This window comes from Bifidobacterium sp. LH_416 (assembly GCF_056357055.1).
On record NZ_JBKEVJ010000001.1, the window covers coordinates 922279 to 979949 of the forward strand.

43 protein-coding genes and 1 tRNA gene (1 of these 44 running past the window's edge) are annotated in these 57671 nt (G+C 56.3%); 18 read left to right on the top strand and 26 right to left on the bottom strand.

Translation table 11 applies throughout. The annotated features are described in order from the left end of the window. Positions 1-357: 357 nt before the first annotated feature. From AC1AY0_RS04160 to AC1AY0_RS04175, 4 genes are all read right to left on the bottom strand, one after another. On the bottom strand, positions 358-2334 hold the full coding sequence (locus AC1AY0_RS04160; RefSeq protein ID WP_476525913.1) for a glycoside hydrolase family 127 protein: 1977 nt from the start codon (positions 2332-2334) through the stop codon (positions 358-360). A 125-nt stretch (positions 2335-2459) separates the two neighbouring features. Next, the gene (locus AC1AY0_RS04165) at positions 2460-3278 is read right to left on the bottom strand and encodes a carbohydrate ABC transporter permease (protein WP_214375376.1); all 819 of its coding nucleotides are present in this window, start codon (positions 3276-3278) and stop codon (positions 2460-2462) included. Positions 3279-3298: 20 nt separating this feature from the next. Next, positions 3299-4225, bottom strand: a complete 927-nt coding sequence (locus AC1AY0_RS04170; RefSeq protein ID WP_476522982.1) for a carbohydrate ABC transporter permease — start codon at positions 4223-4225, stop codon at positions 3299-3301. A gap of 272 nt (positions 4226-4497) precedes the next feature. Continuing rightward, the gene (locus AC1AY0_RS04175; protein ID WP_476523099.1) at positions 4498-5820 is read right to left on the bottom strand and encodes an ABC transporter substrate-binding protein; all 1323 of its coding nucleotides are present in this window, start codon (positions 5818-5820) and stop codon (positions 4498-4500) included. Positions 5821-6379: 559 nt separating this feature from the next. Here AC1AY0_RS04175 and AC1AY0_RS04180 point away from each other — a divergent pair. Beyond that, on the top strand, positions 6380-7402 hold the full coding sequence (locus tag AC1AY0_RS04180) for a LacI family DNA-binding transcriptional regulator (protein ID WP_476522983.1): 1023 nt from the start codon (positions 6380-6382) through the stop codon (positions 7400-7402). 228 nt (positions 7403-7630) lie between these two features. Continuing rightward, the gene (locus tag AC1AY0_RS04185) at positions 7631-9847 is read left to right on the top strand and encodes an alpha-galactosidase (protein WP_242689698.1); all 2217 of its coding nucleotides are present in this window, start codon (positions 7631-7633) and stop codon (positions 9845-9847) included. Between the two features lies 1 nt (position 9848). Here AC1AY0_RS04185 and AC1AY0_RS04190 read toward each other — a convergent pair whose 3' ends face one another. From AC1AY0_RS04190 to dnaB, 7 genes are all read right to left on the bottom strand, one after another. Beyond that, the gene (locus tag AC1AY0_RS04190; RefSeq protein WP_165781955.1) at positions 9849-10883 is read right to left on the bottom strand and encodes a LacI family DNA-binding transcriptional regulator; all 1035 of its coding nucleotides are present in this window, start codon (positions 10881-10883) and stop codon (positions 9849-9851) included. Positions 10884-11086: 203 nt separating this feature from the next. After that, a complete protein-coding gene (locus AC1AY0_RS04195) occupies positions 11087-12304 on the bottom strand; it encodes an MFS transporter (RefSeq protein ID WP_101626097.1) in 1218 nt (405 codons plus the stop codon). A 309-nt stretch (positions 12305-12613) separates the two neighbouring features. Further along, positions 12614-14431, bottom strand: a complete 1818-nt coding sequence (locus tag AC1AY0_RS04200; RefSeq protein WP_101626096.1) for an ABC1 kinase family protein — start codon at positions 14429-14431, stop codon at positions 12614-12616. Between the two features lie 59 nt (positions 14432-14490). Next, positions 14491-14760 (bottom strand): hypothetical protein, encoded by a 270-nt coding sequence (locus AC1AY0_RS04205; RefSeq protein ID WP_101626095.1) that lies wholly within the window; start codon positions 14758-14760, stop codon positions 14491-14493. A gap of 119 nt (positions 14761-14879) precedes the next feature. Beyond that, entirely contained in the window at positions 14880-15632 is a 753-nt protein-coding gene (locus AC1AY0_RS04210) for a type 1 glutamine amidotransferase (protein WP_101626094.1), read from the bottom strand. Further along, positions 15629-16999 carry a Mur ligase family protein gene (locus AC1AY0_RS04215; protein ID WP_101626104.1) on the bottom strand — a complete coding sequence of 457 codons (1371 nt, stop codon included), beginning with the start codon at positions 16997-16999 and terminating at the stop codon, positions 15629-15631. The genes AC1AY0_RS04210 and AC1AY0_RS04215 overlap by 4 nt, the downstream gene beginning before the upstream one ends. 2 nt (positions 17000-17001) lie before the next feature. Then, a complete protein-coding gene (gene dnaB, locus AC1AY0_RS04220; protein WP_242689697.1) occupies positions 17002-18453 on the bottom strand; it encodes a replicative DNA helicase in 1452 nt (483 codons plus the stop codon). Positions 18454-19075: 622 nt separating this feature from the next. On the opposite strand from dnaB, the gene AC1AY0_RS04225 reads away from it, so the two are divergent. Then, positions 19076-20425, top strand: a complete 1350-nt coding sequence (locus tag AC1AY0_RS04225; RefSeq protein ID WP_476525961.1) for an MATE family efflux transporter — start codon at positions 19076-19078, stop codon at positions 20423-20425. 167 nt (positions 20426-20592) lie between these two features. On the opposite strand, the gene AC1AY0_RS04230 is transcribed toward AC1AY0_RS04225, so the two are convergent. The 4 genes from AC1AY0_RS04230 to ftsY all read right to left on the bottom strand — a co-directional run bounded on the left by AC1AY0_RS04230 (position 20593) and on the right by ftsY (position 25974). Next, positions 20593-22419: a [protein-PII] uridylyltransferase family protein gene (locus AC1AY0_RS04230; protein WP_101626091.1), complete on the bottom strand. Its 1827-nt coding sequence runs from the start codon at positions 22417-22419 to the stop codon at positions 20593-20595. Between the two features lie 312 nt (positions 22420-22731). Beyond that, positions 22732-23070 (bottom strand): P-II family nitrogen regulator, encoded by a 339-nt coding sequence (locus AC1AY0_RS04235; RefSeq protein ID WP_003828096.1) that lies wholly within the window; start codon positions 23068-23070, stop codon positions 22732-22734. A gap of 1 nt (position 23071) precedes the next feature. Continuing rightward, complete coding sequence (locus AC1AY0_RS04240) at positions 23072-24367, bottom strand: ammonium transporter (RefSeq protein WP_101626090.1); 1296 nt, start codon at positions 24365-24367, stop codon at positions 23072-23074. Between the two features lie 305 nt (positions 24368-24672). Beyond that, positions 24673-25974 (bottom strand): signal recognition particle-docking protein FtsY, encoded by a 1302-nt coding sequence (ftsY, locus tag AC1AY0_RS04245; RefSeq protein ID WP_101626089.1) that lies wholly within the window; start codon positions 25972-25974, stop codon positions 24673-24675. A gap of 119 nt (positions 25975-26093) precedes the next feature. On the opposite strand from ftsY, the gene AC1AY0_RS04250 reads away from it, so the two are divergent. Beyond that, positions 26094-26927, top strand: coding sequence for a TetR/AcrR family transcriptional regulator (locus tag AC1AY0_RS04250; RefSeq protein WP_476523101.1), 834 nt, complete (start codon positions 26094-26096; stop codon positions 26925-26927). Between the two features lie 127 nt (positions 26928-27054). Beyond that, a complete protein-coding gene (locus tag AC1AY0_RS04255; RefSeq protein WP_476522985.1) occupies positions 27055-28098 on the top strand; it encodes a glycosyltransferase family 2 protein in 1044 nt (347 codons plus the stop codon). A gap of 4 nt (positions 28099-28102) precedes the next feature. Here the strand turns inward: AC1AY0_RS04255 and AC1AY0_RS04260 are convergent, their stop codons facing one another. Further along, a complete protein-coding gene (locus tag AC1AY0_RS04260; RefSeq protein WP_476522986.1) occupies positions 28103-29809 on the bottom strand; it encodes a C69 family dipeptidase in 1707 nt (568 codons plus the stop codon). Positions 29810-29908: 99 nt separating this feature from the next. Between AC1AY0_RS04260 and AC1AY0_RS04265 the strand changes: the two genes are divergently transcribed. Continuing rightward, a tRNA-Lys gene (locus AC1AY0_RS04265) sits at positions 29909-29981 on the top strand. 167 nt (positions 29982-30148) lie between these two features. On the opposite strand, the gene AC1AY0_RS04270 is transcribed toward AC1AY0_RS04265, so the two are convergent. Next, positions 30149-31933 (bottom strand): serine hydrolase, encoded by a 1785-nt coding sequence (locus AC1AY0_RS04270; protein ID WP_476525916.1) that lies wholly within the window; start codon positions 31931-31933, stop codon positions 30149-30151. Between the two features lie 509 nt (positions 31934-32442). Between AC1AY0_RS04270 and zwf the strand changes: the two genes are divergently transcribed. The 3 genes from zwf (at position 32443) to pgl (ending at position 35987) form a co-directional block, all read left to right on the top strand. Next, the gene (gene zwf, locus AC1AY0_RS04275; RefSeq protein ID WP_476522988.1) at positions 32443-33981 is read left to right on the top strand and encodes a glucose-6-phosphate dehydrogenase; all 1539 of its coding nucleotides are present in this window, start codon (positions 32443-32445) and stop codon (positions 33979-33981) included. Next, positions 33978-34979, top strand: a complete 1002-nt coding sequence (locus AC1AY0_RS04280; RefSeq protein WP_476522989.1) for a glucose-6-phosphate dehydrogenase assembly protein OpcA — start codon at positions 33978-33980, stop codon at positions 34977-34979. The genes zwf and AC1AY0_RS04280 overlap by 4 nt, the downstream gene beginning before the upstream one ends. 135 nt (positions 34980-35114) lie before the next feature. After that, entirely contained in the window at positions 35115-35987 is an 873-nt protein-coding gene (gene pgl, locus AC1AY0_RS04285) for a 6-phosphogluconolactonase (RefSeq protein ID WP_476522990.1), read from the top strand. A 106-nt stretch (positions 35988-36093) separates the two neighbouring features. On the opposite strand, the gene AC1AY0_RS04290 is transcribed toward pgl, so the two are convergent. The 4 genes from AC1AY0_RS04290 to AC1AY0_RS04305 form a co-directional block, all read right to left on the bottom strand. Further along, positions 36094-37461 carry a hypothetical protein gene (locus tag AC1AY0_RS04290; protein ID WP_476522991.1) on the bottom strand — a complete coding sequence of 456 codons (1368 nt, stop codon included), beginning with the start codon at positions 37459-37461 and terminating at the stop codon, positions 36094-36096. Between the two features lie 14 nt (positions 37462-37475). After that, on the bottom strand, positions 37476-37895 hold the full coding sequence (locus AC1AY0_RS04295) for a hypothetical protein (protein WP_476522992.1): 420 nt from the start codon (positions 37893-37895) through the stop codon (positions 37476-37478). 545 nt (positions 37896-38440) lie between these two features. Beyond that, entirely contained in the window at positions 38441-39895 is a 1455-nt protein-coding gene (gene gndA / locus AC1AY0_RS04300) for an NADP-dependent phosphogluconate dehydrogenase (protein ID WP_476525917.1), read from the bottom strand. 273 nt (positions 39896-40168) lie between these two features. Further along, positions 40169-41380 (bottom strand): putative ABC transporter permease, encoded by a 1212-nt coding sequence (locus AC1AY0_RS04305; protein WP_242689718.1) that lies wholly within the window; start codon positions 41378-41380, stop codon positions 40169-40171. A 363-nt stretch (positions 41381-41743) separates the two neighbouring features. Here AC1AY0_RS04305 and AC1AY0_RS04310 point away from each other — a divergent pair, with 363 nt between their 5' ends. From AC1AY0_RS04310 to AC1AY0_RS04335, 6 genes are all read left to right on the top strand, one after another. Next, the gene (locus AC1AY0_RS04310) at positions 41744-42769 is read left to right on the top strand and encodes a glycoside hydrolase family 43 protein (RefSeq protein ID WP_101625963.1); all 1026 of its coding nucleotides are present in this window, start codon (positions 41744-41746) and stop codon (positions 42767-42769) included. Between the two features lie 122 nt (positions 42770-42891). Continuing rightward, positions 42892-44166, top strand: coding sequence for an oligosaccharide MFS transporter (locus AC1AY0_RS04315; protein WP_207553094.1), 1275 nt, complete (start codon positions 42892-42894; stop codon positions 44164-44166). Positions 44167-44249: 83 nt separating this feature from the next. Then, the gene (locus AC1AY0_RS04320) at positions 44250-44378 is read left to right on the top strand and encodes a hypothetical protein (protein WP_476525919.1); all 129 of its coding nucleotides are present in this window, start codon (positions 44250-44252) and stop codon (positions 44376-44378) included. 10 nt (positions 44379-44388) lie between these two features. Then, positions 44389-45408: a LacI family DNA-binding transcriptional regulator gene (locus AC1AY0_RS04325; protein WP_101625964.1), complete on the top strand. Its 1020-nt coding sequence runs from the start codon at positions 44389-44391 to the stop codon at positions 45406-45408. A gap of 487 nt (positions 45409-45895) precedes the next feature. Then, positions 45896-47530 carry a beta strand repeat-containing protein gene (locus tag AC1AY0_RS04330; protein ID WP_101625965.1) on the top strand — a complete coding sequence of 545 codons (1635 nt, stop codon included), beginning with the start codon at positions 45896-45898 and terminating at the stop codon, positions 47528-47530. Between the two features lie 127 nt (positions 47531-47657). Continuing rightward, positions 47658-48203, top strand: coding sequence for a hypothetical protein (locus AC1AY0_RS04335; RefSeq protein ID WP_101625966.1), 546 nt, complete (start codon positions 47658-47660; stop codon positions 48201-48203). Positions 48204-48280: 77 nt separating this feature from the next. On the opposite strand, the gene AC1AY0_RS04340 is transcribed toward AC1AY0_RS04335, so the two are convergent. Beyond that, positions 48281-48403 carry a hypothetical protein gene (locus tag AC1AY0_RS04340; protein ID WP_476525920.1) on the bottom strand — a complete coding sequence of 41 codons (123 nt, stop codon included), beginning with the start codon at positions 48401-48403 and terminating at the stop codon, positions 48281-48283. A 95-nt stretch (positions 48404-48498) separates the two neighbouring features. Between AC1AY0_RS04340 and AC1AY0_RS04345 the strand changes: the two genes are divergently transcribed. The 3 genes from AC1AY0_RS04345 to AC1AY0_RS04355 all read left to right on the top strand — a co-directional run bounded on the left by AC1AY0_RS04345 (position 48499) and on the right by AC1AY0_RS04355 (position 53956). Next, positions 48499-51156, top strand: a complete 2658-nt coding sequence (locus AC1AY0_RS04345; RefSeq protein ID WP_476522994.1) for a YhgE/Pip family protein — start codon at positions 48499-48501, stop codon at positions 51154-51156. Beyond that, entirely contained in the window at positions 51153-53315 is a 2163-nt protein-coding gene (locus AC1AY0_RS04350; RefSeq protein WP_101625968.1) for a YhgE/Pip domain-containing protein, read from the top strand. Before AC1AY0_RS04345 ends, AC1AY0_RS04350 begins: the two co-directional genes overlap by 4 nt. 110 nt (positions 53316-53425) lie before the next feature. After that, positions 53426-53956: a TetR/AcrR family transcriptional regulator gene (locus AC1AY0_RS04355; RefSeq protein WP_101625976.1), complete on the top strand. Its 531-nt coding sequence runs from the start codon at positions 53426-53428 to the stop codon at positions 53954-53956. Between the two features lie 3 nt (positions 53957-53959). Here the strand turns inward: AC1AY0_RS04355 and AC1AY0_RS04360 are convergent, their stop codons facing one another. From AC1AY0_RS04360 to AC1AY0_RS04375, 4 genes are all read right to left on the bottom strand, one after another. Then, positions 53960-54514 carry an FMN-binding protein gene (locus AC1AY0_RS04360; protein WP_101625969.1) on the bottom strand — a complete coding sequence of 185 codons (555 nt, stop codon included), beginning with the start codon at positions 54512-54514 and terminating at the stop codon, positions 53960-53962. Positions 54515-54516: 2 nt separating this feature from the next. Next, a complete protein-coding gene (locus AC1AY0_RS04365; RefSeq protein ID WP_101625977.1) occupies positions 54517-55314 on the bottom strand; it encodes an ABC transporter ATP-binding protein in 798 nt (265 codons plus the stop codon). 116 nt (positions 55315-55430) lie between these two features. Next, complete coding sequence (locus AC1AY0_RS04370) at positions 55431-56822, bottom strand: ABC transporter permease (protein ID WP_165781938.1); 1392 nt, start codon at positions 56820-56822, stop codon at positions 55431-55433. A 99-nt stretch (positions 56823-56921) separates the two neighbouring features. Then, positions 56922-57671, bottom strand: partial view of an ABC transporter permease gene (locus AC1AY0_RS04375; protein ID WP_101625970.1) — the 3' portion only. The gene runs 651 nt beyond the window's last position; only the last 750 of its 1401 coding nucleotides appear in the window; its start codon lies off the right edge, out of view; its stop codon occupies positions 56922-56924.

The window sequence follows — 57671 nt, forward strand, 5'->3', positions numbered from 1 at the left end:
GCAAAAGCCTGGAGTTTTCTTATATTTCGCAATTATTTTCGCACTAAGATGCATCGTGTTGCACATCGCGTTGCGCACAGTGCAAGCCAGCGGAGTTAGTAGCAAAGCCGGCCAGAGCATCGGCAACAGCTGCAGAGACCACCCTCAGTCTCGCTTCGCGAGCCAGCTCCCGCCAGCGGAAGCAGATACAGAGGGAGCTTATAATTAAAAATCTCCCGCGCAAGTTACCTTGCACGGGAGACCCTCATTCCCCAGATGCGTTTCTCGGCTCCAATCGATGGCGCTTCTGGCCTATGTGACTGCCGCTCATACGACCGGCAGTCACATAAGAATCTTTATTGCATTGAATCTTCTGGCCTATCGGCGCTGGAAGACTCGCATCTCGCCAACCTTGCGGTTAGCCCAGGAGTAGTACGGCACCAACTTCAGCGTGGCCGGCTCACCAGCGCGCGCTTCATCGGCATCCACATACAGTGGAGCATCCGCATCATCAGCCGTTTCACGTACGGCCGGCAACGCGATGGTATCGACACCGCCCAGCAGATCAGCCTTGAATTCCACTGCAGCATCCGCACCGGTCACGCCATCAGCCAGACGATAGTTCCACAGATCACCGGGGTTATCCGCCTGCTCAGCGCAGTAGACCAGCGGGCCACGCAGCACGGCCACCTGGCCGGCGTCGGAGCGCACGTGGGAGTTCGCGCGCACGAACTTCACCGACATATCAAGGTCAAGTACAATCTCCAACGTGTCACCAGCGTTGACCACCAAGTACACGAATCCGTCTTCCACATCAGCGGCTGCAGGCTCGCCGTTCACGGTCAGCGTGTAGGAGGCCAGCGACCATCCAGGAATGCGCAGGCCGAAGCGTACCGAGCTCAGCGCCGCAGAAGACGGCAGGCTCACCGTGTATTCCACGTGGCCATCCCACGGGAAGTTGGAGCGCTGTTCCACCGTAAGACCGGACTCGAATTGCGCGTTATTGGCGATGAACTGGTGGCTCAACACCGTCTTGCCGCCGTCACGCTCGGTGTAGATGTAACGATCCACAGATGCGATGAGACGAGCAATGTTAGCCGGGCAGCATGCGCAGCCGAACCAATCCACGCGATGAGACAACACATGGTGGCGATCCGGGTTTGCCAGACCATCCGGTGTGGTTTCCAACGCGTTGACGTAGTAGTACTGCTTGCCATCCAGGGAAATACCGGCAATAGAACCGTTGAACAGTTCCTTTTCGAGCACATCAGCGTATTCGCCCTTAGCTTCGATATCGAGCATCTGCAGAGCGAACATGCTCATGGACACGGACGCACAGGTTTCGCCGTACATCGTATCGTTCGGCAAATCGTAGTCATAGGTGAACGATTCGCCCACGTGAGTGGAGCCGATGGCACCAGTGACATACATGCGCTTGGTGACGATGTTCTTCCAGAAACGCTTGGCCGTTTCAATCAGACCCTCATCTCCGAGCAGTCGCCCGACGTGCGCCACGCCAGTGCACAGGTAGCCGACGCGCACGGCGTGACCGTCTGCGGTCTGCTGATCGCGCACAGGCTGAGCTGCTTGGAAGTAGCTGGGCTTGTAGAAGCCAAGGTCGGGGAAAATATTATCGCCGTTCAGCGCCTTGAGCTGCTTGGTATAGAACTGCGGATCCTGGCCGCGCACGTCGATGAGGTACTGAGCGAGCGTCAAGTAACGCTCCTCATGGGTTTCTTCATAGAGCTTGGCCAATGCCAGTTCGATTTCCGGGTGACCGTCAGCGCCATGAATCTTGCCGTCTTCCGGACCGAAGTTAGCGTCCAGGCAGTCGGCCATTTTCTTGGCGACTTCAAGAACCTGCTCATTGCCGGTGACTTGGTGATAGGCGACTGCGGCTTCAATGTAGTGGCCCATCACATACATTTCGTGGCTCTGCTGAATCAAGCTGAAGCGCGGGCGATTGGCCCAGACTCCGGACTTGATTTGGTATGGGGTGTCCAGATAGCCATCATCCTGTTGAGCGCGGGCGATGAGATCAACAGTCTGATCGCACAGGGCCTTGAGCTCAGGATCCGGATGATAGGCCAGTGCGTAGGCCGCCTCTTCCAGCCACTTGTAGACGTCGGAATCTTGGAAGACCATGCCGTGGAACTCGTCATCAAGTTCGCCAGCAGCCACCTTGAGATTAGCTACAGCATGGCTCTTATTGTCGGAGAGCTGGTTACCAGCCGGGTCATCAGGAACGACGGTTTCGATTTCGTCGTTCATCACACCCCACTGGTACGGGATCACCGACTCAACGATCTGGTCGCGACGCTGCTTCCAGAACGGGGAGGTAATCGTTACCTTCATGATTGACCTTTCACAAATGTTTTTGTGATGAGAAGTTTGAACAAGGCTTCGTTCTCTTGAGCGGGAACTACCCCTCAGTCACCTGCGGTGACAGCTCCCCTGACAAGGGGAGCCAAAGGGAGGAATCATCCCTTTACAGCTCCAGCCATGAAGCCCTTGACGTAGTACTTCTGGAGGGCGAGGAAGAGGATGGCGCAGGGGATGAGGAGGACTACAACGCCGGCTTCGGTGGCACCGTAGTCGATGACGCCCATGGTCTGCTGGCGCATGTTCACCATGGCGAGCGGCAAGGTGGACTTTGCGGAGGAGCTCAAGTACAGCGGAATCATGAAGTTGTTCCATGCTTCAAGGAAGGCGAGCAGACCAACGGTCACCATGGAGGGCTTGACCACCGGCACCAGAATCTTGACAAGGGCCTGGAAGGAGTTGCAGCCATCAACCATGGCGGCCTCTTCCATATCCTTCGGAATGGCATCGAATGCGTTACGCATGATGAAGGTGCTCATTGGCAGCTGGAACAGCGTGATCACCAGGCCAACGCCGAGCAGGGTGTCGTTGAGGCCGATGTCCTTGAACCACACCATCAACGGGATCAGCAGGGATGCGTATGGCACCATGAGGATGGACAGGGTCACCATGAAGCCGAGGTTGCGGCCCGGGTAATCGAAGCGGGAGAAGGAGTAGCCAGCCAAGGTGCACACCACTACGGAGAACACCACAGCCACCAAGCTCACAATGATGGAGTTGAACAGGTACTTCGGCAGACCTTCCTGATATCCGAACAGGGTCAGGTAGTTGGCCACACCCCAGCCCTTGGACTGGGCGGAACCCGGCTGCGGGCTGAAGGAGCTAATCACAACCCAAATCAGTGGGCTGATGAAGATCAGGGCAAGCAAGCCCTCAAGAATACGAGCGATGACGCGCTTCCACAATGGGGTAGTCATAATGAATTACCTCCCCTTTCTCACTTGGTGTTGTCGCGCATACCGCGCATCTGGATGGAGTTGATAATCACCAGGGCGATGAGCACGATCAGCGACAGGGCTGCGGCCATACCGAGGTCCTTCTTGGAATCGAAGGCGAAGTTGTAGATGAGCTGCACAACGGTCATCGTGGAGTTGTTCGGGCCGCCCTTAGTCAGAATGAAGAACTGATCGAAGGCGAGGATGGAACCAGTCACGCAGTAGACCAAGCACATCACGATGGTCGGCTTCATCAGCGGCAGAGTGATAGAGCGGAAGATACGCCAAGTACCAGCGCCATCCATGCGAGCGGCTTCGTACAGATCACCAGGAATAGCCTGCAGACCAATCATCATGAGCAGCATGTAGTAGCCGGAGAAGCGCCACACGATGACGATAATCGTGGCCCACAGTGCGGATTGGCCAGTGGCGAGCACCGAACCACCTTCCTCCATCAGACCCAAGGTGGAGAGAATCTTGGTGATCGGGCCGACCTGCGGGGAGTACAGTGCGTAGAACAGCAGGGATGCGGAGGCAAGACCGGTTGCGGACGGCAGTAGGAAGCAGGTACGCAGCACATTGTTCCACTTGGTGGATTCCTGCACAATCAGAGCCATACCAAGGCCAAGTACCAGCAGGAAGATCGTCACGATCACGGTGTATTCAAGCGTGAAGCCGATGGAAGGCCAGAACAGCTTATGCTCGAATACCTTAGTGAAGTTGTCCGGGAAGTTGGTGCCACGGTTGCCGCCCAGCAGGCTCCAACGAGAGCAAGCCATGATGACGAGCAGCACAATCGGCACGAAGAACAGGACGATAATCATCACCCAGTCCGGAAGCGCGTACAGAATACCGCGCTTGAACGCCTGGGCCTTTGCCGTGGACTTGTGCTCTGGCACGGCCGCGGCGGACTTGGAAACACTTGACATGTTTCACTCCTTTGTGGGGATTGATAGATGTGATCAGACGATCGAACATTGATCGAATTTCGGACTCGAATGCAATCCGTTATCAAGGCCGATTCCTGGTTGCGAAGGAGAAAGGAAGGAGATGCAAACAGGAAGAAAAAGGAATCGACCTTGGCAGCAGAACACAGTCGAAAATGTGTAGAGCATGATGATGCTCCCCTCAGTCACTGAAGGTGACTGAGGGAGAGCAATTCAGTTATGCATTGGTAGCTAGTTCAGCAGATCCAATCAGATCACTGAGCGGACAGGACGTCGGTCACGGCCTGGTTGTCAGCCTTGAGATCACCGGAGCCCCAGACAGCGTTCTGGACGAGCAGCTGCCACGGAGAACCAGCGGCGTTGAAGGCTTCGTTGAAGGCTGCGGACTTCGGGGTCTGGCCGTTGCCATCGATGATGGTGGAGTTGATGGTCTGGATACGAGGATCAGCGTTGTCGTAAGCGGTCTTCAGGGTCTCGATGTTGGAAGCGGTGTAGCCGTTGTCAGCGAAGACTTCCTTCTGAGTGTCAGACTGCATCAGCCAGTAGAGGAAGTTCCAGGCCTGAGCAACATGCTTGGAGTCCTTGGAGATACCCATGGCGTCGCCACCGAGGAAGGTGGAGGTCTTGCCGGAGGTGCCGGCGATCGGGGTCACGCCAACCTGGAAGCCGCCATCCTTCTCAGCATCGAAGATGTCGTTGAGGGAGGTGTTCGGGTAAGGCATCACACCAATCTTGCCGTTGGCGAACGGAGCGGTCCAAGTGGCACCAGTCTCTTCCTTGGAGCCTGCGCCGAGGCCGTTGGTGGTGTTGGCGAGTTCCTTGTAGGAGTCGAGCACGGCCTTCATGGAATCGTTGTTCAGGGTGGCTTCGGTGCCATCGTCGTTCATGACGGATTCGCCATCAGCCCACACGGACGGGAAGAGGTCGAAGACCAGAGCGCCACCGGACTGGCCAGCGAGGTAGGAACCGGCAACGCCGTCCTTGTTCAGGGCTGCAACAGCCTTGGCCTGCTCGGTGAAGGTCTTGATGTCGGTCGGGCCCTGCTCAGGATCCAGGCCAGCCTCCTTGTACAGGTCCTTGTTCCAAACCCACACGGAAACGTCGGTGATGAACGGCAGGGTGTACTCAGCGCCGTCCACAGTACCGGCCTTGATGTGGCCCTGCTGGATGTCCTTCAGGTTGTCGAGACCGTTGATCTGATCGGTGATCTCGGTGAAGATACCTTCGGAAGCCCAGTACGGAATACGCACAACGTCGCCGGCGAGGATGTCAGGCAGGGAGTCGGTCTGGGAAGCGCCGCCGACCTTGCCTTCCATATCATCGTTCGGGATGATTTCCAGCTTGACCTGGTTCTTGTGGCTCTTGTTGTAAGCCTCGACAGCAGCCTTGGCCTGACGCTCCAGCGGAGAACGGGTCCACAGGGTGATTTCGGTACCATCATCGGTACCCTTGGCCGGGATGCCTTCGGCAGTGGCGGAACCACCATTGCCGGAACCGCCGCAGGCGGCCAGCGGGATCAGCATTGCAGCGGCAGCGATGCCGGCGAGTGCACGAGTGACCTTGTTGAAGGACATAATCGCTTCTTTCTCTAAAACTTTCCGCTCATCTCTGAGAGGCGGTGGCGGAGTTTCCGCCTCCGGTCCTTCGAGGTTCCGTTCCATCCTCCTTCGGTAGAACGAAACTCTGCGAAAGCCTTTTCTCAATATAAGCGAACAGCGCTTTATTTGCAAAACCGCTTTCGCATTTTCGCATTCTTTCACAAGTCGAACCGGTTTAACGATATGATTCACCGGTTTCTCAATTCTGATTTTTGGCTAATTTTCAGCATTTTTGCGGCGTGTCGCGCAAAGAACACAAAATCGAACACAAACCAAACGCTTTCAATGCTTTTCTGTAAAAGCGAACATTGCTGTTATCGTTTTGTTATAAAACACCCCCTGCGAAACACCCTTTGCGAAAATGTTTTCGCAGTTTGCGCTATACTATGCACAGCACAGTGAAGTACTGATTGGCAAATTCGCCGTCCATTGTTTTCAGTCGTACGCAACGGCATGCAAGGCGCATTTTGCACCCACGAAACACTGTGAACACCACACCGCTATGGCCACAACAGCCATAACAATAACGAATCGAGGAATGATGTCCCAGATCCCGACCGGACGTTCGGCACGACTTGAAGATGTAGCCGCGCTGGCCGGAGTTTCACTGGCCACCGCATCCAAGGCGCTCCATAACAAGCCGCGCATCAGCGACGAAACCAAGCAGCGCGTGCTCGAAGCCGCCCGTCAATTGAACTATTCCCCCAACAAGCTGGCGCAGTCCTTGGCCCGGGGCACCTCTGGATTAATTGGCTTGGTCACCTCTGATCTACAGGGTCGCTTCTCCACCCCTATTCTTATCGGCGCCGAAAACGAGCTGCGCGCACAATCCACTTCCGTACTGCTGGCCAACGCACGCGGCGATGTTGCACTCGAACGCCAACATGTGGAAAAGCTGCTGTCGCTGAAAGTCGATGGTCTGCTGATTGTGCAGCGTGAAACCAACCCTCGCCCCTCACTTGGCCAGGACTGGGGTGTGCCGTTGGTGTATGTATACGGCCCTTCTACCAATACTGATGACTGCTCAGTCACCTGCGACAATGTGGACGCCGGCCGCATGGCAGTCAATCATCTGATTTCCTGCGGGCGTCGGCATATCGCCATTATTGGCGGCGATGAAACCTATACGGCAGCCACCGATCGCACCAAAGGTGCGCTCGAAGCGCTGGCCGAGCTCGGCATTCAGCCGGCTGGCCCGGTTCGTTATGGCAAGTGGGAAGAAGGCTGGGGCCGCGCGGCCACTCGCCTTCTGCTTGATCAAGGCGTGAAATTCGATGCCGTGGTATGTCAGAGCGATCAGCTCGCTCGCGGCTGCATTGATGTGCTCAAGCAGCAGGGTTTGGCCATTCCGGATGATGTTGCCGTTATCGGTCACGATAATTGGTCGGTGTTGACTTCCGGTTCTCGCCCGTCGCTGACTTCGATTGATAATGAAACTGAGGCCATCGGTCGCCGAGCAGCACGGTATTTGATGGATGCCATCGACGGCAATCCGCATCATGGTGTGGATTATGTGCCCTGCCGCCTGATTCAGCGCGAATCCACGCTGCCGTTGGACTGAAGTACAGTACAGCATATCTCCCAAGAGCCCGGACCAGAATCGAATTTGATCCGGGCTTTCGCATATTCCGCTGCAGACTCCCGCGGCGGAGCGTCATATGCTCACAAAATTATATCGGTATCATTATTTATCTATTTATAGGCAGATTTACTGCGTTTTTAAATTGTTATACCGGTATAAATCTTATATGATATTCTTCGTTATCACCCATAACAACGAGGTATGCACATGCAGATGACCACCATCGCCATCAACCAGCCGACGCAGGCTCCTGATGGCACCACCACTATCCCACCAACCAGCAAGCTGACCCATGTGACCATCGGGCTTAGCGAAAGCAGATTCCCGCGTATCGTTGCCATCACGCGCGGCGCGGCCACATCAACGCTTGCCCATGCACCAGCTCCGGCAGCGGCAAACGAGCCCACTGCCATACAACCGGACCCACAGTTCCCACAGACGCTTGACGCAGGTCTTCAAATCGGTGAAATGCCTTCCTTGCTACCCACGCAGGCTGAAGGCTGGACCGGAACACCTGCCATCCAAGTGGCACGCAATGGCGTGGAACTGTTCCCTGAGTTGAACGTGTCCCACGTCACCACCACTGAAAGTTCCATTACCATCGAGGCGGCAGACAATACCGCTAAGCTCGCTCTGCATATGACTGTTGCCATCGGCGCAGAAGGACTTATTCGCGTAGACACCGATCTGACCAACACCGGCGAATCACCATTGACCGTTCAACGCCTGGCACCGGTTGTACCGCTGCCGCCTCAGGTATCGGAAGTCGAATCCTGCACCGGTCACCATCTTCGCGAACGTGCGCTGCAACGTCAGCCCCTTACTGAAGGCGTGTTCGCTAAGGAATCGCGCATGGGTCGCCCGAATTTCAACGCCACTACCCTGCTCACCGCTGGCGAGCGCGGCTTCGGCTTCGAACATGGGCTGGTTATCTCCGCTCACGTGGCATTCAGCGGCAATTCCACCACGTTCATTGAGCGCACACCCTATACGCATGGTGTTATCGGCGGCGGCGAACTGCCGTACATGGGCGAAATCGAATTGACACCAAGCGCCACGTATCATGCGCCACGTCTACTTGTTGGCGTCGGTGATGGCCTGAACGAGGTTTCGTCGAAATTCCACGCGTACTTGCGCGCGCTGCATCCAGAACTTGCAAAGCCTCGCCCGGTGATGCTCAACACGTGGGAAGCCATGTACTTTGCGCAAAGTGAAGGCAAGGTCATTGCCTTGGCTGATCGCGCCGCTGAGATTGGCGTGGAGCGATTCGTTATTGATGATGGTTGGTTCAAAGGCCGCCGCGACGATACCAAGGCACTTGGTGATTGGCAGGTCGATTCCACGCTGTGGCCGGAAGGTCTTGGAACCGTAGCCCATCATGTGCACGATTTGGGCATGGAATTCGGCTTGTGGTTTGAGCCGGAGATGATCAGCCCTGATTCTGATGTGGCGCGCGCTCACCCTGATTGGATGCTCGCTCCGAACAATGAGCGTCTGCCGATGGCATCGCGCGCACAGCAGGTTATTGATCTGACGAATCCTGCAGCCGCTGCCTATGTGGAGCATGCCATCGACACTTTGGTGGGTGAATACCATATCGATTACATCAAATGGGATCACAACCGCTTCCTCACCGAGCCCATCTCTCCTGCATCCGGTCATCCTGCCGTGCATAAGCAGACCGAAGCGTTTTATGCGATTGTCGATCATCTGCGCGAACGCCATCCTGGATTGGAAATCGAATCCTGCTCGTCTGGCGGCGGCCGTATTGACGCCGGCGTTTTGGCACGTTGCAGCCGCGTCTGGGCTTCTGATTGCACCGATCCCGTGGAGCGCGCCGACATTCAGCGTGGCACATCATTGTTGGTTCCGCCGGAGATGATCGGCGAGCATATTTCCGAGTCTCCGAATCATGCGACCCGCCGCGCTACGTCGCTTACTATGCGTGCGTCGATGGCGTTCTTCGGCCATCTCGGCATCGAATGGAACATTATGAAGCTCAATGATGCTGATTTGCAGCAGCTCAAGAGTTGGGTGGATTTGTATAAGCAGCGTCGGCAGGATATTCCTCAAGGCGTTATGGTGCATGCCGATGTTCCCGATCCGGCCATTCGCGTCGATGGACTTATTGCGCCGGATCGTTCGCGCGCGGTTTTCCGATTCGCCGCAGTCTCATCATCCCAGGATTACCCGTATGGTTTGGTTCGGCTGCCCGGCTTGGACGATACGGCACGTTACCGTATTCGCCCACTTGGCGGCATCACCCGCTACGAGCAGGAGTTCAGCCCGAATTGCCGCACACCATTGAGCTGGTGGACGGACGAGGGTACGACGGTAGATGGTGCGACGCTCACTCAGTGGGGTATTCGCCCGCCGCAGCTCGCGCCTGAACATGCCGTGCTCATTGAAGTGACGCGTCAGTAGCTCAGCCGCGCACGAGTTCGCCGGTGGACTCGCGTTCCACTAATTCGCCGGCAATCGTATCGAACATCGTCCACGCCTCGCCGCGTGGACGATTGTTGACCACATCATCAATTTGCTGTTTGAGCATAGTGACCGCGTGCTCGCCAGCCTCATCAAAGTGCTGCCGAATCGTAGTCAGCGGCGGATTCCACACCCGGGAAAGCGTGTGATCATCGAATCCGGCCACAATCACATCCTCAGGCACCCGCTTGCCAGCGATTGCCAAACCTCGCATCACACCCATTGCAATCTCATCATTGCCGGCGAAAATAGCAGTGACACTGTCGTCATTGCCAAGTTGCTGCCCGATAGCAATGGCCTTTTCCGCATCCCACGTGGTAGCAATCGGCGCAGGAGCTGGCACATGCGCATCGCTGAGCGCCATGCGCCAGCCATCCTCGCGCGCATCAACATCAGACGGCACTGCCACATAATGCACAGTTGCATGCCCTAAAGCCAGCAAATGCTTGGTCATCGTGTAAGCGCTGTCATACTCGCCCAAATGAATCTGGGCCCGATCCTCATGCCGAGGGCCACCGATAATCACCAACGGAGTTGTGGTTGGAATATGGGAAACCACACTATCGGTTAAGCGATCATAATCAATAAGAATCACACCGGCCGGGCTGCGATCCAGGCAGGATCGCACGCTGCCTAACATCCAATCACCACCGCGCGAATCAAGCACATAGATAGTAGTCGGATAGCCGATTTCCTGAGCTTTACGCTCAATGCCATAGAAGGTTTGCGTGCGGCCATACAGCCTGGTATCGGCAGACATCACCGCAATTGATTCGCTCATATCGAGGGCGAGAGCGCGGGCGATAGGATTCGGCCGGTAGTTCAGCTTTTCGATGGCGGCCGCGATAGCTACACGCTTTTTCTCGCTAACCCGACTAGGATCCTTCAAATACCGCGACATCGTGGGCACTGAGACATTGGCCACCGCAGCCACGTCACGAATGGAAGGCGCGGTACCGCGCTTCGTTCTAGGCATGCACATACCTCCCTGACTTGGGGTTCCAAAGTCATACACCGGCATACCGCACGGGTTAACCGCCTGGCTTATATTCTGTGCGCTTCATTGTACGCAAACCGTTCGATGTATACCGGTACAAAAAAGCGCCCCATAACGAGGCGCTTGGAATCAGGCTAGAGATTCTTGAATTACACGGTTGCGTTCAGAACAGTTCAGAACTATCAGGCCAAAGCTGGCTGAGCGTTCTTCTTATGAGTAAGCTGCCAAGCCAAAACCACAGCAATCATGATGGCAAAGCCTGCAGTGAACCACGGGAATGGAGCGGCAGGATCAGTGGAACCGGTAATCATGGTGACTGCCCTCATAGCCAGCGGGGAAACAAACACACCCACGTGGAAGGACAGGATGATCATGGTGGACCAGAATGCCTGAGAGCTCTTCTTTGCGTACTTCGGGATGCGGTTGCACAGGAACGGTCCCAGAATCGGGCCAGGGAAGTTGAACAGGAAGAAGCCGATGACCAGCACAACGTAGCTGCTGCCGGCAAGAGAGACGAGCAAGCTGCCGAGGAAGTAGACACCCATGCCGATGTAATAGGTGTTATCGCCGAACTTCTTTTCCAGGAAGCCATACACAAAGCCGGCAACCACGGCAAACAGGATGCCTACGGAGATGATTACGGATGAATCATGGTGAGGATCGTTCAGAATCTTCTGAGCGATTTCAGCGAAACGCACATTGATAGCGTTGAAGAACACCATATACAGCGCGGCGCACACGCAGAATGCGCCAAGGATGGGGCTGGTCTGCTCAGGGTAGATGTTGACGTTCTCTTCGGCTTCCATGTCGGAGGAGCCGGACTTATCGAGGTGGACGTCCGGAACCTGGAACCAGAACCAGATGAGCACCGGGAATGCGAACAGGTAGACGATGAAGGCACCCTGCCAGCCGGCGATGAGCACGAACACAGATACCAGTGCGGTCATGATGGCTTGGCCAAGGTTTTCGGTGGCGCCACGGATACCCAGCAGAGTAGCGCGGCGATTGCCGGAATACAGCATCTGAATAAGGGTGATGGCCAGCGAATTGTACAAGCCGAGACCCATACCGAAGAGCACACGTGCAGCCATCACAACGGCGAAGTTCGTGGCGAACATCGGCACGAATGCAGTGATGCCCACAAGGAACAGACCGGCACCGATAACCTTCTTCAGGCCGAAGAATCGCGCTAGCGCCGGGCTGATGAGCAGCGTGGCCAGTGCAGTCAATGATGGTGTGGTGGAGAGCAACTCCGCGGCGGTGTTATCGACGTTAAGCGCACGCCCCAACTGTGGGATAACGCCGTTGACGACGCTGTAGCTGGTGAGGAACAGCGATATGGACAGCATCGGCAGGATCACCGAAAGGCTGTTGACATCCTTCTTCGTTGTGGATGACATAGGTTTCCTTTTTCTCTGTGGTTTATGCACCGGTGGTTGGTGCTGACGTCGGTGTGAACGAATTGTGTTGACCGGCTTGGACTGTTCGCCGTCCTTGCCGACCTCGTTCTCCGTTGTCAGAAGAAACTATATTTTGATACCGGTATAAAGTCAAATTAAAACATCGAAATGGCTTATATTCCGGCGTTTCTTGAACTTTGCTTAATTCTTTCTTTTATCGGTTTCAAATAAACAGAAAAAGCATATGGCAACTTTGGCAATATGAAGATGCCAGCGCCATGAGATATGGAGGATAGAAAGATTTGCCGACTAGCGCTTCTTGGCTTTGCGGCCCTTCAAATAGATGTCGATGACAATCCAGCAGCCGAGCACAAAGGCCACCACATAGCCCATAAAGCCCACAATCGGAATACCGAAAATAATCGGTTTCATGCCGGCGTAATACACAATCGACGAACCAATAAACAAGCCCACCACAATCAGAGCCATCGTCAATCGGTTCACCATGTCAGACAGCAACTGGAATGGTTCCTGCGAACCAACCAGCTCCATGTTCATGCGCAGCTGACCGCGCGTGAGCATACGGGCGGCCACGTTGAGCTCGCTCATCGCGTCCAGTGCACTGTGAATCGCCACATGGCTTTCCACGCCAAGATCCTTCAGTTCATCTTTGATGGCTTGGCTTGTGCTCTTGGATGTTGCGATGTGCTGCGAAATGATTTCAATCATGTTCACGTCTGGAATGAACTCGTCCAGCAAGCCTTCCAACGTGACCAACGCGCGGCCCACGGTAGTGATACTGCTCGGCACTTCGATGCCATGACGCTGCGCCAACGAGGTCAACGCGGTGATGAATGCCGCCAAATCCAAGTCTTTGAGATCAACAGTGCCATATTCCTTGACGATAACGTCAAGATCGGCAAGCAAGGACGGATAATCAGCCGGGTCTGCTTCAGCGCCAGCGAATCGCAGTAATCCGTCGGCCAAATCCGGCGAATTCTGCTTGGCCACGGCGAAAATCATCTCTTTCATCACCGCGCGGGTTTTGGCATCAAGCCGGCCGGTCATGCCGAGATCGATGAGAACAATCTGCCCACCGCGAATGATGATATTGCCCGGGTGAGGATCCGCGTGGAAGAAACCATCGTCCAGAATCTGCGTGGCGTAATTATCCACCAGCTTGGTGCCGATGTCTTTGAGATCGTATCCGGCGTCCACCAACTCGTCAGCATGCGAAACGGAAATACCATCCACATAATCCATAACCACCACATGCTCAGTGCAGAGGTCCGGGTATGGAGTCGGGCAATCCATGTATTTGAAGCGTGACGCGAATCGCTTGAATTCAGCCAGATTACGCGCCTCTACAAGGAAGTCTGTTTCGGATTCGAAGGTATCCCACAGCTCCTCAACCACGCCTTGCAAGTCGACGATCTGCGAGCTGCGAATCACTTTGGTGGCGGCTTTGGCAATAGAGCGCATGATAGCAACGTCTTGCGCCATGGTTTCGCGCACGCCTGGGCGCTGCACTTTAATAGCCACATCTTCGCCGGTTTTCAGCGTCGCGCGATGCACTTGAGCCAGCGACGCCGAGCCCAACGGTTTCAAATCGATATGCGCAAAGACTTCGCTTGCTGGGCGGCCATATTCAGCAGACAGCACATCCAGCACAGTGGCGTATGGCATTGGATCCGCATCCGCGCGCAGTTTGGCGAGTTCGTCGCAGAAGCTTTGCGGCAGAATCTCGGAACGCATAGAAAGAATCTGGCCCACTTTAACGAATGTGGGGCCGAGCGCCTCGAACATCAGGCGCATTTTCACTGGCGTCAAACCTTTCAGCGCATCGAATTGGTTGACGATGCGCACGATTTGCGCCAAACGCTTCATCTTGCTGCGGCGAGTCAGATGATAGCGCTGGGAGAAATCATCTCGCCTTGGTCCAAACAGACCAATAGTTTCCGTATTTACTGCAGCCCATTGTGCGTAGGCGGCAGTCATCGGATAATCAGTGGAACTGGAGGTTCCAGTAGTGCGAGCATTGCCCGCAGTGCTAGTGGCCGCAGACTGCGGAGCAGACGACGATGAGCCGGACGCTTCAGATGAGGCGTCCGGCTGAGTATGCGGCATCGTGCCGCGCGCATTGTGCTGCGTCGTCTGTTCCGTTGTCTTTGCAGTCACGAAAGCAATCAGTCCTTATCGGCGGAATCGGACGAATCAGCCTCAGTGGTGTCGATAGGCTCTTCCTTGGCTTCGTCCTTATTGGCATCGTTGACCAGAGCCTCGCCCACCTTGCGCTTCAGCTCAGTGTTCAGCGACTTACCCTGCTCAACGGTCAGCTCGCCCTTCTTTACCAGGTCATCAACAATGGCGCTGCTCTTCTCGTAACCGGTGGCCAGAGCACCGATGCCGGCCAGCAGAACCTTGCGGACGCCTTCGCCCAGATCAAAATCAGCCATAATAACCCCTCCTTCGAGGTTCGACGCAGCCTGATGCCTTGTCTCGTATTCACAAGATTAGCGCACATGCACGTCCTTGACGCTAGGCCTTACAGCTGATTTCGTCTAGTGGAATACACTTACCGGGGGCGTGCGGCTGCGGCTTTGCGCGCGTTGGCGGCCACTTGGTCGAGTCGCGCAAGCTCAGCGGCTTGTTCCGAAGTCTGATCAGTCGTGCTGAACGAACCATAGCGGCGGGTTGCCGCAGTTTCAATCAGAAAATCGGAGATTGCAGGGTTCTTAGGCAGCAGCGAACCATGCATGTACGTGCCGATCACATTGTTTACGCGAGCGCCCTCGGTATGGTCCTTACCGTTGTTGCCTTGGCCCTCGGCGTCGACTGTGCCGAGCGGCTGCACGCCATCTCTCAGGAACGTCTGCCCGGAATGATTCTCATAGCCGATCACATCACCGAACTGTGCGGAATGTTCTACAAGGTTGCCGATCATGCGCACATCCTGGCCTACCGTATACGCGCCGATGACACCAATGCCGTCGAGCCTTGTGCCGTCTACGGTTTCGAAATACTCGCCGAACAGCTGGTACAGGCCGCAAATCATCAGCATTGGCACACCATCTGCCGCAAGCTTGCGCAGCAGATCAGCTCGCATATAGAAATCATCAATGATTTTCTTCTGGCCGGTGTCTTGGCCGCCGCCGCCCAGAATCAGATCTACTTGCTCAGGCCACTCGTCGCCCTGATTGTACTGATGCACTACCGGATGGTAGCCGTACAATTCCAGTCGGCGGCGAATGGTGAGCACGTTGCCGGAGTCACCGTAAATGTTCATGTCTTTCGGATACAGAGACACGATATCGATTGTTTTGCTCATCGGCCCACTCCTGCGTCGCTGACCTCAGTGATTCCGCCTAATACCGCGCGCGCTTTCAGCATGGCGGTATACGTGCAATACATATGTTTACGAGTGCCGGGATTGCTGGTGACGAACGTGGTTACCGCCCGCTCCAGATCGGGTTCCACCTGCTCGACCGGCACCTGATCGTAGCCGAGGCGCAAAGCCATATCCCAGGCGCGCACGCCGGACACCATGTTTACGCCGCTTGCTCGCAGCGAAGTGAAGTCCACATCCCATAGCCAGCTCATGTCTCGCCCATCGGCGTACTGGTCGTTGATGGCGATCATCGTGTCTGCACCGGCTGGGCTGAAGCTGGCAAGCGAAAGGCGGAAGCCCATCGGATTCTTGACCAGCAGCAGTTCCACAGGCGAACCGTTCACATTGATAACCTCGCCGCGGCCGAATGCCGGGGTGACGCGAGAGACCGCAGCAATCAGTTCATCGGCGCTGACCGCGCAGGCGTTGGCGTTCGTGATGGCCTTGGATTGTGCGGCGGCATTGGTCATGACCGCGCGCACTACGGCGAGCGCGGCCGCAGCGTTGTACAGGTTGTAGACGCCTTCGAGTTTGACTGCGGTGGAGTAATCCTGCCCGTCCATATTGAATGTGGCTTCGTGATCGCCGACTGCGGTCAGCGTCACGTCCGCAGGCAGCTCGGGGGCTGCCCCCCTCAGTCCGCTTCGCGTCTGCGCCGTCTTCTCCGCGCCGGATTCCACGGACACTGTCGTGGCCATGTCGTCATCAGACGGGAAATAATGACGCAAATCATCGGCCAAACCAAAGTATTTGACCTGCGTGCCGGCCGGAACCTTGGCTGCAAGCGCGGCGATGCGTGGATCTTCGCGGTTCAACACCACAGTGCCGGTGGTTGCCTCGGCCACATGGCTGAGCAGTTTGGCAGTGGTGTCGATTTCACCGAAGCGATCAAGCTGATCGCGCATCACGTTGAGCAGCAATGCATAGCGCGGCTTGACCTGCTTGACGAAATGCACCGCATACGCTTCATCGAGCTCGAGCACGGCGATATCCGCGTCCAGCTTGCCGGCCAAATTGACCTCGTTCAGCAGAGCAGACACCACACCTCGCACGAAGTTCGAACCAGTGGGGTTGGTGAACACCTTGAGCCCCAAGTCCGAAAGCATGGAAGACACCATACGGGTGGTGGTGGTTTTTCCGTTCGTGCCGGAGACCAGCACCACGCCAAGCGGCAATTGCGCAAGCGTGCGGGTCAGGAACCCAGGGTCGACGGATTCCACGATTTTGCCCGGGAACGCCGAGCCGCCATGTTTGGTAACGCGCGCGGCCGCACGAACCAGTTTTCCGATGGCTGGAGTAACAAACATCATCACACCCCCTGATTGGCGTTGTAGTCCTGCGGCATGTCCTTGAACTTGGACGTGGCACCGAGGAAGGCAAGATGGAAGGTTTCAGTCGGACCGTTACGATGCTTGGCCATGATGATATCGGCCTCACCTGGGCGGTCTTCCTTATCATAGAAGTCCGGACGATGCACCAGGAACACCACATCGGCGTCCTGTTCGATTGAACCGGATTCACGAAGATCTGAAAGCTGCGGTTTCTTGTCGTTACGCATTTCCGGGCCACGGTTCAGCTGCGACAAGGCCACCACCGGCACTTCGAGCTCCTTGGCCAGGAGCTTCAGCGCACGGGAGAATTCGGACACCTCTTGCTGGCGGGATTCCACGGCCTTGCCGGACGTCATCAGCTGCAAGTAATCGATGACTACAAGCTTCAGATCATTGGTCTGCTTGAGTCGGCGGCATTTTGCACGGATTTCCATCAGGGACATGTTCGGACTGTCGTCAATGAACAGCGGCGCGTTCTGCATTTTGGTCCAGAACTGGTTCAACGTGTTCCAACGTTCAGGCGTGATATCGTCCGCACGGCGAAGAGCCGCCATCGGAATATTGGTTTCGGCGGAGATAATACGCTGGGCGAGCTCCACCTTGCTCATCTCGAGGCTGAACACCACGGACGTCATATTATGATGCAGGGCGGCAGCTCGCGCGAAATCAATACCAAGCGTGGACTTACCCATAGCCGGGCGGCCTGCCACCACCACCATCTGGCCAGGCTGCAAGCCCTGAGTCACATCATCAATATCGCGGAAGCCGGTCGGCACACCCTTTTGCACCAAACCGTTCTGCAGTTTGTCCAACTGGTCGAGTGCGTCGTGCACCACCGGTCCGATGGCGGCATAGTCCTGACGAACTTTGCCCATCGACATCTCGTATATCTCGGACTGGGCGAGATTGACCACATCCTCAGCCTGCGAGCCCTCAGCGGAATAGCCAAGCTGAGCAATTTTGGTACCGGCTGCAATCACATTGCGCAAAATCGCACGCTGATGCACGATTTCGGCGTAATACATAGCGTTTGCCGCAGTCGGCACCGAAGCCACCAAGCTGTGCAGATAATCAGCGCCGCCGACTTTTTCAAGATTGCCGTCAGCGAGCAGCTGATTGGCCACCAACACCACGTCCACCGGCTGACTTGCAGAGAACAAGTCAATGATCGCCGTATAAATCGTCTGATGCTTGGGCTGATAGAAATCAGTGACGTCAATGGTTTGCGACACTTCACCAATGGCGTCCTTGCTCATCAGCATGCCGCCAAGTACTGCCATTTCCGCGTCATCATCATGCGGAGGCACACGGTCGAAAATCGGGTCGCCTGATGCTGCCGAGCCTTGCGCACCGCCACGGCCAGCGCGATTGCCGCCGTTGTCTGAGCCACCTGCGTAGTTCTGATACGAGTTGTCGCTTCCTTCTGCCATAGCTCCCCAGTATAGAAGGCGCATCTTGCAACCATCAGACTCTGCGCGTAACCGTTAGTTCGGGCGGTAGTGCGGCCACAACCACCGGAATCCATCACTATGTACGCGGCTGAACCGGGGTGCCGCAAACATAATGACGTTTTTGGCCCCGAAATCGTCATTATGTATGCGGGTACTTCGTTGGCCCGCGTACATAATGACGATTCTGACTTCATAATCATCACTATGTTTGCGGACGCTTCGTCGAGACGCGTACATAATGACGATTGCCGAGTCACCACCAAGCTGCAACGGGACTGCCACGTCCAATCCAGGCCATCTACACCCCGATTCGCGCCATCACTCCACCCGCCTCGCGCTACCCACACCATTCAGTCCGCGTAATCTGCCCCAGCTGCTCCCTCTCAGACCCCACATTGTTCACGCTGCATTCACCGGAATGTGACGCGAACGACACGCAGAAGCCGCCAATGTGGATAGAAAAAAAAGTTATCCACATTTTGGGGATAACTTGGTGGATAATCCACTTGGTTATCCACATACGGGGGATAACTTGGTGGATAGTCTGGGGATAACATTGCACAGCGAAAGAGGCGAGTTGCACAACGTAGTTAAGCATGATATGCAGGCGAACGTGCACCAACAGTCTCCGACCTTCCGCTCATCAAGTCGCCAGATTCTGGCGCTGGCACTGCCCACCTTCGGCCAGCTCATCGCCGAACCCACCTTTATTCTGATCGACACCGCAATCGTGGGGCATATTGGCGATGCCGCACTGGCCGGCCTCTCCATCGGATCCACCATTATTCTGACCGCCGTGGGCCTGTGCATTTTCCTCGCTTACTCCACCACCGCGCAAGTAGCGCATCTGCTGGGTGCCGGCAAACGCCGTGAAGGATTGCAGGCCGGAATCGACGGATTATGGCTGGCTTTGGGCATCGGCATCGTCTTAGGCCTCGCGCTGTTTGCCGCCGCCGAACCATTGTGCCGCGCGCTCGGCGGTCAAGGCGAGGTACTGCGTCAGGCCACGCTTTACACCCGTGCAATCGTGCTGGGCGCGCCCGGCATGCTGCTGGTGTATGCGGCAAACGGTATTTTCCGCGGATTGCAGAAGGTGCGCATTACCCTGATCGCAGCGGTCAGCGGCGCAATCCTCAACACAGTGCTTGAGGTGCTGTTCGTGCTGGTATTCCGCTGGAGCATCGCTGGCTCCGGTGCAGCAACGCTGATTGCGCAATGGTATATGGGCATATTCCTTGTTGTTCCCGCAATTCTGTGGGCTCGTGCGGATGGCGCAAGTTTGCGACCGCGACTCGCCGGCATTGCCGCGGCGGGCGGCGACGGCATTCCTTTGTTCATTCGTACGTTGGCGATTCGCGCGGCAATGGTAGTGACGGTGGCGAGCGCGGCCCGCATGGGGACCTCGGTATTGGCCGGTTTTCAGGCAGTGAACTCCAGTTGGAACTTTGCGATGAACATGCTCGATTCGGTTGGTATTGCAGGGCAGGCATTGGTGGCTACTGCACTTGGCGCTGGCGATAGGCCGCGAGCACGCATGCTGACCAAGGCGACCGGGCGCATGGGCGCGCTCACTGGCACCGCAATCGGCTTGGGCTTTGCCATTATTGGCTTATTCGCGGGGCATTTCTTCTCCCCCACGCCGCATATTCAGCTGCTGATTGCCGTGGGTATGGTGACGATGGGCGTCTTCTTCCCACTGCAGGGTTGGATGATGGCCATTGACGGCATTCTGATTGGCGCGCGCGATTACCGGTATCTGGCGATAACCTGCACGTTGACTGCCGTAGTGTATATTGCGCTCATTGTGCCATTGGCGGGTATGGTGGCGCCGGGTTTGGGCAGCGATGCTGCGCGGACCGTACTGATTTGGACTGTTTTTAATGTGATTCTGATGGGCGGGCGTGGACTGTGCAATGGCTTGCGCGTGCGCGGGGATGTGTGGATGAGGTAGGGGGGACGGCATCGGCCGTTGGCCGATACTGTTGTTTTTGCGGCATAGCCGCGCTTCTCTCCCTCCGTCCGCCTGCGGCGGCCACCTCCCTCGTCAGAGGGAGGCTATTGACTGGGTTTTCTCGCGCAAATCCCCACCAGCCTCTCTTGCCAGAGGGAGGCTTTTGTTTACATTGCGGCGCGAACGGCGGAGTACATGGTGAGGACGATTTGTTCGCGCCATTTGGACCAGCCGTATTTCTTGATGATTGATTCGCCTGCGGTGGCACCAAGCGAGGAACCGTCAGCGCGAGTCAGGTCGAACAGCATATCCAATAGCGTCTTGTCATGATTGAGTCGATCGGCAAGATCAGCTACTACAGCCGGATCATTGGGATCCTTACCTGTCGCATACTCGGAGAGTGTCAGATGCTCGCGCACCAGCACAGTCGCCCAGTCGATAATTTGCTGCGGGTATCCCATACGTTTCAAAATCACCGGCACATGACGCGCACCTTCGGCGGCATGATCGCGCACGAACGCGCGCTTACCGATGTCATGCGTAATCGCAGCAAGCAGTAGCGCCTGATAATGCTCATCGTCATACCGACCACCCGACGGAGTATCCCGCGTAATACGCGACGTAACCTCCACCATATGACGGTCGATGGTGTATCGATGAGCTGCCGACGCGGACGGACGATTACGAATACCAAGCCATTCCGGCATCCATCGGCCCGGAATATCCACAAAGTCGATGCTTTCCCACACGTTCATCAATTGCGGGCCGCAAGCCAGCAATCGCACGAACAGTTCGCGAGATTCATCATCCCACTGATTATCGCGAATCGGACAGTTCTTGAGATTAGTCAGCGTGGACGGATTAATCGGCAAGCCAAACTCGCCGGACGCCACAGCCATGCGCAATGCGAGCTTGGCATCCTTGGCGGGTTCCACACCGGGGGCGAGCACCAGCTCACCTTCATGCTTGGCGATGCCGGGAGCCACGATGTCGAACTGCGGGGCTTCGCGCTTGCCGCCAGCGCGCTGCGAGAACATTTGGAAGAACGCGAAACGCGGCTTTTCATGCGTCAGCGAATGCTCCGCACGGGAGGCCGTGGAATCAAGCGCGAAGGAAATGCGGCGGCCGAGGCGAGCGAGCATCGTCTGCAGATCATCAATCGAATACGCGGCGCGTTCGCTTTCCGGCCAAGTCGGATCAGCGAGACCAAGCATGGCCGCCACTTTGGCTTGGTAGGGAGTCAGCAGCAGATTCGTATCTTTGCCGGCCACCAAATGAATGCAGTCGCGCACATCGAGCAGACGTTCCACAGCCTCGTCATAGCTGCCGTGCGGGCGATCGGCCAGCCAAGATGTGGCGAGCGCGGAAATCAGCACTGAATCGCGCAATCCACCGCGCGCTTCCTTAATATCCGGCTGATTGACGTATTGCAGTCTTGCGAATTCATCAAGCCTGGATTTTGCGGAATCAAGCAATTCCGGCAAACGTTTGCGAGCAGCTTTGCGCCAGCGTTCCAGAATAGACGCGGCAGTAGTGCGAATGAGTTCGGTATCTCCGGCGATGGGCTTGACATCGAGCCAACCCATTGCGGCAGGCAAATCATGGTCGGTGACCTCTTCGCACTGGGCACGGGTGCGAATGGAATGGTCAAGGTCGAGGCCGCTATCCCACAAGGGGTACCAAAGTTTATTGGCCAGTTCGTTGAGCTGCTGATCGTTCAGTGCACGAGGCTCATAAATAATGACCAGGTCGAGGTCGGAGCTCGGGCCAATCTGACCGCGGGCGAGCGAGCCGACCGCCGCGAAACCGATGCCGGAAGCAGGAACATCGAAGGAAACGGCTTGCGTGGCCTCATCCCACAGCGTTGTGAGACATTGCATGGCCAGGTCAGTGCGGGCCTTACGTTTAGCAGTGCCGTTGCGGTACACACCATCCGCATCCGGCTGGCTCATATCCATGAATCGTTGCTTCAAACCATCTACTGCCGATGCCATGTGCATCCTTTCGTACTAGTTCCGTATTAGCCATAATTTCGAGCTCGGGGGCGACGCATTCCTGGAAATGCTGCGCAAACGGAACCCTTACATGCCGCATTCCCGGAAATGCGTCGTGAAACATACCGTGGAACACATCTTCTGCGACGCAATCAGGGGAATGCGTCACAGATGGAACCTCTACGTGACGCATTCGCCGGAATGCGTCACATGGTGTCGCATATAAAAAGTCCCCGCACGGCGACGAACGCAACGTGCGGGGACCTGTCTTACTTTGATAGCCCGAACCTCTCTGGAGGAATCGGACGCCTATCAGATGGCGGCGGAACCGGTCTCGCCGGTACGCACGCGAGTCACGGAGTCAAGCGGGGCAACCCACACCTTGCCGTCACCGATGGTGCCGGAGCCGGCGGACTTGACGATCACACCGACCAGCGTCTCGGCATCGGCGTCATCGGCCAGAACCTCGATGCGGATCTTCGGAATCAGGTCCACGGTGTATTCAGCGCCACGGTAAACCTCGGTGTGGCCACGCTGACGGCCATAGCCGTTAGCCTCGGACACGGTCAGACCGTGCACGCCGGCGGCTGCGAGAGCCTCCTTGACGTCGTCAAGCTTATGGGGCTGGATGATAGCGGTAATCAGCTTCATCTCACTTCACCTCCTTGAGAACAGAGCTGGCAGTACCAGCAAAATCGTAAGCACGTTCGCCCTGATCGGCAAGATCGATGCCGCCGACTTCCTGAGCTTCGGTGACGCGCCAGCCGATGGTCTTCTCAAGAGCGAAGGCGATGATGGCGGTGATCACTGCGGAGTAGAGGATAGCAACGAGAGCGATGATGAGCTGGACAACGAGCTGCCTCCAGTCGCCACCAGCCAGCAGGCCAGTGCCTTCGCCGAAGAAGCCGATGAGCAGGGTGCCGGTGAAACCACCAACGCCGTGGACGCCGACCACATCGAGGGAGTCATCGTAGCCGAACTTGAACTTCAGACCGCAGGCGAGGCAGGTCAGGATGCCGACGATAGCGCCGAGCACGATGGCCCACAGCGGGGAGACCACATCAGCAGCCGGGGTGATGCCGACCAGGCCAGCGACCATACCGGAAGCAGCACCCATAGCGGTGTAGTGGCCGGAACGAATCTTTTCAGTGAAGCCCCAAGAAAGCATTGCAGCAGCGGTTGCAGCGGAGGTGGAGACCCAGGCGTAGCCAGCAGTGCCGTTGGCGGCGAAGGCGGAACCTGCGTTGAAGCCGAACCAGCCGAACCACAGCAGGAAGGCGCCGAGCATCACGAACGGAACGTTGTGCGGACGGAACGGCTGGGTGCCGAAGCCCTTGCGCTTGCCGATGATCAGCACGATGATCAGAGCAGCGACTGCAGCGTTGATGTGGACGACCGTACCACCTGCGAAATCGTGAGCGGTTGCGCCGATGGCCTTGGAGATGGCGCCCTCACCGGAGAGCAGGCCGCCGTTCCAGACCATGTGGGCCATAGGAGCGTAGTCGAAGGTGATCCACAGGGCGACGAAGATCATCCAGGTGCTGTACTTCACACGCTCAGCGATAGCGCCGCAAATCAGGCCGACGGTGATCATGGCGAAGGCCACCTGGAAGGCAACGTCAACGGAAACCGGGTAGTTGTTGCTGTTCAGGCCGGTGGTGGTGAACACACCATCCTGGGCGACCATGGAGTCCTTCAGCAGGAAGCCGCTGGCCGGATCGCCGAAGATGCCGCCGATGTCAGAACCGGCGTAGGCGATGGACCAACCCCACAGGGTCCAAATAATCATGGTGACTGACAGTGCAGCCGCCTCAAGCATCAGCATGTTCAGAACGGCCTTGGCACGAACCATACCGCCGTAGAAGAACGCCACACCAGGCGTCATGAGGAAAACCAAGGACGCAGATGTAAGAATCCATGCGGTATTTCCGGAATCGAGCGCTCCCATGTCTACCTCCCTCTCTTTGTTCATGGCGCCGGGCTTGAAATCTGTAGTAGCCGGCGTCTTGTTCCAATAAATGCCGTCCCCCTTGTGGGGGCTAACAGTTCGTCAGTAAAAGCCGGTTGCGTTTTCAATTCGTTACGCCAAGTTACGCGATTGTTAAGCGCTACCGCATGAAATCGGCACATTTAAGGGGAGGATTTTGGCTTGATTTCAACGGATATGGCAAGGCCCTGAATTATGTTTCGAACATAATTCAGGGCCTTGTTTGCGTGACTTGCGGCGTTTTACGCGTTCACAACGTGGACGCGTCAGGCAAGGATGCCGTCTACGAATCCTTCCGGATCGAATGGGGCCAGGTCGTCCGGGCCTTCGCCGAGGCCGACGAGCTTGACCGGCACGCCGAGTTCCTTCTGCACGGAGATCACGATGCCACCCTTAGCGGAGCCGTCCAACTTGGAGAGCACCACGCCGGTGATGCCGATGGCTTCGGCGAATACCTTGGCCTGAGCCATACCGTTCTGCCCGGTGGTGGCATCCAGCACCAGCAGTACTTCGCTTACTGGCAGCTGCTTCTCGGTAACGCGGCGAATCTTGCCGAGCTCATCCATCAGGTTCGACTTGTTCTGCAGTCGGCCAGCGGTATCGATAATCAACACGTCCGCATTCAATTCCTTGGCCTTGCCAGCAGCCTCGAATGCCACGGAAGCCGGATCTGCGCCATCCTTATCCGAACGCACCACCGGCACGTTCACGCGAGCGCCCCAGGTTTCCAACTGATCAGCGGCGGCTGCACGGAAGGTGTCGGCCGCACCCATCACCACCTGCTTGCCTTCAGCCACGAAGAGTCGAGCAAGCTTACCTGCAGTGGTGGTCTTGCCGGTACCGTTCACACCCACCATGATGATGACGGAAGGCTTATCCGCGCCAGGCTTCTCAGCATTCAGGCGGCGGTCGGTATCACGGCCCACCAAGTCGAGGAGCTTCTCCTTCAACGTGGCACGCACTTCAGTCGGGTCGGCTTTGCCGGTAATACGAGCATCAGTACGAAGATCATCGACCAGCTGGGCAGAGGCTTCCGCGCCAACATCGGCAAGCAGCAGCGTATCTTCAACGTCTTCCCAATCAGCCTCAGAAAGATTGTCTTTGGCCAGAATGTTGAACAACGCCTTGCCGAATGGATTGCCGGACTTGGCGAGCTTGGCCTTCAGACGAGTCAGTCGAGAACCAACTGACTCCGGGGATTCAGGCTCAGGTTCGCCTGCCGGAGCAGATTCAGGAGCGACTGCGGCTGCAGCCGGTGCAGCTTCGGTAGTCGGCTCGGCAGTCGGCTCAGTATCCGATGATTCAGCTGACTGTGCAGTACCCTCAACCTCGACAGTACCCTCAACCTCGACAGTACCCTCAGCCTCAGCAGCAGCCTTAGCCTCAGCAGCCAAGCGCGCATCTGCCGCAGCCTTAGCATCGCGCGTACGCTGATTATCCGGAGCACCCTTGCCCATTGCACGGTCAAGATCACGTTTACGAGACTTAGACAGCCAGATGCTTACAGCAATCAATATGACTGCTACAACTATCACGCCAACAATGGCCAGAACAGTATTCATTTCCATAGTTGCCAGTCTAAATGTGGGCCTTCCCGTAAGCGCCAAGCAAACGGCCACTCTGCCGCCAACTTGCCCCACCGACTTACCCACCGACTATGGTGGTCACCATGGCACATTCCTCACGTATGACTTCACTGCAGCGACGAGAACAGCTGATTTCGGTCGGCCGGGCCCTGTTCGCATCCAAAGGATTCGAAGCAGTAAGCATGGAGGAAATCGCCGCGCATGCCAAGGTTTCCAAGCCGATCGTGTATGAGCATTTCGGCGGTAAAGAAGGCCTGTATGCGGTGATTGTGGACCGCGAGATGCGCGCGCTAATCAGCACGCTAGCGGCCGCACTCGATGCGCCGACCATGCATCCGCGTCAGATTGTGGAGCGCACGGCTTTGGCGCTGCTCACCTATATTGAGGAGAACGCGGAAGGATTCCAGGTGTTGGTGCGCGATTCGCCGAGCACCGACCCGTCCGGCTCGTTCAGCTCGCTGCTGGGCGATATTTCCATGCGCGTGGAGGATATTCTCTCCGAAGCGTTCAAACGTCAGAAGCTCTCCACGAAGGGCGTGCCGTATTATGCACAAATGTTGGTGGGCATGACCGTGTTCACCGGACAGTACTGGGCGGATCGTCCGAAGGTTAGCAAAGAGCAGCTTGCCGCCTATATTGTGGATTTGGCATGGCATGGCTTGAGCAGGCTTGATTCCAAGCCTCGCTTGCTGTTCGAGGGCGCGAAAGCTCAACGTGAAGCGCAGAAGGCTTTGCAGCGAGAGGCGAATCAGCCGTATCTAAGTGCCGGATTAGATAGTGTCAGCGAAAATGGACAGCGGAGCTTGCCGGAAAACACGGATTCCGGATACGCTGACCCGGAACAACCGGAACACACTGAACAGGCCGCACACCCTGAACACACAGCACTGCAAGCGCCACTACAGAATGTGAATTCAGACCAACAGCTTGCGTAATACTCTGCCGTCATCGGCGGTAAGGTGCTACGGTTTGAACAGCATAACGAACATATCGCTTGATGCATTTATTGTGATGCAATGATGCCCAACGATACGACATTGAACATTTGAGGACGTAACTGGTATGGCCAACGCGGTACAGACGGCAAAAACGCTCACCTTCGTGATTCCCGCATACAACATGGAGTCCTATCTTGACCGTTGCGTCAATTCGGTGCTTTCCGCCTCGAACCCTGAGGATATCGAGGTACTGATTGTGGACGATGGCTCGAAAGACGGCACGCTGGAATATGCGCAGAAGCTGGAGCGCAATAATCCGGGGATCGTGCGAGCCATTCATCAGGAAAACAAAGGCCACGGTGGCGCAGTGAACACTGGTATCGCAGCGGCCTCTGGCATGTATGTCAAGGTTGTAGATGCGGACGATTGGGTGGATCCGCAGGCCATCAACACCGTTATGGATACGCTGCGAGCGCAACGCGATACCTCCGAGCCCATCGACATGCTGGTCACCAACTATGTGTATGACAAAGTGGCTAAGCGTCACAAGCATACGGTGAATTTCCGCCGCGTGATTCCGGCCGGTCGCGTGCTCGGCTGGGATGATTTGGGCCATTTCGGCTTGGCGCAGTACATCATTATGCATGCGCTCACCTTCCGCACGCAGGTGGTGCGCGATTCCGGTTTGAAGCTGCCTGAGCATACGTTCTATGTGGACTTCTACTACTCGTATCAGCCATTCCCGTGGGTGAAGCGCATTCAGTATTTGGACGTGCCGTTCTACCACTATTTCATTGGCCGCGAAGGCCAGAGCGTGCAGACTGATGTGATGATTCGCCGTGTCGATCAGCTGCGCTTGGTGAATCGTTTGATGACTGAGGCTACGCCGGAACGCGGCACTGTGCCTGAGGGACTGTATCGCTATATGATTCACTTCCTGGCGATTGAGTCTTCGGTGACTTCTGTATTCCTGATTCTTTCGCGAGATAAGGCGAACTATGTCAAGAAGCGCGAGCTGTGGGATGCGATTGACGCGTATTCGCCGGCTATTGGGCATGATGTGCGCAGCAAGCTGATGTCGCGCGCCATCAACCTTCCCGGTTCGGCTGGTCGTTGGATTGTGCGCAACGGCTACACCATCGCCGAGAAGGTCGTCGGATTTAACTGATTATTCAGTCCGTCCAGCGATCGGACATGGCGAAACTGTTGTGCATCAGGTTGCTGGCCGTGTAGACCACAGTATTGAGCAGTTTGGTGGTGTGTTCTCGCAGATAGTCGGCCATCTGCTGATTCGACTGCTCCAGTGCGCGCTGTGCAGGCTGCGCCGCCTCAGCAACATCCACGGCATCCACAGCCTCAGCAGCCATCTCCTCAATCTGAATATCAGTTTGATCAACTAACCGGTGGCCGAATGCACGCACGCCTTCCGCGTACCCTTCGATAGCACTATGCGTTTCAAACCAATGTGCATCCGCCACTACGGCAATCAGTCGATTCGTCCAATACAGGTTATCCGTAGAAACTTCCGGTGTAGTGTCCCTCAGGTAGGCCGGCGTATCGTTCACGTTCGCATAGAACGGCGCAATAGTAGTAAAGGGACCGGAGCCGAAGGAAACCCACAGCACCGCGCGATTGACAGCCGCCGCATACGGGCGCAGCTGAATCGCCACCATATGCCCGGTACGGTTCACGCCAATCGGACGGTACCGGTGGCGCGATTCCGGAGTGCCCTTAGTGCCATACGGATCATATGGCGTGCCCTCAAAGTGGCTGGAAAGCAGGAAATCCACATCCTCCAAGCTCACCTTGTTTTCCGGCACACGGCACCATGGAATATCGTCTGATTCCGGCGTATAGCGGGCAGCCGGAGAATCCCAATCCTCACTGGGGTTCAGATACCGCTGCATATACCAAGCGCGAGGCGTGTTATAGATGTGATCCTTAGGCGTGGTGTTGCCGAACACCTTGCGAGGATTGAAACGGTTCGGCAAAGCGGCTGCACGTGCAGCAATGACTGCAGCGCGATTCGAAGCCGCAGCATCGGAACCCGCAGCAACAGTAGCGGCGGCAGCACGGCGTGCATGGGAGCCGGTACGAGCGCTGGAACTGGATGAGCCATGAGCATGACGCCCACCAGCAGCAACCGGCGCACCCATGGTGCGGTCAAGATGATATTCGGCGATGAATTCACGCAAATCAGCGCTGCACAGATATTCGCGCTGGCGGCCGAACGCATCAGCAAGATTGAAATCATCGATGCCAAGCTGGTTGGGAATCGTGGCATAGCAATCATCTGGCACGCGGCGCGCAATCCAATGGTGGCCACCAATGGTTTCCACATACCAGATTTCGTCCACATCGGAAATAATCACACCGTTTGACTCGTAAGTGCCATAGGTTTCGAGCAGCTTGCCGAGCCGCGCGACGCCTTCGCGCGCGGTAGTGACATACGGCAGCACGAGTGTGATGATGTCTTCCTCGCCGATGCCGCCCGGCTGTTCAGGCTGATAGCCTTCCTCGTCCGGCTCACCCACAGCTGGCCTGAATTCGACCATCGGGTCGGCGGCGAGCACGCGCTCGTTAACGGAGATGGTTTCGGTGGCGCTCATCGCCACATTGTGCTCATTGGCGCCGGCCTCAGCGAGCACGCCGCGGTTATGCAGCACATTAGGAGCGATGGTGTAGCGGCAAGGATTGTCTGGAAGTTCGATTTCCACGTGGCTCAACACACTGCGGTAATGCCTTGGCTGATCTTCGGGCATTACCACCACGAGATGCTTGGGATCATAACGACCGGAACCTGAGTCATCATCTCGGGCGATGATGGTCGAGCCGTCGTAACTTGCGTTCTTTCCGATGAGAATCGTGGTGCATGACATGGTGCCCCACTCTAGGAGCCGGACTAGTCGGTTTCAAAATCGATTGTGCGCAACGCCGATTATGCATTGTCCGACATTCGCGTGTATCTTAGAAACGTTGCCCCTCTAGCTCAACGGTTAGAGCAGCGTCCTTTTAAGTCGTGGGTTGTGGGTTCGAATCCCACGGGGGGCACAAATAAAACCTTGGAATCTCAATGATTCCAAGGTTTTTTGCATACCTGCCAATCGGTGGTCGCTGGCCTTCGTATGACTACCCCTCAGTCGGCTTCGCCGCCAGCTCCCCTGACAAGGGGAGCCGAGAATAACGAATCGCTAATACCGCACAGGGTTTTTGCTTACTTACAGATCTTCGTAAATCAGCAGGCTGGCTTGCGCAATCTTGTACCAACTTGATCCGTCGGTCATAATCACCATCGCATAGTCGCCTTTATCACATCGCACAATAGCCGCGTCATGCAATAGCCCATCCAAGAAACCGACCTTATCTTGCACAACACCATCGGAGCCGATGCCAGTAGGAATACCGTCGCGATACACCTGCGTTTCCATGAGCTGGAACAAACGATCCGTGGAATCTGTGTTAGCAATCGTATTGTTGTAGAAGCCCTTAAGCACAGTAGCCAAATCATTTGCAGTGGTACGCATATCGCCGACTGCAAAGTTGGTGTTGTTCGCGCCGATTTCATGAGCCTGCTGCGTCACCGCGTCGAATCCATAACGGCTCAGCCACGCTTCAGGGCAATCATTGTCAGAGTTCACGATCATGGTAGCCATGCAGGAACTCAACGTCATGCCGTTAAGCGAACTATCCCACGTCAGCTGACCGGTTTCCACAGCATGAATCATCGAATACGCCACGAACAGCTTGTATGCACTCGCCGAAGTGGTTACCGTATCCGCATTGATCTGCAGCTTGGATTCACCGGTTTTCAAATCATAAACAGCAACAGAATATGTGGCGTCGCCGAACAGCTGCTTGAGCTTATCTTCCGTGCTTCCAGTGGTGGGTAGCCCGTCATATAGCTCGAGGTTATCCACCTGATTCATCGTGATAGCAACCGGAGAATTCTGCCCGCTGGCGAGCATGGCAGCCACCGCATTCGCAGTAGTAGTCGCATCAATCGCACGAGACGCACGGCCCTTGACCGCGAACAGTGCGGCCACCACATTGGCATCGGCGGCTTTTTGCGCAGCCTGCAATGCAATACCCTGCGATTTCAGTCGATTCATCAGCTTGACGCTGCCGATAGTGACGTCCAGTTTGGTGTTGTCGTCCGCATTGACGGTTGTGCTAATCGTCGGAATAATATCGCTGGCGGAAATCGTCCAACTGCCGTCGCCATACGTGAACGTAACCCCATCGCCCAAAGCCTGATTAATGGTGTTCAGCATCTGCTGTGCGGTATCGTTCACCGCTGTTGGCTGGGTGACGTTCATCTCAAGCGTGGCGGTAACCAAATCGCCCTTTGCGCTGGAAGAACGAGTGTAATCAGCGGCCCTAAAAATATCAGTGGCATTGAAGGCGTAACCAACTCGGGCATCCACGGTTTGCAGCGTACCGTCTACTGCGCGCACGGCAGCATTGCGCGCATCGGATTGCGTTTGCTGCTTGGACGAGCCCAATGCGTCTGGCAACGAATCAGAAGAAGTGTTGTGTACGAACAGCCAGGAGAACGGAATAATGCGCTCGGCAAAGGAGTGGCTGGCAGCTTCTTTTGCGCGCGCGGTGTAGTCAACCGTAATGCCAGCCTGCTTGGCCGTAAGCGTCACTTTGGTTGAGGTTGTGGTATCGGTAAGCGTAACGTCGCGCTGTGCCACTGCGGCATTCAGCTTGCTTGCCGCCTGTTGAGCGCTTTGCCCGCCTACTGCATAACCGTCAAGCGTAGCCAATGGATAGAACCGATCGGACGGCCAGAACAGTTGGAACAGTTCAACCAGCAGAACCGCGCCAAAGCACACCACTACAATGCGGCGACGGGTATACACACCACCGGAAAGCACGGTAACTTTGCCAAAGCGACGTTTGGTGGGAGTGTGCTTGCCGTAATCGTTGGCGCTGAGATTGTGAAGCACTTTAGGCACAGCACGCAGAGCTTTCCATACCGGCCGCAAGGTTGACGCCACAGTTCTTTGCGTTTGCTGTTTACGCTGCTTTCCACCTGCTTGCATAGATGGCTCAGCCATGTGGTGTTTGCGCTCAGTCTGTATTGATGCATTTTCTGCATTGTGCTGAGAGGCATGGTGAGACGGTGGAAAAGAAGGTGGTGTTTTAGGCATGCGGGTACTTCATAAATCGCTAGCTGGTATTTTTCAATCAAATGATGGACATTATTTTTCTCCAACACTATGACATGACTATTTCATAGTCTTTATGGATAAAAACCGCAAACGTATGGATTATCATTGTGAAACGCGCAGCAATCCGCCAATATTGCCGCCAGCGTACTGACAACGTTCAGGTGATATTCAGCTAACTATTCCCTTGTTTTTCAACATAAACATATTGCAATTGCTCTCAATCGCAGATCACTGTTGCGATTGAGTACTATTGCGAATCAAAGGTGCTGCACATCACAGCATTTTTAGTATCGCTTCTAGCGATACATGCCCGGCGAGGTCTACGCTTAGGGAGTATGAGTGAACTTTCCAACTGGAGCAATCCGTTGCGCGATTCGCGCGACTTGCGCCTGCCTCGCATCGCCGGCCCCTGCAGCCTGGTGATTTTCGGCGTTACCGGCGACTTGGCGCAGAAGAAGCTGCTGCCAGCCGTCTACGATCTGGCAAACCGTGGCCTGTTGCCACCGAGCTTTGGCCTGACCGGCTTCGCCCGCCGCGACTGGACGCAAGAGCATTTCATTGAATTCGTCAAGGCCGCCGTTCAAGCCCACTGCCGTACGCCGTTCAAGGAGTCGACGTGGAAGAACCTGGCCGCCGGCATCCGCTTCGTGCGCGGCACCTTCGATGACCCGGAGGCATTCGAACGCCTGAGCGCCACCGTGCAGGAGCTTGACCGCGACCGTGGTACGCGCGGCAATCATGCGTTCTACATGTCCGTGCCGCCGCGCGCATTCCCGATCGTGGCTAAGCAGCTGGCCGCGTCCGGTCTATCTCGCTCTTCTGAGGGTGCTTGGCGCCGCGTGATCATCGAGAAGCCGTTCGGCCACGATCTGGCCAGCGCCAAGGAACTGGACCATGTGGTGTCCGAGGTGTTCGACCCGAGCTCCGTGTTCCGTATCGACCACTATCTCGGCAAGGAAACCGTGCAGAACCTGCTGGCCCTGCGCTTTGCCAACGCCATGTACGAGCCGATTTGGAATGCGAACTACGTGGATCACGTGCAGATCACGATGGCTGAGGATATCGGCATCGGCGGCCGCGCCGGCTACTATGACGGCATCGGCGCTGCACGCGATGTGATTCAGAACCACCTGCTGCAGCTCATGGCACTGACCGCCATGGAGGAGCCGGTGAGCTTCACCGCCAAGGATCTGACTGCCGAAAAAACCAAGGTGCTCTCCGCCGTGCGTCTGCCGAAGGACCTCAGCCTTACCACCGCTCGCGGCCAGTATGCTCGCGGCTGGCAGGGCTCGCACGAGGTCGTCGGCTATTTGGAGGAGAAGGGCATCGACCCGGCTTCCACCACGGAAACCTACGCTGCAATCCAGCTTGATATCGATACCCGCCGTTGGGCTGGCGTACCGTTCTACCTGCGCTGCGGCAAGCGCTTGGGCAAGCGCGTGACCGAAATCGCCGTGGTGTTCAAGCGCGCGCCACATCTGCCGTTCGAGCAGACCGCCGTGCGCGAACTTGGCAAGAACGCCATTGTGATTCGTGTACAGCCAGATGAGGGCGTGACCATGCGCTTCGGCGCCAAGGTGCCGGGCGGCACCACGATGGAGGTCCGTGACGTAAACATGGACTTCAGCTACGGCCGCTCCTTCACCGAGAACTCTCCGGAAGCCTATGAGAGGCTGATTCTGGATGTGCTGCTCGGTGATCCGCCGCTGTTCCCGACCACCGAAGAGGTGAACCTGAGCTGGGAAATCCTCGATCCGATTGAAGAATTCTGGTCCACGCTCGGCCAGCCGCAGCCTTACCGTGCAGGCACGTGGGGTCCGGCTGAGGCCGACGAAATGCTGGCGCGCGAAGGCCGCCACTGGAGGATGCCATGATCATCGATTTGCCGAATACGCGTACACGTGAAATCGCGCATAAAATCGAGCAACTGCACGAGGAGCGTGGCGAATCGGCCACCGGTCGTGTGCTGACGTTGCTGATTTCTGCGGACGATAACGAGCTCGAGCATGCACTGGAAGTCGCCAATGCCGCCAGCCGCGAGCATCCTTGCCGTGTGATTGCGATTGTTCCGGACACTCATTACGCAACGGACGAGGCTTCTGCCTCTGACGGCGCTCAGGCAATGGAGAAAACCGACAATCCGGCTGTTGATTTGACTGACGGCCCGGCGGAGTCGAACCTGAATGCCCAGGTGCGCTTTGGTGCGGATGCTGGCGCTGGTGAAATCATCATTCTGCGCCCGCGCGGTGGCCTGATTAACCACCCGGATACGTTGGTGATTCCGCTGCTGGTGCCCGATGTGCCGGTGGTGGCATGGTGGCCGACGAATCCTCCGTCCAATCCGTCCAAGGATTTGATGGGCGCGATGGCCCGCAGCCGCATTACCGATGCGCTGCGTTCCAACAATCCGGAAGCCACGATTGAGCGCCTGCGCCGCAACTGGACACCGGAAGACATTGATTTGTCGTGGACCCGTCTGACTGTGTGGCGTGCCATGCTGGCCTCCATGCTCGATCAGCCGCCGCATCTGCCGATTACCGCCGTAAAGGTCACTGGCCCGCAGGAATTCCTGCCGATGGATTTGCTGTGTGCATGGCTGCGCTTGAAGCTCGGCGTGCAGGTGGACGTAGAGTATACGGCTAATGCTGAGGCCGTGACCGGCGTGTATCTGACTCGCGCGGATGGCGTGGTGTCTTTGGAGCGTCCGCATGAAGATCAGGCCTTGATTTCCATGCCTGGTCAGGCTCCGCAAACGATTTCCGTGCCGGTCCGCACGATTGAGGACTGCTTGACCGAGGAATTGCGCCGCATCGACCCCGATGAGGTGTACGCCGAAGTCATCAACGAAGGCTGGGATTTGATCCGTCACTAAAGCGGCTCCATCACGGCTCCCCTCAGGGAGGAAACGAGTCTTCCTCGGCAACGCTTTCTCTGGCTCCCCTCTCTGAGGGGAGCTGTTGAACGCAGTGAGACTGAGGGGAGCCATTGCTATACCAAGGGAATACTTATGGCCAATCGCACACTCATCGTTTACCCCAATAAAGATCTGATGCTCCAAGCCGGCGCACAGCGACTGGTACTCACGTTGCTGGATTTGCTCGCCGAACGCCTGCCTTCCGGCGAGCATCGCTCGCGCGTGGACGTAGCATTATCTGGCGGTTCAGCTGCGCAGCCTCTGGGATTGGTGCTGTCCAATCCGCTGGCTGAGGCAATTGACTGGAATCGCGTGCATTTCTGGTTCAGCGACGAGCGTTTCGTACCAGCCTACGACACCGATCGCAACGCACTTGAGGCTCGCCGTCTCCTGCTTGACCAACTCGTCGCTGAGGGCAAGCTGCCGGAAACGAATATCCATGAGATGCCTGCCGACACCCGTTCTGCAGATGAAATTGCCTCCACCATGGCTAACGCAGATAGCGACGATGATTCCGTACGCGACGCAGCCGACACCGATAACGCAACCCTGCTGGATGCTGCTGCACGTGAATACGAAAATGAGCTGATTCATGAAATGGGCCCGGAGCCGGTGTTCGATCTGATGATTCTGGGCATGGGACCGGATGGCCATTATGCGTCACTGTTCCCGGCTTCCTCCGGTCATCATGAAGTGGAAGTCACCGACCGACTCACTGTTGGCGTGAACCACTCACCCAAGATGCCTCCATTGCGCATCTCGCTGACTGCGCCGCTTATCGCCCGTTCACGCCATACCTGGTTCTTCGCAGCCGGCGCCGGCAAGGCCGACGTTTTGGCACACGTGTTCGCTGCTCAAACCAACGGCGACGGATTCACCGGCGACCCCGAATACCCGTCCTCCTTCGCTGGCGGAGTAGACGAATTCACCTGGTTCTCCACCGAAGAAACCGTAACCAAGCTGTAGTCCGACTACTCGCAACCACCTCCATGGCTTCCCTAGAATAATGTCCGGAGAAGCCACGTCGATGTCAGGCATGCTACCGTCGCTGATAGCATTGCAGCATTAATTATCAGCGGCGGAACAAATCACCGAGTTTCTTCGACATATCACCCTGTTGCGTTGACACCTCAGGTTGCGTTAATCCCGGTTCTGTTGATGTCTGCTCACCTTGAGCGCTCTCCCCCTCAGCATGAACCATAGTGTTGCGCAGCAGCTTTGCTTCCTGACCAATCTGCTTAGCCCCTGATGCTATTGCCTTGCCGGCCTTATTGCTTACCGCGACCACATCGGTGCCAAGTTGTTTGGCATTCGCCGCCACGCTACCGGCACCGTCAGCAATAAGCTTGCCGGCGGCCTCATGCCATCGTGGAGCCATCACAATAGCCACACGGTCCGCCTCCACACCAACGGCAAGCGCGAATTGCGATAATTGGGCATGAGCGGCATCGAGATGGCGCAAAGCATCATCCACAGCAAATGGATGGAGCAATTTCTGCTGTCGTACGAGTTCCGCCGATTCGGCAATACTATCATTCAGCTGAATCAGTCTGTTTTCAACATTATGCAATCGCCGACGCCGGGCTGCCTGCAAGCCTTGCCGGTATTGTTCCACCGTATCTGGCCGCTCTATCAGCACACGCTCCAATTCCAAGACCGACACCTTGTCCTGCAGCTGGATAGTGACTGCGAGGAAGCCAAGCCAATCCGCAGCGTCCTTATGTAACCTTTGTGCAACATCCCTCACATCCGCCACGCCTGAAGCCTCATGAAGTTCATTGGCGATATTCTCAAGCTTCCGCAACGCATAACTTTGCGCAGTCGCAAGGCCTCTCGGACAATTAGCGAGTTTTGACCATGTTGTTTCTGTGATCAAACCGACTTTCCCGCGGATCTCCAGAGTCTCTTCAATAAGGTCAGCGTCCCCCTCCAGTCCTGAGCCAATCTGATCTTTCTGGTCCTGTATCAGAGCATCGACCTTCTTATCGATGGCTTTGAGATAATCCGTAATCTCTTCCGCTGCCTGCTCAAGTGCCATTTGCGCCATAATGCCAGCGGCACCGGTCACCATCTGAGGATTGGCCAACGACTTAAGTTGCGAAAGATTCTCAAACTTGAGGTACGCCACAATCCTACCTTTGTTGCGTACCACGCCCGTACCGTTGGAGCCATATTGCTTGACGAGTTTGGCGGATTCCTCCGTCATCTTCACCCAGCGGCCATCGCTGGCCATCGCTTCACCAAGCGCCTGCGCGGCGTGACTCGCCTTTTGCAATGACTGCTTCTTGAGTTCTCGCGTATTCGTGGCGTCGATGCCTACGCTAGCCAGCCATGAATCAATCTGCTTATTCTCGCCGAGAATCAGCAGACCTTGCTCGTCTTCGATAACACGTAAGACCTGCGCGTCATCGCCGGAACCTTGGGGAAGTTCCTCGTCCATGATGCCTCGTTTCGTTATTCCGCCGCAGCACGGAAAGCACTATCCCAGAGCTTCTTGGAACGCTGTTGCAAAGCCTTGATTTTCTTGCGGTCCTGGACAGGATCCTTCTGAAGCATTTCAACGCCACGCTGGATTTTATTCAGCTCGGCATGCCACGCTTCGATAGGCGCATCATCAGCCAGCTCCGCCGCACGGGTGTTAATAAGTTCCTGCATGGCGTCACAGCGCGTCTGGATCACGGCGAGAGGCTCTTGGCCTTTGGACGTGTGCATTTTTTCAATTAATGCAATCAATCGTTCGGAAAAGTGCAGATGCTGGAGCGAGGTAACAAGCTTGTCCAGCATCTCGGGATTCGCAAGGCACGCGGTCATAAAGCCCACCGCCATAGTACCAAGTGTCGCCTTCGCACCCGAGGCCGGAAGTTTCTTCGCCATCGATGGCCCTCCTCACTCATCTCTGTCTCAACATTCTACAAGACTCTCTCCTGACGCGTATTGCATCATGAGTAATGCAGAAGGCCCTGCGCTACGTTCAAAACCTGTCCCGGTAGACGAATAACCGGCTTATAGAAGAACCGTGGCAGATTTCACTGTCCCGGTTGCGCTTTTTGGGCTTTTTTCGGGAACCGTGGCAGATTTCAGTGCGCACCAGCACGGAGCGTAAATCAAAAACCGCAGAATTCCACCATTGTGCATTCTGCGCGATGGCGATGTAAGCGGATAATTTGTCCCGGTACGCAGAAATCGGTTGAAATCTCGTACCGGGACACAAAAGAATGTCCCGGTATGCGAATCAAACGATTAACGCGCGTACCGGGACAATGTGTTGAGCCATGAATCATCCGTTTTGCAGGGATAACCGCCAGGGGAAGGCGGCTATCCCTCGATTTCAGGCTGCCTATTTCTCTGCTTGACTATCGTCAAGCCTGAAGAAGGCCGGAGAGCCCACTGGGCTCTCCTAAGCCTGAGATTGAGGAGTATTACTCCTCAATCTCAGGCTTGCCTTCTTCAGCCCATAACGTGTGGAACACACCGGGCTTGTCTACGCGGCCGTAGGTGTGGGCGCCGAAGAGGTCGCGCTGCGACTGGGTCAGAGCGGTGGGCAGACGCTTGGAGCGCAGGCCATCGTAGTAGGCCAGGGAGCTGGAGAACACCGGAGTCGGGATGCCGGCTTCGATAGCGCGAACAATCACGCGACGCCATGCATCCTGGGATTCGCCGATAATCTTCTCAAAGTACGGATCGAACAGCAGGGAAGCCGGCGGGTTGTCACCCTTGAAGGCCTCGGTGATGCGGTCGAGCAGGAACTGCGCGCGAATAATGCAGCCGCCACGCCAAATGCGAGCAACCTCAGACAGGTTGATATCCCAGCCGTATTCCTTAGCACCATCCTGAATTTCGTTCAGACCCTGAGCGTAAGCCACCACCTTGGAAGCGAACAGCGCCTTGCGCACGTCCTCCACGAATGCAGCCTTATCTTCGCAAGCCAGATCAATCGTCTTGTTCGGGCCAGCCAGGCCTTCCTGCTGAGCGGCCTCACGCAGCTCACCATGAGAAGACAACGCACGGGCGAACACAGCCTCACCAATGGCAGCCACCGGAGAACCAAACTCCAAGCCGGTCTGGACAGTCCACGTACCAGTGCCCTTCATGCCAGCGTGATCGACGACCACGTCCACAAACGGCTTGCCGGTCTCGGCATCCTTGTGGTGCAGAATCTCGGCGGTAATCTCAATCAGGTAGGAGTCAAGGTCGCCCTTGTTCCACTCCTCGAACACGTCGCCAATCTCCTCGGCATCCATGCCCAGGCCGCGGCGCAGAATATCGTAAGCCTCGCCAATCACCTGCATATCGGCATACTCAATGCCGTTGTGCACCATCTTGACGAAGTGGCCAGCACCATCGGTACCAATATGAGTCACGCACGGCTCACCATTGACCTTAGCGGCAATGGACTCAAGAATCGGGCCCAGCGTCTTCCAGGATTCCGCAGTGCCACCCGGCATCAGAGACGGGCCGTTCAGCGCGCCTTCCTCGCCACCGGACACGCCGCAGCCCACGAAGTGGAAGCCCTTGGCGCGAACTTCCTTCTCGCGCTTGATGGTGTCCTTGAAGAAGGAGTTGCCGCCGTCCACAATGATGTCGCCCGGCTCGAATACCTCTTCAAGCTGCTCGATCACAGCGTCAGTCGGAGCGCCAGCCTTGACCATGATGATGGCGGTGCGCGGACGCTTCAGCGATGCCGCGAACTCTTCCAGCGTCTTGGCCGGCACGAAGTTGCCCTCAGTGCCGTGCTCGTTGATCAGCTTTTCGGTACGAGAATAGTGACGATTGAACAGGGCAACCGTATTACCGTGGTGCGCCAGGTTACGCGCCAGATTGGAACCCATTGCGGCCAGTCCAATAACACCAATGTTTGCTGTAGCTTCGGCCATCTGCCTTGCCTTTCCTGCAATATTTAGGAACGATTCTTCCGGAACCCAAGTCTATCCTTGACCCCGGAGTCACGCACGGTCAGTCTTACGCTCTTCGCGTACTGATGGTCTGAAGATCTATCTGTTGCGGCAAGGTCGTGGATGCTGGGATGTGCAATGTCCGACACACTCAAGGCCGTTCGGCCAAGCCTACGGTCTGACATTGCACATCCCAGCATCCACTTACTTTGTAGTCAAAGTTCTGTTTGCAGTCGGCAGTAGCCCTTTTAAAACCTACATACGACCGGCTTTGGTGGGGTCTATGGTCATGGTTTGGAAGCGGGCGGCCATGTAGTCGTTGTTGTAGTGCTCGCCGAACCACATGGCGGCGGGTGAGGTTTGTGGCTGGCCGGCGAGCCTGCCATACCAGCAGTCGAGCGCCATGAGCGTGAATGCGATGTCGATAATCATCAGTACTGCGCATATGGTGGTCAGCGAATAGCGCACTTTCCAGGGGATGCGATTGATGAGTGCCAGCATGCGCGGCAGTAGCCAGCGCACCCAGACTAGGCCGATGATGCCCCAGAAAAACATGTATTTGCCGGAGGTTCGGCCATCGATGGAGAGCCATTGGCCGGTGTAATCCCATGCGGTAATACCGAACGCGACTTCCATGAACCAGCTGGTGCAGTACTCGAAGGTGCCGCCGATGATGGCCGATGCGCAGAAAATCAAGCCCGCGTTGGCTTTCCATAGGCGATTCAAGAAAACGGTGACCAGTACGGCACCGCAGCCATAAATTGGCGAGAACGGGCCCCACAGCAGCCCAGCGCGATCCTGTAATTCACCGTGATACAGCGCGAAATGATAGATGGTTTCGACAATCAATCCGCCCACTGAGGCAATGGTGAACAGCCAGAAGATATTGAAGAAGTCCAGTGCAATGTAGCCCTTGCCGGACTGGTCGCGGCCCAGCATGCCGGCTGCGACTGCGGAATCATATTCATCGCGATCATCCATGCGCTTCAGCGCACGCTGCAATCGGCGTTCTTCACGCAGGGAGGGGTCTGCGGTAGCGGAAATCACCACAAGAATGACCATCTGGATTGCCGGCAAAACCAGATTCCAGCCGAAGCCCTGCAATGCCAGCGACAGCATGCCTTCCGCCAAGGTAAGCGGCATCAGCACGTACGCCCATCGTGCAGCATATCGACGTCGATTACGCAATAACAGCACACCAAAGATGATGAGGCAAGCTGCATTGACGATCAGCACCAACGCATGCGCTGCAGAGAGAATGAATGTCAGACTCATAGCGTCGACATGCACTCGTCCGGCAAGAATCTCGCGCACGCTGTAGATGCTGGCGAATACCGTAAACGGCAGCACAGCAAGACTATCAAGCAGAATCAGCACACCATAGATGCGGGCGAGCAACGGTAGTCGCTTGGCGTCGAGATCCATACCTGCACCGTCAAGTTCGTCTGCCACCAAATCGGCCACCATGGCCGATTGAGCTGCGGCATTCGCGGCAGATGCGGCAGTCTCAGTAACCTCAGCAGTCTCGGAGGTCTCAGATGTGCTCGCTGATTCTTTGTCATGCGTCATACGTCCACGCTATCAGGGGTTCGGCGACACGCCGTATGACTGTGCACGTTTCCAGTATTTCCAGTCTCTCACAATCGTTGCAATACCAAAGAACTTGCAAATCATCTTTATTAGCGTATATTTAGTGACTGGAAACGTGCACAGTGCTGTTTCAGGTTTGGTCAGCTGTAGACGACTGCCGACCAAGAAGTCGCAAACCAAAGCAACGCCGTGCACACCGACACAACGATGTTCATTGCTCAACATCAACGAGGAGACACCATGGCATTACTGCCGAATCCCATCGTGCTGCAGCGCGCTGATCCATTCGTGCTGCGCACCGACGATGGTTACCTATTCACGGGCTCATACCCGGTATACGATCGCATCACCTTGCGTCGTTCCAAGACCCTTTCCGACTTGCAGCAGGCCGAAGAACACACCATTTGGAAGAAGCATGAAAGCGGCACCGGCGCGATGAGTGAACTCATCTGGGCTCCGGAAATCCACCGCGTGAACGGCCAGTGGGTCATCTACTTCGCCGCCGCACACACCACGGCAATCGACCCGGTTGCCGACACCTTCCAGCACCGCGTATTCTGCCTGACCTGCGACGACGCCGACCCCATCACCGGCACCTGGACCGAGCGCGGCCAAGTCGACACCGGCATGGACACCTTCGCCCTCGACGCCACCACCTTCGTGCACACTGACGGTCAGCAGTACCTCATCTGGGCTCAGCAGGACCTCAACATTGAAGGCCATTCCAACCTGTACATCGCCCGTATGGAAAACCCGTGGACCCTGGCCACCAAGCCGGCCATGCTCAGCAAGCCGGAACTGGATTGGGAAAAGATTCGTTTCATCGTCGAAGAAGGCCCGGCGGTCCTGAAGCACGGCGACAAGATCTTCGTGACCTTCTCCGCCTCCGGCACCGGCCCCGAATACGCAATGGGCATGCTCACCGCCAACGCGGACGCCGATCTGCTCGATCCGGCCAGCTGGACCAAGTCCACCGAACCGGTGTTCACATCCGACGAAACCGTGCGCCAGTTCGGCCCCGGCCACAACTCCTTCACCACCACCGAAGACGGCCAGGATGTGCTCATCTACCACTGCCGCAACTACGTGGAGATCTTGGGCGACCCGCTGTTCGATCCGAACCGCCACGCTCGCATGGGCTTAATCACATGGAACGAGGACGGCACTCCGAACTTCGGCACTCCGCAGATGGACACCCGCTGGACCCCAGCCACAACGGATGTGCTGCCGGCAGACGGTCATCTGGATATCGACGAGACGCTCTGATCAGACTCTCCCGTACCGCACTGCAACACCTCAACACTTCCAATAACTTCCAATAATCCGTAGCCTCACGCTACGCAACCACTCACCACACATCACTACACATTAAGAAACGAGTCATAATCATGGCACAGGAACAATCAACCTCCCTGCTGAGCTCACTGAAGCGCGGCATCTTCTGGAACTTCGGCGGACTCTACTTCTTCTACTTCGCCGTCTGGCAGCTCATCTTCACCTTCCTGCCGTACTGGTTGAAAGGCCCGGCCGGCATGGATACCACCGCATCCGGCCTGGTGTTCTCCATCATGTCGTTCGGCGCACTGATTCTGCAGCCAATCTTCGGACCGATTCAGGATCGCCTCGGCTTGAAGAAGGGTCTGTTCATCTTCGTTGTCTGCTGCATCCTCTTCCTCGGCCCGCTGTTCCAGTGGGTGTTCCTGCCGCTGATCGGCGCTAACCAGATTCTCGGCGCCATTGTGATGGGCGCTTACCTGAGCCTGTGCCTGAACGGTGGCGTTGGCGTCATCGAGGCATACAACGAACGTTCCTCCCGCGCTTACCACTTCGAATATGGCCACGCACGTCTGTTCGGCTCCCTCGCCGGCGCTACCGCTTCCTTCGTGGGAGGCATTATGTGGGCCAAGAACACCGGCAGCATCTTCTGGGCAATGACCTTCTGCGCAGCTGTTCTGCTCGTGCTGATTTCCATCGTCAAGCTTCCTGAAGACCACATGGCCGGCGCAGTCCAGGCTGAGGATTCCAACAACGGCGAAGACAACGAGCCGATCTCCCGCGAAGAATGGATGTCCATCTTCAAGAACCGCAGCTTCTGGGGCTTCTGCCTGCTCATCATAGGTTCTGCCACCATGTATGACGTGTTCGATCAGCAGTTCCCGAACTACTTCGCTTCCTTCTTCTCCGACGCTACTGCCGGCGCAACCTTCTTCAGCCGTGTGGTCTCCGTCCAGATTCTGCTCGAAGCCATCTGCATGCTGTTCATGCCGGCCCTGATCAACAAGATCGGCGCTAAGACTGGCCTGCTGATCTACGGCGGCATCCTGTTCGTGCGCGTGCTCGGCTGCGCCTTCATCAACACGATTCCGATGCTGGTGTTCTGGCGTCTGCTCGCCGCTCTGGAAATGCCGTTCATGCTGGTGTCCGTGATGAAGTACATCACTCGCGTGTTCGATAAGCGCCTGTCCGCCACGGTCTACATGTACGGCTTCGGCACCGCCAAGCAAATCGGTCTGACCATCTTCTCGCTGGTGATGGGCAACATGTACACCCAGCTCGGCTTCCACCACGCCTACCTGCTGCTGGCTGTGCTCATCGCAGTGTTCGTGATCGGCGGCTCCCTGCTCATGCGCTCCGACAGCAAGGTTGCACAGGTCGAGGCCTGATGAAACCAGCGTTGCGCTGACCACTGATATCAGTCAGTAAGAGCGCAATCGCATAACGCAACTCCATAAGGAGCCAAGTACGAATGGCCGCATTGCCCACTGGCATTGCGGCCATTCTTTATGCCGATATTGCCGGCGCGGCAACGACTACCGGCTACAATAAGAGCGTCTTCCACTTCCGCGGACCGTCTACACCAGTAAAATCCGCATGAAAGGTTTCGAGTGAACCAGCATAAAGCGACCATCCACGACGTTGCACGTATTGCCGGCGTCTCCCGCGCCACAGTGTCCCGTTATCTCAACGGTCGCAAATGGGTGAGCCAGGATGCTGCGGCAAACATCAAAGCCGCCATCGAACAGACTGGCTATGTGGCGAATAGTCACGCCCGCGCACTGGTTACTGGGCGCGCAGGATCAGTGGCTTTCCTGCTGGGTGAGCCGCAAAAACTGCTGTTTGAAGACCCGAATTTTGCTGCTTTACTGCGAGCTGTGGCAGACGAGCTCGGCAAACGCGGCGTTTCCTTTATTTTGATGACTACTGATGATCAGAGTGAAGCGAAGCGCAATCTGGCTTATCTGCAGGCCGGTCACGTGGACGGTGTGATTCAAGTGGCGTGGCATAAGGATTCCAGTGAGATGCTAAACGGTTTGGTTCAGGCTGGAATTCCTACAGTGATTGCTGAGCAGCCGTCCGATGAAACGTTGCCGGTTGGCTATGTGCACGTCGAGGATTACGGCGGCGCACGCAAGGCCTGCGAATATCTGCACGAGTGCGGCGCCAAACATATTGCTATGATTGCTGGCCCGGCAGGACCGAGCGGTACTCGTGACCGTATGCACGGTTTCCTTGATACAGTCGCTACGTTTGATGATGATTCCAATGCCGCCAGCCGCATTGCTCATGGTGATTATTCCGCCAGCAGCGGCGAGGTTGCGATGGCTCAGCTGCTTGATGCTGACCCTGATATTGATGGCGTATTTGTTTCCTCCGATACGATGGCAGTCGGCGCTATTAAAGAACTGCGCACGCGCGGTCTTTCGGTTCCCGATGATATTCAAATCATCGGCTTCGATGATTCTTCAGCCGCCATGCTGGCCGACCCACCGCTGACCACAATTCGCCAGCCATTCCAGGCCATCGGCAAGCACTTGGTGGATCAGCTGATGCGCATTATTAATGGAGAACAGCCTGTCGGCGTTACGCTGCCCACCGAACTGGTGGTTCGCGACAGCACGCGGTAAATACGGAATTGGCCTGACGGCCAATGCTATTTTTCCCGCAGCCTTTGGCTGCTCTCCTACTCCCCCTCAGTCAGCTTCGCTGACAGCTCCCCCGACAGGGGGAGCCGGAAACGCGCGCTCCACAAGATGCTGGATTCAACGCTCCCCTGGCAAGGGGAACCATAATCGCGTCATCTTGGCTCCCCCTGTCGGGGGAGCTGTCGAACGCAGTGAGACTGAGGGGGAGTAGGAGAGCGGCCGCAGGCCGCGGGAAAATAGCATCGGCCGATAGGCCGATCCCACAACCACCACCCCACCCCATCGCTTTCAGGAAACGTCCAAAAAGCTTCCAGAAATCATTTCCGCAATTTACGGGCTCTCTTATCGGCCACTCAAGCTCGCATTAGGCCTTTCGCTGTGTACTTAAATCATCACAGACAAACAATGTTCGGTTGCACTCCACCGCAAGCGCGGGATGCAACCGAACAGTCTCGCGAAAGGAACCATCATGTCCAGCACATCTTCGTTCGGCAAGCGGCGGGCGACTTCCGGCGACGGCAGCCATAATGCCTGTCAATTCGCGCATATGCCGCTTGGCAAAGCAGCTGCCGCTGCGGCTGCAATCTCTTTGGTCACCGGATTTGGCTATGGCATGGCGGGTACCGCTATTGCGGGAAGCCTTGGCTGGGGCAGCTCCTCCGCCTCCTCAAACGCCACCTTGCAGGGCCAGCCCGGAGGCGGCGGCGCGGACACCATGAGCTACGACTACACCGGCACTTACACCGGTGCGCTCACCGCAGACGGCGAAGAAGTCACTTCGGATGGCGAAACTACCTCGGCTACCGACTCCGATCAGAACACCGCGCTCGCGCAGAACGGCGGCGTACTGACGCTCACCAACGCCACGCTCAACAAGTCTGGCGATTCGGATAATGCCGATAACAACAACTTCTATGGCACCAACTCCGTATCGCTCACGGTTGGCGAGGACTCTAAAACCATCATCTCCGACTCCTCCATCAACGCCACCAGCTCCGGCTCGAATGGCATCTTCTCCACCGATTCCGGCACTGTGCTGGCCAATAACGTAACCATTAACACGTCTTCCGACAACTCGCGCGCCCTCGATGCCACCTATGGCGGCACGATTCTGGCGAGCGCCATTACCGCCACCACTAAGGGCGACCACAGCGCCACCATTGCCACTGATCGCGGCGGCGGTTCCATTTCCGCCACCGACTCGAATCTCAGCACTGCAGGCTCCGGCTCTCCGCTGCTGTATTCCACTGGTGATGTTCAGGTATCCAATGTGACTGGAACGTCTTCCGGCTCGCAAATCGCCGGCATGGAAGGCTTGAATACGATTCTGATTAAGGATTCCACCTTGACCAGTACCGTAACCGGCAAAACCGCGAGCGATCCGGTGGCCAATGGCGTCATTATCTACCAGTCCACTTCGGGCGACGCCGAATCCACCACTGGCGAGCACGCCACCTTCCAGGCGGCTGACTCCACGCTGAAGTCCGCCATCGAATCCGGCTCAATGTTCTACTTCACGAACACCACTGCCGACGTAGTGCTGTCCAACACCACGCTTGACTTCGATTCGTCCAAGGCCGCGCTGATCACCGCTGCCGGCAACGACTCGAATAACTGGGGTTCGGCTGGCTCGAACGGAGCAACGGTAGTGTTCACCGGTCGCAATCAGACATTGAACGGCACGGTAAGCGCAGACACGATTTCTTCGGTGACGCTGAACCTGCTCGACGGCTCGACTTGGACCGGTAACGCCAGCATCACCGAGAACGCGAGCGCCACCAGCAGCTCCACTTCCGATGCTCCCATCACCGTGAATGTGGACGGCACTTCGACCTGGGTGGTAACCGATGACACTACGGTTTCCGCCTTGAATGTGGCCGACGGCGGTTCGGTGGTTGATTCGGACGGCAATACCGTAACCATCGTGGCTGGCGGCAAAACAGTAGTCAAGGGCACTGGTTCGATAACCGTGACCGTGACCGGCGACTACAGCACCACACTTCCCGACTCCGCTACCGGTGACGATACTCAGCTGGACAGCGATCTGATTGACCGCTCTGATTTCGACAGCGCATTCGGCACCTCTACCACGTGGAGCATGTGATTCGGCAAACCTCACCAGCAATCCTCCAAACCACTACTCCACCCGTCTCCCATCTCTTAGCTTCCATTCGTATCCCCACTATCAATCGCGGCAATACAGACCGCACATGCTTTGAAAGGAACTCATCATGACCAGCAACAACACCAACCCCACCCCGTTCACTCCGAACACCACCACCCCGACTTCATTCGCTCCGAACACCACCAATGACCACATGGAAAATACCACCCCTGCAACCGCACAGAACATCGCCCCAGCAGTTCCGGCACCTAATCGCTTTGCAGCACCTGGAGCTGGCAATGGCGCAGCAGCCAAGACCATCACCGGTAAGGCTGTAGCAATTATCATCGGCATCAGCTTGGGCTGCGGCATCCTCGGCGGACTTGGCGGCGGCCTGGCTTATGGCGCTATCTCCCACAGCGGTTCCAGTTCCTCCACCAGCCAGCAGATGCAGATGCCTAGCGGCGGCATGCAGGGCGGTCAGTCTCAGGGTCAGGGTGGCATGCCGGGAGGTATGCCGGGCAGCTCCGATTCCTCCAACGGCCAGTCCCAGGGCGGCAGCACTGACGGCAACTCGAGCTCCGGCTCTGATTCTTCTAATTCTTCCGGCTCCACCGGCTCCTCCAGCCAGCAGAGCAACGATGGTACCGACACCGGCACCATCGAAAGCTGATTGGCTTCGTTAGGCGTCAACCCGCATGACTACCCCTCAGTCGGCTTCGCCGCCAGCTCCCCTGACAAGGGGAGCCTTTATAGGGGTGCAACCAGTCCGAGCACCTCAATCCAATAATTAGCCACAATGCCCAGCGGCGCACGATTATGCGGTGCGATTACGCTGGGCATTGCCATATTCAGCCACAAATCTCCCGGCACAGTATTACGCTACTCTATGCGTAGCGCTACGGTTAACGTATCGCTACGGAAAACGTAGCGATACTACAGCAAGCAACAAGCTCCGGGGGTATTCAGTGGGCAACATTCTCAAGGTCCTCAAGCGCGATTTCATGCGCCTGTTGAAGGTACCGACCTCGTGGGTGATTCTCGTCGGCATGGTATTCATCCCGCCGCTGTACTCCTGGTACAACATCGTGGGCTTTTGGAATCCATACGGCAACACCAAAGGCATTACCGTTGCCGTGGCCAATAACGATGCCGGCACCGACAACGCACTGATCGGCAAGCAGAACCTTGGCGGCCAAATCGTCAAGCAGATGAAAAACAACGACCAGCTCGGCTGGACGTTCGTCACTGAAGCCGAAGCCATGGATATGGTGCAATCCGGCAAAGCATATGCAGCCATTGTTATTCCCAAAGACTTCTCCGATTCGCTGGCAGGAGTCGTAACCGGCGGCGAATCCAAGCCAACGCTGGAATACTACGTCAACGAAAAAGCCAGCGCCATCGCACCAAAAGTCACCGATGTGGGAGCTTCCACCGTGGATCGCACGGTGAACTCCACCTTTGTTTCCACTGTTTCCAAAGTTCTGACCGAAGTCATCAATAAGGCAGGCGATACCGCTCTGGCCACCGGAGATAAAGCCAAAGCCAAAACAGTAACCACGCTGAACGAAGCTTCCAGCGATGTGCAGCGCACGCGCGACTCCATCAGCAAACTGCAAGATAAGCTCGATCAAGCTCCCGAGAAAACGCGCACTGCCCGCCAAGCATTAGAAGATGCTCGCAAGCTCGGCATTGATGCAGCCGAAGGATTAGCCGGCACATCGAAGCTTATCGGCACCACACAAACCAGCTTGAATAATTTCGTCACATCCACGTCGGGCGCGTTGGACGAAGGCTCAAGCCTGCTCAGCCAAGCTGCTTCACAAGCGAATCAGAACATCGGCACCATAACCGGAGCCATAAATTCCGCGAACCAGCAAGTCGGCGGCATGCTGAACACCGCTGAAGATATCAATCAAGCCAATGCGGATATTCTGGCAACCCTGAAAGAACTGCCCAACGCCGATCAGGAACCGCTGAAATCCGTAATCGACAAGCTTGATAAACGCAACAGTCAGCTCGCCAACACTCTCGGCAATCTGAGCAGCCTGAACAACACCATCGGCAGCGCATCACAGAATACTGCCGGTCTGGCCAATAATCTCAACACTGCAACCCAAACCACCTTGCAGGCCACCAATGATGCCCGCAGCACCTTGGTTTCTGGCGCATTGCCGCAGCTGAACACCGGCTTGAACACTATTAGTTCCACTGCCACTACGCTCTCGAATGATCTGACTTCGCAGGATTCGCTGATCAGCCAATCCAAGGATGCTCTCGATCAGTTAGACAAGGCAGCGGCCTCCACGAAAACAGCGCTCGATGATACCGATCAGGCACTGGCTACCGTGCAGGATAAGCTCAGCACACTGGCCACCGATATCAAGGCAATGAGCATTTCCACCTCGCTCGGCTCCCTGATTGACAGCGACGGCTCGCTGGACGCCAGCAAAATCGCTGATTTTATGATGTCCCCCACCGTTATCAACGAAAAGACCATTTACCCAGTGGCTTCGTATGGTTCCGGCATGGCACCACTGTTCACCACGCTGGCACTGTGGGTGGGCGCCTTCGTGCTGGTGGTGATTCCTAAGCTCGAAACCGATAACGACGGCATTGAGAATCTCACACCCACTCAAGGCTATTTGGGCCGATTCTTCCTGCTGGCCACGCTGGCTTCCGCACAAGGCCTGGTGACAGGCATCGGCGACCTCGTGCTCGGCATGCAATGCGCCAGCATCCCCGTGTTCCTGCTGACCTGTTGGATCACCTCGCTGGTGTACATGTCGTTCATCTTCGCGCTATCGACCACATTCATGCATGTGGGCAAGGGCGTATGCGTGGCCATGGTGATTTTGCAGGTACCAGGCGCTTCCGGCCTCTACCCCATTGAGATGATGCCGAAGTTCTTCCGCGTGATCTATCCACTGCTCCCGTTCACCTATTCCATTGACGCAATGCGTGAAACTATTGGCGGCTTCTATGACGGCCAATGGTTCAGCTATATCGGCAAACTGCTGATCTTCGCCGTGCTCGCCTTCCTGCTCGGCTTGGTGGCCCGCCCGAAGCTCGCCAATCTGAACCGTTTGTTCGCCCGCGAAATCGAAGAAAGCGACATGATTATCGGCGAACCAGTGCATATCGAAGCGAATGAATACCGAGTCACCCAGGCGATTGCCGCACTGGCCAATCGCACTGAATACAAGCATGCCATCGAACGTCGTGCAGCTAAGTTCACTCAGCAGTACCCGAAGCTGCTGCTGGGCGCGCTTATCGCCGGATTCGTTGTGCCAGCGATTCTTATCATCGTCTTCTCGCTCACTACCAGCGAGAAGATTGTGGTCATGGCCACTTGGCTGGCTTGGGTGCTGATCATTATCGGCTTCCTTATGGTGGTGGAATACATGCGCGATTCGATTCGCCGCCAAACCGAGCTCGGTAATCTGTCCGACGAATCGATTCGCTCGATGCTCTACGGCCGCCATGCAGAATCCGCCGCAGGAGGCGACGCGCCAACCACGCGCATACCGCCTATTTCATCCCTGAACACCAAGAACGCCACCATCGCCAATCTGCCGAACCTTCACGGCATTGGACAAACCAAGGAAGGCAAGCACGCACGATGAGCACGATCTGGAAACTGTTTATTGGAGACGTGAAGCGTCTGACCAGCAATGTGGTCTCCATCATCATTGTGATCGGCTTGGTGATGATTCCCGGCCTGTTCACCTGGTTTAACGTGGCTGCATGCTGGGATCCGTTCTCCAACATGTCGAATCTGAAGTTCGCCGTGGCCAATGTGGATGAAGGCTATCGCTCTGATTTGATTCCGGTCAAGGTTACGGTTGGCGATCAAGTAGTGAATGCGTTGCGTGCCAACAGTCAGCTCGACTGGACAATTACTTCCAAGGACGATGCTGTGGATGGCGCGAAATCCGGCAAATATTACGCAGCTATTGTGATTCCGAAGTCCTTCAGCAAAGACATGATGACTTTCTTCTCCGATGATATGAATCATGCCAAGCTGACCTACTACCGCAATGAGAAGAAGAACGCGCTCGCTCCGAATCTGCTCAACGAGGGCACGGACGAGGTGGCCGCGGAAATCAACACCACGTTCGCAAAAACCATTACGGCAGCAGGGCTTGAGATTGCTTCTTCGCTGGCCGATCAGCTCGACAAGCCGGAAGCCAAGCAGCAACTGACTGCGTTCAATACGAATGTGGCCAATTTTGCCACGCAGCTCAATAGCACGGCGGATATGCTCGGCACGTACAGTGCGTTGACTGATTCGGCGCAAACCTTGCTGGAGACTTCCAACAGCCTTATTCAGCAGGCTTCCGGTTCGGCTTCAACCGCCAGTAAGAATCTCAAAAGCGCTAAGCAGGGCATAACCGAGGTTGCTGGCGCTCTCAATACCACCACTGATGCGATGGGTAAGGCTTTGGATTCCAGCGCCAGCAGCTTTGGCGCGGTTTCCGATTCGATTGACAACCTGTATCAGGATGCCAACAATGGCTCTACTACTGTGGCCAAAGAACTGGATGCACAGGCCAGTGCTGTGGGCGATCAGATTGCGCAATACACCACGATTCGCAATACGATTGCCGGCATTGTGGGAGAGAATGCGGCTGTGGTCAAGGCTCTGGATCGTTCGATTGCTAGGCAAACCAAGCTGCAGCAGGCTTTGAATAAAGCTGCTGATGATATTCGCCAGAAGAACTCGGATGTGCAGAATCAGCATCAGCAGATTAAGGATTTGGCAAATCAAGCGAAAAGCAGCATCGCCAGCGTGAAGTCAGACTTTGCAACGAATGTGAAGCCGCAAATTGAATCGTTGGCTTCCTCTGCTTCTGATGCTTCGAGTATTCTGCAATCCAGCTCAGCTCAGTTGAAAACAACGCTGGGCGACGTTGAAGATACCTCCAGTGATGCGAGCACGATGCTGACCGATGCTCGCGAGACGCTGAATAAGGTGTCTGACAAGCTGCGCAAGGCTGGGACTGAGCTGACTTCGTTCAATACCAAACTTGCAGACGCATTGAATAGTGGCGATATGAGCATGGTCAAGGAAGTGCTCGGCAATGATCCGGAAACGCTGGCCAGTACGCTGGCTGCTCCGGTGCAGTTGAAGCGTAAGGCTGTGTTCCCGGTGGCGAACTTCGGTTCTTCGATGGCGCCGTTCTATACGCTGATTCCGCTCTGGGTGGGCGCATTGCTTATGGTGGTGACGTTGAAGACCACAGTGTCTCGTAAAACCCGCCGCGAACTTGGCAATCCTCGCCCGCATCGACTGTTCCTTGGCCATTACGGCATATTTGCATTGATTGCATTACTGCAGGCTACGGTATCGTTGTCTGGCGATCTGCTGTTCCTGCATGTGCAAGCTGTGCATCCGCTGCTGTTTATGCTGTCCGGCTGGCTGGGTTCGCTGGTGTTCTCGTTCTTCACGTACACGATGGTGGTGAGCTTCGGCAATGTGGGTAAGGCTATTGGCGTGCTTATGCTTATCGTGCAGATTTCTGGCGCGAACGCAGCCTACCCGGTTCAGGTGCTGCCGGACTTTATTTCCAAGGTGAGTCCATTCTTGCCGCTGACGCATGTGGTGACGATGATGCGCGCAGCCATCGCCGGTATTTACGATCTGGATTATTGGAAGGCTGCCGGCATGCTGCTGGCCTTCGTGCCACCGCTGCTCCTGCTTGGCTTGCTGCTGCGCAAGCCGCTGGTGAAGTTCAACCAATGGTATGTGGCTCAAGTGGAAAGCACCAAGGTGCTCAGCTGATGTTCGGCACAGAGAAAGAAGAAGCGATGGAAACCGTATCCGGCAATGCCGCATTGGCTACGGCTGTGCCACGGGCTGAACGTAGGCGTGAGGCCACGGATCGCAAGCTGATGCATGCCACGCTGCAAATCGCGGTGGAGCGTGGCATCAGCGGCGTAACCATTGAGGAAGTGGCTCGGCGTTCAGGCGTGGCCAAAACCACTATTTACCGCCGCTACCATAATTCCAATGAATTGCTGCGCGGCATTAGCGCCATGTACTTGGTGAATGCGGATTCGGAGCCTGTGCCAAGCCCAACGCGTGAGCATTTTGCGCTGTTGCTGACGAAACTGGTGGAATGGGTACGCAGCAACAACATTGACGTGCGCAGCGTGGGCATTGTGCTGTCCAGTGAAGCTGAATTCTTCCACCATATCGTTGATCAGGTGGTGACCCCGTGGCTCGGCAAGCTGAAAAGCTTCCTCGACTTGGGAACCACCCAAGGCGTATTCCGTTCAGGGCTTGACGAACGACTGCTACTGTCCACCATTATCGGCTCGCTGGTAGCCTATGAAGCTATTGATCAGCGGCCAGCCGACGACAATCTCGCCGCATGGCCGCAGCGCATGACCGACCTCCTCTGGCCCGCGCTGCTGGCGTAGTTGCTACTCCTGGATGGAAGCCTCTTGGCGGGCGATTTCCAGGGCCTTGTTGAAGGCGTCGGACGTCCAGCTGGCACCGGCCACCTTATCGACTTTGAGGTCCTTCAGTGGTTTGCCGTCGACTACGCCATTAATGGCCTTGGCGAAAGCATCCTGGTGAGTCTTGGAGATGGTGGTGAATGGATGACCCACAATCTCTACGTTTTCGACGTTGCCATCTTTGATGGTCAGATGAACGTCGATGGAGTCCTCCCCCACCGGGCCGTACTGGCCGTTGATGGAGTATTCGCCATCCTTGTAATTGCCGGTGTCTTTCTTATCCGACGTGGTGCTGGATAAGTTGTCTTGCGAGGAATCAGAGCTGGAATCAGATGAATCAGAGCCGCTCGACTGTGACTGTTCTTCCTGAGATTTCTCGGTTTCACCGGAATTACCGGCGTATTGATCATCCATTGGAGTTGCGGAAGACTCACCGCAGCCGGCCAGCAATGCACCGGCTACAACCAGCCCTGCTGCCGCCAATGTAGCGGATTTCTTCAGCGTAGTGGTATCAGTCATATTTATTCCTCGCCGCCCGTTTTCGCCGCCTTGGTGGGGTCGGCGAACCCGATGGCAGTTTCACCGGTTTGCGCGCCCTCTACCTTGGCACCAGTGGATGCCGGCTTACCGCCAGCAGCCTCATACGCCTCGCGGGCTTTCTCGTCATTCCACTTCTCGCCCACGAGCACACCGTGATTCAGCATAATCTCGCGCTCGGCGCAGCTGGCCACCAGCGCATCATGCGTCACCACAATAATCGTGGTGCCCTGTTCGTGCAGTTGGCGGAACAAATCCAGCACAATCTTCTCGTTTTTCTCATCGAGATTACCGGTCGGCTCATCAGCCAGAATCAGTTTCGGCTCATTAATCAGCGCGCGAGCCACGCACACGCGCTGCTGCTCACCACCGGAAAGCTGGCCCGGCAGATGGTGAGCACGATCCTTCAAACCCACCTTTTCCAAGGCTTCCAACGCCTGCTTTTCATCGACTACGGAATGGTAGTACTGTGCCACCATCACATTTTCCACAGCGGTCAGATGCGGCACCAAATAGAACTTCTGGAACACCAAGCCGATGAGGTTCTTGCGCACGTCAGCCAGCTGGCCGGCGTTCAAATCCTCCAGCTTGCGGCCTTCGAGCTTCACCGAGCCCTTGGACGGCGTATCCATGCAGCCGATCATGTTCATCAGTGTGGTTTTGCCGGATCCGGACGAGCCCACAATGGCCAACCACTCGCCTTGCGGCACAGTCAGACTCAGGTCATCCACGGCATGCAGGTCGCCGTAAATCTTTGAGATATGGTCAAGTTCAAGCAGCATATCCATGATGTTTCTCCTGATTTGTTTTAAGTGTATGTGGTCTCGGCGATTGTCGTCCTCCTCCTCAGTCGCCCTTGGCGAAAGCTCCTTTCGGAGAGGGGAGCCAATGGGGGGGGTTATTCTTCGCGAAGCACTACGGCTGGGTCGATGCGGGTTGCGCGGTGGACAGGTGGAATGGACGCGATAACGGCAACCAACGCGGCCAGAATCACGGAACCGGCAGCCAACCACCAGTTGAAGCCAATGGAGCGGTCGAACACAGCCACGCACAGCCATTGCGCGAGACCGAAGCCAATCGCCGTACCAAGCAAGCCGCCAAGCAAGCCGTACATGGCCGATTCCACATAGAACTCAGTGCCGATAGCGGCAGAGCTTGCGCCCAAAGCCTTGCGCAGACCAATCTCGTTGCGGCGCTGGGAAACAATCGAGCTGATGGTGGTACCCACACCCACCAGCGTCAGCACCAGCACCACAAGCGACACAATCCAGAACAGGGTTTGCAGCATGGTGATGATGCGCGTATCCGAAGACGTGATCTTCGTGACCGGTTGAGCCTTGACATGCATTGAAGTCATGGAGTTAATGCTCTTAACCAGCGCGTTGAGGTCTTCGGTACCGGCCGAGTATTCGATCACGTCCACGCCGCGCGAAGTGCCGGTGAGCTTGTTGACGTCATCGTTAGTGGCGTAAATGATGGAATCCTCGTTGCCGCCGGTATCCACAATGCCGGAAACGCGGAATTCGGTGCCGGAAGTGTCCATGATATCGCTGGAGACGCGGCCATCCTGGGTGGGCTGATCGGAAGAGGTAGAGGAGTTCGCAGAGGACTGCGAACCAGTGTTGCTGGAGGTCTCTCCCTCAGTCTCCGCGTTCGCGGAGCCAGCTCCCTCGTCAGAGGGAGCCGAAGTGGTACCGGACATATCCATGCCCTGCATCGAGGAATTGCTCGAGTCGGTTCCGTTGGAGGCAGTTCCCTTGTCAGAGGAAGTCGAGGTAGCGGTGGAGCTGTTGTCTGAGGCGCGGTAGCCGATGGTGATGCGGCTGCCGACTTCGAGGCCTAATGCGTCAGCCACATCGCGGCCAATCATCACTTTGCCAGCCGACGGCCACTTGCCGTCCACTACCCAGTGATGATTGAGGTTCTTCACTTCAGCGGTGTCAATACCGGCCATCACATAAGGTGCGGCATTCACGCGCACGTTCTCATATCGGTAGGTGGCGTGCTTCTCGTAACCTTGAGCCGCCACCATTTCGGTAGTGTGCTTCACCATCGCCGAATCGATGCCGGCTTTGCCATCTGCACCGGATTCAGTGGGAGTCACAATCAGATTCGCGCCATATGCGCGCATTTCCTCGTTCATTTGCTGCGGCACAGCAATACAAATCATTGCCAAGCAGAACAGTGTGGCAGCGCCGACCAGCGAGGCCACAACGGCCATCACCGCACGCGAACGGCGGCGGAACACCGCGCTAAACAGCATCCTGAAGAACATACCGGTGTTCGTCATCGGATTTCTCCTTTCACGCTCCTACAGGCTCCCCTTGTCAGGGGAGCTGTCAGCGTAGCTGACTGAGGGGTAGTCGACACCAAACAAACTCGAATAGACTCACCGGCCATGGAGCACCTCCGCGGGCTTCAAGCTCAGAATCGAGCGAATGGACGACGCGGAAGCCAACAGCACAGTCACAGCCAGCAGCACGAAGACCAGCACAAACACCATCGGACGCATCGTGATGCCCGAACCGAATACCACATGACCTATCAATTGAGCCACGCCCGAGCCAAGCCCAGCACCAACAATCGCGCCCAGCAGCGAAATAGCAGCGGTTTCCGCCATCATCAGGCGCGAAACCGCACCATCCGTGGCACCAATCGCCTTCAGCAATGCCAGTTCGGAAGAACGCTCGCCAATCGAGGCAACCATCAGATTCGCCACTGCCACAGCGGCAGCAATCAGACTCAGCACAGTCATCAAAATCATTACAGCCTGCGTTTTTTGCAGCACATTGCCCTGCAATGCCGCAACCTGACGCACCTGCTTGGCTACCGCTCCCGGAATCACCTCTTCAATCTGATAGGCAATCGAACTTGGGTAAGCGGTGCAGTACCAGGTTTCCCATTCATCCTGGCTCAAAGCGGCAGGATTCTTGGCAGCCTTGCGAGCCAAGTCGTTTTCCGGAGTGGTCAGCGCCTTGACTTCAATCTTGTTCACCGAATCCGGCAGATCAGTCAAATCCTGCAGCTGATTGGAGGAAACATACATGGCGCTGTTGTCGTCATCGCCGGAATCGTAGACGCCGACGATCTTGAAATCGATGGACTTATCGCCGCGCATCAGCGAAACAGTGCCGCCAAC

Bases quoted from the DNA above. Each gene is read 5' to 3' on its own strand.
- AC1AY0_RS04160 (WP_476525913.1), bottom strand. From the start codon at position 2,334: ATGAAGGTAACGATTACCTCCCCGTTCTGGAAGCAGCGTCGCGACCAG.
- AC1AY0_RS04165 (WP_214375376.1), bottom strand. From the start codon at position 3,278: ATGACTACCCCATTGTGGAAGCGCGTCATCGCTCGTATTCTTGAGGGC.
- AC1AY0_RS04170 (WP_476522982.1), bottom strand. From the start codon at position 4,225: ATGTCAAGTGTTTCCAAGTCCGCCGCGGCCGTGCCAGAGCACAAGTCC.
- AC1AY0_RS04180 (WP_476522983.1), top strand. From the start codon at position 6,380: ATGATGTCCCAGATCCCGACCGGACGTTCGGCACGACTTGAAGATGTA.
- AC1AY0_RS04185 (WP_242689698.1), top strand. From the start codon at position 7,631: ATGCAGATGACCACCATCGCCATCAACCAGCCGACGCAGGCTCCTGAT.
- AC1AY0_RS04190 (WP_165781955.1), bottom strand. From the start codon at position 10,883: ATGCCTAGAACGAAGCGCGGTACCGCGCCTTCCATTCGTGACGTGGCT.
- AC1AY0_RS04195 (WP_101626097.1), bottom strand. From the start codon at position 12,304: ATGTCATCCACAACGAAGAAGGATGTCAACAGCCTTTCGGTGATCCTG.
- AC1AY0_RS04200 (WP_101626096.1), bottom strand. From the start codon at position 14,431: ATGCCGCATACTCAGCCGGACGCCTCATCTGAAGCGTCCGGCTCATCG.
- AC1AY0_RS04205 (WP_101626095.1), bottom strand. From the start codon at position 14,760: ATGGCTGATTTTGATCTGGGCGAAGGCGTCCGCAAGGTTCTGCTGGCC.
- AC1AY0_RS04210 (WP_101626094.1), bottom strand. From the start codon at position 15,632: ATGAGCAAAACAATCGATATCGTGTCTCTGTATCCGAAAGACATGAAC.
- AC1AY0_RS04215 (WP_101626104.1), bottom strand. From the start codon at position 16,999: ATGTTTGTTACTCCAGCCATCGGAAAACTGGTTCGTGCGGCCGCGCGC.
- dnaB (WP_242689697.1), bottom strand. From the start codon at position 18,453: ATGGCAGAAGGAAGCGACAACTCGTATCAGAACTACGCAGGTGGCTCA.
- AC1AY0_RS04225 (WP_476525961.1), top strand. From the start codon at position 19,076: ATGCAGGCGAACGTGCACCAACAGTCTCCGACCTTCCGCTCATCAAGT.
- AC1AY0_RS04230 (WP_101626091.1), bottom strand. From the start codon at position 22,419: ATGGCATCGGCAGTAGATGGTTTGAAGCAACGATTCATGGATATGAGC.
- AC1AY0_RS04235 (WP_003828096.1), bottom strand. From the start codon at position 23,070: ATGAAGCTGATTACCGCTATCATCCAGCCCCATAAGCTTGACGACGTC.
- AC1AY0_RS04240 (WP_101626090.1), bottom strand. From the start codon at position 24,367: ATGGGAGCGCTCGATTCCGGAAATACCGCATGGATTCTTACATCTGCG.
- ftsY (WP_101626089.1), bottom strand. From the start codon at position 25,974: ATGGAAATGAATACTGTTCTGGCCATTGTTGGCGTGATAGTTGTAGCA.
- AC1AY0_RS04250 (WP_476523101.1), top strand. From the start codon at position 26,094: ATGACTTCACTGCAGCGACGAGAACAGCTGATTTCGGTCGGCCGGGCC.
- AC1AY0_RS04255 (WP_476522985.1), top strand. From the start codon at position 27,055: ATGGCCAACGCGGTACAGACGGCAAAAACGCTCACCTTCGTGATTCCC.
- AC1AY0_RS04260 (WP_476522986.1), bottom strand. From the start codon at position 29,809: ATGTCATGCACCACGATTCTCATCGGAAAGAACGCAAGTTACGACGGC.
- zwf (WP_476522988.1), top strand. From the start codon at position 32,443: ATGAGTGAACTTTCCAACTGGAGCAATCCGTTGCGCGATTCGCGCGAC.
- AC1AY0_RS04280 (WP_476522989.1), top strand. From the start codon at position 33,978: ATGATCATCGATTTGCCGAATACGCGTACACGTGAAATCGCGCATAAA.
- pgl (WP_476522990.1), top strand. From the start codon at position 35,115: ATGGCCAATCGCACACTCATCGTTTACCCCAATAAAGATCTGATGCTC.
- AC1AY0_RS04290 (WP_476522991.1), bottom strand. From the start codon at position 37,461: ATGGACGAGGAACTTCCCCAAGGTTCCGGCGATGACGCGCAGGTCTTA.
- AC1AY0_RS04295 (WP_476522992.1), bottom strand. From the start codon at position 37,895: ATGGCGAAGAAACTTCCGGCCTCGGGTGCGAAGGCGACACTTGGTACT.
- gndA (WP_476525917.1), bottom strand. From the start codon at position 39,895: ATGGCCGAAGCTACAGCAAACATTGGTGTTATTGGACTGGCCGCAATG.
- AC1AY0_RS04305 (WP_242689718.1), bottom strand. From the start codon at position 41,380: ATGGTGGCCGATTTGGTGGCAGACGAACTTGACGGTGCAGGTATGGAT.
- AC1AY0_RS04310 (WP_101625963.1), top strand. From the start codon at position 41,744: ATGGCATTACTGCCGAATCCCATCGTGCTGCAGCGCGCTGATCCATTC.
- AC1AY0_RS04315 (WP_207553094.1), top strand. From the start codon at position 42,892: ATGGCACAGGAACAATCAACCTCCCTGCTGAGCTCACTGAAGCGCGGC.
- AC1AY0_RS04320 (WP_476525919.1), top strand. From the start codon at position 44,250: ATGGCCGCATTGCCCACTGGCATTGCGGCCATTCTTTATGCCGATATT.
- AC1AY0_RS04330 (WP_101625965.1), top strand. From the start codon at position 45,896: ATGTCCAGCACATCTTCGTTCGGCAAGCGGCGGGCGACTTCCGGCGAC.
- AC1AY0_RS04335 (WP_101625966.1), top strand. From the start codon at position 47,658: ATGACCAGCAACAACACCAACCCCACCCCGTTCACTCCGAACACCACC.
- AC1AY0_RS04350 (WP_101625968.1), top strand. From the start codon at position 51,153: ATGAGCACGATCTGGAAACTGTTTATTGGAGACGTGAAGCGTCTGACC.
- AC1AY0_RS04355 (WP_101625976.1), top strand. From the start codon at position 53,426: ATGCATGCCACGCTGCAAATCGCGGTGGAGCGTGGCATCAGCGGCGTA.
- AC1AY0_RS04360 (WP_101625969.1), bottom strand. From the start codon at position 54,514: ATGACTGATACCACTACGCTGAAGAAATCCGCTACATTGGCGGCAGCA.
- AC1AY0_RS04365 (WP_101625977.1), bottom strand. From the start codon at position 55,314: ATGCTGCTTGAACTTGACCATATCTCAAAGATTTACGGCGACCTGCAT.
- AC1AY0_RS04370 (WP_165781938.1), bottom strand. From the start codon at position 56,822: ATGACGAACACCGGTATGTTCTTCAGGATGCTGTTTAGCGCGGTGTTC.